The organism is Ruegeria sp. CDSA034 (genome assembly GCF_059612275.1).
Window position 1 is genome coordinate 1 of record NZ_JBXWQH010000002.1, and the last position, 57,671, is coordinate 57,671.

The 57,671-nt window shown below is 53.3% G+C and carries 46 protein-coding genes and 5 pseudogenes (1 of these 51 running past the window's edge); 17 read left to right on the plus strand and 34 right to left on the minus strand.

Annotated features, from left to right (window positions below; genetic code table 11):
• Positions 1 to 761: 761 nt before the first annotated feature.
• Both gntH (AC2FLJ_RS03905) and AC2FLJ_RS03910 read right to left on the minus strand, forming a co-directional pair.
• On the minus strand, positions 762 to 1,889 hold the full coding sequence (gntH, locus tag AC2FLJ_RS03905) for a guanitoxin biosynthesis MBL fold metallo-hydrolase GntH (RefSeq protein ID WP_496704499.1): 1,128 nt from the start codon (positions 1,887 to 1,889) through the stop codon (positions 762 to 764).
• 206 nt (positions 1,890 to 2,095) lie between these two features.
• A complete protein-coding gene (locus AC2FLJ_RS03910; RefSeq protein ID WP_496704500.1) occupies positions 2,096 to 2,665 on the minus strand; it encodes a TetR/AcrR family transcriptional regulator in 570 nt (189 codons plus the stop codon).
• A gap of 114 nt (positions 2,666 to 2,779) precedes the next feature.
• Here AC2FLJ_RS03910 and gntH (AC2FLJ_RS03915) point away from each other — a divergent pair, with 114 nt between their 5' ends.
• The 3 genes from gntH (AC2FLJ_RS03915) (at position 2,780) to AC2FLJ_RS03925 (ending at position 7,132) form a co-directional block, all read left to right on the plus strand.
• On the plus strand, positions 2,780 to 3,976 hold the full coding sequence (gntH, locus tag AC2FLJ_RS03915; RefSeq protein ID WP_496704501.1) for a guanitoxin biosynthesis MBL fold metallo-hydrolase GntH: 1,197 nt from the start codon (positions 2,780 to 2,782) through the stop codon (positions 3,974 to 3,976).
• Between the two features lie 104 nt (positions 3,977 to 4,080).
• A complete protein-coding gene (locus AC2FLJ_RS03920; RefSeq protein WP_496704502.1) occupies positions 4,081 to 5,856 on the plus strand; it encodes a hypothetical protein in 1,776 nt (591 codons plus the stop codon).
• Positions 5,849 to 7,132: a HupE/UreJ family protein gene (locus AC2FLJ_RS03925; protein ID WP_496704503.1), complete on the plus strand. Its 1,284-nt coding sequence runs from the start codon at positions 5,849 to 5,851 to the stop codon at positions 7,130 to 7,132. The genes AC2FLJ_RS03920 and AC2FLJ_RS03925 overlap by 8 nt, the downstream gene beginning before the upstream one ends.
• 122 nt (positions 7,133 to 7,254) lie before the next feature.
• Here AC2FLJ_RS03925 and AC2FLJ_RS03930 read toward each other — a convergent pair.
• Both AC2FLJ_RS03930 and AC2FLJ_RS03935 read right to left on the minus strand, forming a co-directional pair.
• Positions 7,255 to 7,359: pseudogene (locus tag AC2FLJ_RS03930) on the minus strand (integrase); the annotation flags it as partial.
• 302 nt (positions 7,360 to 7,661) lie between these two features.
• Positions 7,662 to 8,576, minus strand: coding sequence for a LysR family transcriptional regulator (locus AC2FLJ_RS03935; protein ID WP_496704504.1), 915 nt, complete (start codon positions 8,574 to 8,576; stop codon positions 7,662 to 7,664).
• A 107-nt stretch (positions 8,577 to 8,683) separates the two neighbouring features.
• On the opposite strand from AC2FLJ_RS03935, the gene AC2FLJ_RS03940 reads away from it, so the two are divergent.
• Positions 8,684 to 9,463 (plus strand): HalD/BesD family halogenase, encoded by a 780-nt coding sequence (locus AC2FLJ_RS03940; RefSeq protein ID WP_496700110.1) that lies wholly within the window; start codon positions 8,684 to 8,686, stop codon positions 9,461 to 9,463.
• Positions 9,464 to 9,470: 7 nt separating this feature from the next.
• Here AC2FLJ_RS03940 and AC2FLJ_RS03945 read toward each other — a convergent pair.
• From AC2FLJ_RS03945 to xylF, 5 genes and pseudogenes are all read right to left on the minus strand, one after another.
• Positions 9,471 to 10,141, minus strand: a pseudogene (locus AC2FLJ_RS03945) (IS6 family transposase).
• Between the two features lie 62 nt (positions 10,142 to 10,203).
• Positions 10,204 to 11,511 carry a xylose isomerase gene (gene xylA, locus AC2FLJ_RS03950; protein ID WP_496700108.1) on the minus strand — a complete coding sequence of 436 codons (1,308 nt, stop codon included), beginning with the start codon at positions 11,509 to 11,511 and terminating at the stop codon, positions 10,204 to 10,206.
• Positions 11,512 to 11,519: 8 nt separating this feature from the next.
• Positions 11,520 to 12,323: an ATP-binding cassette domain-containing protein gene (locus tag AC2FLJ_RS03955; protein ID WP_496700106.1), complete on the minus strand. Its 804-nt coding sequence runs from the start codon at positions 12,321 to 12,323 to the stop codon at positions 11,520 to 11,522.
• Positions 12,323 to 13,621, minus strand: a complete 1,299-nt coding sequence (locus AC2FLJ_RS03960; RefSeq protein WP_496700104.1) for a sugar ABC transporter permease — start codon at positions 13,619 to 13,621, stop codon at positions 12,323 to 12,325. Before AC2FLJ_RS03960 ends, AC2FLJ_RS03955 begins: the two co-directional genes overlap by 1 nt.
• Positions 13,622 to 13,681: 60 nt before the next feature.
• Complete coding sequence (gene xylF, locus AC2FLJ_RS03965; RefSeq protein WP_496700102.1) at positions 13,682 to 14,701, minus strand: D-xylose ABC transporter substrate-binding protein; 1,020 nt, start codon at positions 14,699 to 14,701, stop codon at positions 13,682 to 13,684.
• A 151-nt stretch (positions 14,702 to 14,852) separates the two neighbouring features.
• Here xylF and AC2FLJ_RS03970 point away from each other — a divergent pair, with 151 nt between their 5' ends.
• Both AC2FLJ_RS03970 and AC2FLJ_RS03975 read left to right on the plus strand, forming a co-directional pair.
• On the plus strand, positions 14,853 to 16,070 hold the full coding sequence (locus AC2FLJ_RS03970) for an ROK family protein (protein WP_496704505.1): 1,218 nt from the start codon (positions 14,853 to 14,855) through the stop codon (positions 16,068 to 16,070).
• Complete coding sequence (locus AC2FLJ_RS03975) at positions 16,060 to 17,568, plus strand: CRTAC1 family protein (protein ID WP_496704506.1); 1,509 nt, start codon at positions 16,060 to 16,062, stop codon at positions 17,566 to 17,568. Before AC2FLJ_RS03970 ends, AC2FLJ_RS03975 begins: the two co-directional genes overlap by 11 nt.
• On the opposite strand, the gene AC2FLJ_RS03980 is transcribed toward AC2FLJ_RS03975, so the two are convergent.
• The 13 genes from AC2FLJ_RS03980 to AC2FLJ_RS04040 form a co-directional block, all read right to left on the minus strand.
• A complete protein-coding gene (locus AC2FLJ_RS03980) occupies positions 17,569 to 18,867 on the minus strand; it encodes a cytochrome-c peroxidase (RefSeq protein ID WP_496704507.1) in 1,299 nt (432 codons plus the stop codon).
• Positions 18,857 to 19,813 carry an aldose epimerase family protein gene (locus AC2FLJ_RS03985; protein WP_496704508.1) on the minus strand — a complete coding sequence of 319 codons (957 nt, stop codon included), beginning with the start codon at positions 19,811 to 19,813 and terminating at the stop codon, positions 18,857 to 18,859. Before AC2FLJ_RS03985 ends, AC2FLJ_RS03980 begins: the two co-directional genes overlap by 11 nt.
• Positions 19,813 to 21,270, minus strand: a complete 1,458-nt coding sequence (xylB, locus tag AC2FLJ_RS03990) for a xylulokinase (protein ID WP_496700088.1) — start codon at positions 21,268 to 21,270, stop codon at positions 19,813 to 19,815. Before xylB ends, AC2FLJ_RS03985 begins: the two co-directional genes overlap by 1 nt.
• 77 nt (positions 21,271 to 21,347) lie before the next feature.
• Positions 21,348 to 22,502, minus strand: a complete 1,155-nt coding sequence (locus tag AC2FLJ_RS03995; protein ID WP_496700086.1) for a Gfo/Idh/MocA family protein — start codon at positions 22,500 to 22,502, stop codon at positions 21,348 to 21,350.
• The gene (locus AC2FLJ_RS04000; protein WP_496700085.1) at positions 22,502 to 23,557 is read right to left on the minus strand and encodes a sugar phosphate isomerase/epimerase family protein; all 1,056 of its coding nucleotides are present in this window, start codon (positions 23,555 to 23,557) and stop codon (positions 22,502 to 22,504) included. The genes AC2FLJ_RS03995 and AC2FLJ_RS04000 overlap by 1 nt, the downstream gene beginning before the upstream one ends.
• 28 nt (positions 23,558 to 23,585) lie before the next feature.
• Positions 23,586 to 24,644 (minus strand): LacI family DNA-binding transcriptional regulator, encoded by a 1,059-nt coding sequence (locus AC2FLJ_RS04005; RefSeq protein ID WP_496704509.1) that lies wholly within the window; start codon positions 24,642 to 24,644, stop codon positions 23,586 to 23,588.
• A gap of 7 nt (positions 24,645 to 24,651) precedes the next feature.
• On the minus strand, positions 24,652 to 26,274 hold the full coding sequence (locus AC2FLJ_RS04010; RefSeq protein ID WP_496700083.1) for a dihydroxyacetone kinase subunit DhaK: 1,623 nt from the start codon (positions 26,272 to 26,274) through the stop codon (positions 24,652 to 24,654).
• Between the two features lie 11 nt (positions 26,275 to 26,285).
• Positions 26,286 to 27,278, minus strand: coding sequence for an ABC transporter ATP-binding protein (locus AC2FLJ_RS04015; RefSeq protein WP_496700081.1), 993 nt, complete (start codon positions 27,276 to 27,278; stop codon positions 26,286 to 26,288).
• Positions 27,271 to 28,368 carry an ABC transporter ATP-binding protein gene (locus AC2FLJ_RS04020; protein WP_496700079.1) on the minus strand — a complete coding sequence of 366 codons (1,098 nt, stop codon included), beginning with the start codon at positions 28,366 to 28,368 and terminating at the stop codon, positions 27,271 to 27,273. The genes AC2FLJ_RS04015 and AC2FLJ_RS04020 overlap by 8 nt, the downstream gene beginning before the upstream one ends.
• A gap of 2 nt (positions 28,369 to 28,370) precedes the next feature.
• The gene (locus tag AC2FLJ_RS04025) at positions 28,371 to 28,559 is read right to left on the minus strand and encodes a hypothetical protein (RefSeq protein ID WP_058274732.1); all 189 of its coding nucleotides are present in this window, start codon (positions 28,557 to 28,559) and stop codon (positions 28,371 to 28,373) included.
• The gene (locus AC2FLJ_RS04030) at positions 28,556 to 29,494 is read right to left on the minus strand and encodes a carbohydrate ABC transporter permease (RefSeq protein WP_010442361.1); all 939 of its coding nucleotides are present in this window, start codon (positions 29,492 to 29,494) and stop codon (positions 28,556 to 28,558) included. Before AC2FLJ_RS04030 ends, AC2FLJ_RS04025 begins: the two co-directional genes overlap by 4 nt.
• Complete coding sequence (locus AC2FLJ_RS04035) at positions 29,491 to 30,438, minus strand: carbohydrate ABC transporter permease (protein ID WP_496700078.1); 948 nt, start codon at positions 30,436 to 30,438, stop codon at positions 29,491 to 29,493. The genes AC2FLJ_RS04030 and AC2FLJ_RS04035 overlap by 4 nt, the downstream gene beginning before the upstream one ends.
• Positions 30,439 to 30,517: 79 nt before the next feature.
• Positions 30,518 to 31,837 (minus strand): ABC transporter substrate-binding protein, encoded by a 1,320-nt coding sequence (locus AC2FLJ_RS04040; RefSeq protein ID WP_282168719.1) that lies wholly within the window; start codon positions 31,835 to 31,837, stop codon positions 30,518 to 30,520.
• Positions 31,838 to 32,237: 400 nt separating this feature from the next.
• On the opposite strand from AC2FLJ_RS04040, the gene AC2FLJ_RS04045 reads away from it, so the two are divergent.
• Positions 32,238 to 33,017: an MOSC domain-containing protein gene (locus AC2FLJ_RS04045; protein ID WP_282168720.1), complete on the plus strand. Its 780-nt coding sequence runs from the start codon at positions 32,238 to 32,240 to the stop codon at positions 33,015 to 33,017.
• Positions 33,018 to 33,095: 78 nt separating this feature from the next.
• Here AC2FLJ_RS04045 and AC2FLJ_RS04050 read toward each other — a convergent pair.
• Positions 33,096 to 33,803: pseudogene (locus AC2FLJ_RS04050) on the minus strand (IS6 family transposase).
• Between the two features lie 189 nt (positions 33,804 to 33,992).
• Complete coding sequence (locus AC2FLJ_RS04055) at positions 33,993 to 35,705, minus strand: adenylate/guanylate cyclase domain-containing protein (RefSeq protein WP_496704510.1); 1,713 nt, start codon at positions 35,703 to 35,705, stop codon at positions 33,993 to 33,995.
• Positions 35,706 to 36,583: 878 nt separating this feature from the next.
• On the opposite strand from AC2FLJ_RS04055, the gene AC2FLJ_RS04060 reads away from it, so the two are divergent.
• Entirely contained in the window at positions 36,584 to 38,317 is a 1,734-nt protein-coding gene (locus tag AC2FLJ_RS04060; protein ID WP_496700035.1) for an arylsulfatase, read from the plus strand.
• Positions 38,318 to 38,703: 386 nt separating this feature from the next.
• On the opposite strand, the pseudogene AC2FLJ_RS04065 reads toward AC2FLJ_RS04060, so the two are convergent.
• Positions 38,704 to 38,880: pseudogene (locus AC2FLJ_RS04065) on the minus strand (IS6 family transposase); the annotation flags it as partial.
• A gap of 461 nt (positions 38,881 to 39,341) precedes the next feature.
• On the opposite strand from AC2FLJ_RS04065, the gene AC2FLJ_RS04070 reads away from it, so the two are divergent.
• Together AC2FLJ_RS04070 and AC2FLJ_RS04075 are read left to right on the plus strand one after the other, a co-directional pair.
• The gene (locus AC2FLJ_RS04070; protein WP_282121556.1) at positions 39,342 to 39,719 is read left to right on the plus strand and encodes a nuclear transport factor 2 family protein; all 378 of its coding nucleotides are present in this window, start codon (positions 39,342 to 39,344) and stop codon (positions 39,717 to 39,719) included.
• Positions 39,720 to 39,807: 88 nt separating this feature from the next.
• Positions 39,808 to 40,653, plus strand: a complete 846-nt coding sequence (locus AC2FLJ_RS04075) for a universal stress protein (RefSeq protein ID WP_496704511.1) — start codon at positions 39,808 to 39,810, stop codon at positions 40,651 to 40,653.
• A gap of 76 nt (positions 40,654 to 40,729) precedes the next feature.
• On the opposite strand, the gene AC2FLJ_RS04080 is transcribed toward AC2FLJ_RS04075, so the two are convergent.
• Entirely contained in the window at positions 40,730 to 41,293 is a 564-nt protein-coding gene (locus AC2FLJ_RS04080) for a flavodoxin domain-containing protein (protein ID WP_282121558.1), read from the minus strand.
• Between the two features lie 336 nt (positions 41,294 to 41,629).
• Positions 41,630 to 42,967, minus strand: coding sequence for a ferredoxin reductase family protein (locus AC2FLJ_RS04085; RefSeq protein ID WP_496704512.1), 1,338 nt, complete (start codon positions 42,965 to 42,967; stop codon positions 41,630 to 41,632).
• Positions 42,968 to 43,297: 330 nt separating this feature from the next.
• On the opposite strand from AC2FLJ_RS04085, the gene AC2FLJ_RS04090 reads away from it, so the two are divergent.
• Together AC2FLJ_RS04090 and AC2FLJ_RS04095 are read left to right on the plus strand one after the other, a co-directional pair.
• Complete coding sequence (locus tag AC2FLJ_RS04090; RefSeq protein ID WP_496700030.1) at positions 43,298 to 43,717, plus strand: Hsp20/alpha crystallin family protein; 420 nt, start codon at positions 43,298 to 43,300, stop codon at positions 43,715 to 43,717.
• 220 nt (positions 43,718 to 43,937) lie between these two features.
• A complete protein-coding gene (locus AC2FLJ_RS04095) occupies positions 43,938 to 45,530 on the plus strand; it encodes a trypsin-like peptidase domain-containing protein (RefSeq protein ID WP_496700028.1) in 1,593 nt (530 codons plus the stop codon).
• Here the strand turns inward: AC2FLJ_RS04095 and AC2FLJ_RS04100 are convergent, their stop codons facing one another.
• Both AC2FLJ_RS04100 and AC2FLJ_RS04105 read right to left on the minus strand, forming a co-directional pair.
• The gene (locus tag AC2FLJ_RS04100) at positions 45,531 to 47,087 is read right to left on the minus strand and encodes an MFS transporter (protein WP_496704513.1); all 1,557 of its coding nucleotides are present in this window, start codon (positions 47,085 to 47,087) and stop codon (positions 45,531 to 45,533) included.
• Positions 47,088 to 47,190: 103 nt separating this feature from the next.
• Complete coding sequence (locus AC2FLJ_RS04105) at positions 47,191 to 48,411, minus strand: APC family permease (RefSeq protein ID WP_282121562.1); 1,221 nt, start codon at positions 48,409 to 48,411, stop codon at positions 47,191 to 47,193.
• 746 nt (positions 48,412 to 49,157) lie between these two features.
• Between AC2FLJ_RS04105 and AC2FLJ_RS04110 the strand changes: the two genes are divergently transcribed.
• On the plus strand, positions 49,158 to 49,565 hold the full coding sequence (locus AC2FLJ_RS04110) for a c-type cytochrome (protein ID WP_109311222.1): 408 nt from the start codon (positions 49,158 to 49,160) through the stop codon (positions 49,563 to 49,565).
• A gap of 15 nt (positions 49,566 to 49,580) precedes the next feature.
• Here AC2FLJ_RS04110 and AC2FLJ_RS04115 read toward each other — a convergent pair whose 3' ends face one another.
• Positions 49,581 to 50,738: a cation:proton antiporter gene (locus AC2FLJ_RS04115; RefSeq protein WP_496704514.1), complete on the minus strand. Its 1,158-nt coding sequence runs from the start codon at positions 50,736 to 50,738 to the stop codon at positions 49,581 to 49,583.
• A 200-nt stretch (positions 50,739 to 50,938) separates the two neighbouring features.
• Here AC2FLJ_RS04115 and AC2FLJ_RS04120 point away from each other — a divergent pair, with 200 nt between their 5' ends.
• The 3 genes and pseudogenes from AC2FLJ_RS04120 to AC2FLJ_RS04130 all read left to right on the plus strand — a co-directional run.
• Positions 50,939 to 51,388 (plus strand): phasin family protein, encoded by a 450-nt coding sequence (locus tag AC2FLJ_RS04120; protein WP_496704515.1) that lies wholly within the window; start codon positions 50,939 to 50,941, stop codon positions 51,386 to 51,388.
• 57 nt (positions 51,389 to 51,445) lie between these two features.
• On the plus strand, positions 51,446 to 51,853 hold the full coding sequence (locus tag AC2FLJ_RS04125) for a universal stress protein (protein WP_282121552.1): 408 nt from the start codon (positions 51,446 to 51,448) through the stop codon (positions 51,851 to 51,853).
• An 81-nt stretch (positions 51,854 to 51,934) separates the two neighbouring features.
• Positions 51,935 to 52,051, plus strand: a pseudogene (locus AC2FLJ_RS04130) (IS6 family transposase); the annotation flags it as partial.
• A 161-nt stretch (positions 52,052 to 52,212) separates the two neighbouring features.
• On the opposite strand, the gene AC2FLJ_RS04135 reads toward AC2FLJ_RS04130, so the two are convergent.
• A complete protein-coding gene (locus AC2FLJ_RS04135; RefSeq protein WP_496704516.1) occupies positions 52,213 to 53,649 on the minus strand; it encodes an arylsulfatase in 1,437 nt (478 codons plus the stop codon).
• 252 nt (positions 53,650 to 53,901) lie between these two features.
• Between AC2FLJ_RS04135 and AC2FLJ_RS04140 the strand changes: the two genes are divergently transcribed.
• Positions 53,902 to 55,848 (plus strand): DUF3604 domain-containing protein, encoded by a 1,947-nt coding sequence (locus AC2FLJ_RS04140; protein WP_496704517.1) that lies wholly within the window; start codon positions 53,902 to 53,904, stop codon positions 55,846 to 55,848.
• A 229-nt stretch (positions 55,849 to 56,077) separates the two neighbouring features.
• Here AC2FLJ_RS04140 and AC2FLJ_RS04145 read toward each other — a convergent pair whose 3' ends face one another.
• The 3 genes in view from AC2FLJ_RS04145 to AC2FLJ_RS04155 are tightly spaced (at most 60 nt apart) and all read right to left on the minus strand, a layout consistent with a single transcriptional unit that may run on beyond the window.
• Complete coding sequence (locus tag AC2FLJ_RS04145) at positions 56,078 to 56,686, minus strand: transmembrane anchor protein (RefSeq protein ID WP_496704518.1); 609 nt, start codon at positions 56,684 to 56,686, stop codon at positions 56,078 to 56,080.
• Between the two features lie 12 nt (positions 56,687 to 56,698).
• Entirely contained in the window at positions 56,699 to 57,415 is a 717-nt protein-coding gene (locus AC2FLJ_RS04150) for a HupE/UreJ family protein (protein ID WP_496704519.1), read from the minus strand.
• A 60-nt stretch (positions 57,416 to 57,475) separates the two neighbouring features.
• Positions 57,476 to 57,671, minus strand: the 3' portion of a protein-coding gene (locus AC2FLJ_RS04155) for a hypothetical protein (protein ID WP_496704520.1). 122 nt of this gene lie beyond the right edge of the window; 196 of the gene's 318 nt are visible here — the last part of the coding sequence; the start codon falls outside the window, past its right edge; the stop codon is at positions 57,476 to 57,478.

The window sequence follows — 57,671 nt, forward strand, 5'->3', positions numbered from 1 at the left end:
ATGTTGATCTGCTTTGCAGTATCGCGAAAACCAATTCGGGACAGTGACCATCGCCTGACTTTGCAATCAAAGCGACCTGCAACAGGCGCGAGATTTCGGCAGAGCAGCAGATTAGATCAAAAGCATATCCAGCTAGTTCCCAATAGCGGTTGCTCCAAAAGGTCTCGGCAAAGACTCGCAATGATCGTTCTTCGAATTTTGCAAAGTCCGCGCTCTGCGCATTTCTGTAATTCGGGCAACGCGCGGCATCGGCCAAAGTGGGCTCGATGCGGACCTTCGCTGCAGTACATCCGAACGACCACTCTGCGGACAAACCCGCCTTTTGCCCACGCAGCTATTGCTGACGCAGAAAGTCGTCGCTGCTGCGGGCCAAAAGTTCGGCAACGCAGCGGTTTTCACCGAACCAGTCCTTCACCCGCGTTGATCGCGCGGAATTTCGTACGGACCTATCGCAGCGTTCAGCTTCGACAATCGAGACGCGCAACAAATCCGCCTTTTACCCACGCAGCTTTCTCTCACACAGAAAACCTTTGCGCTTGCGCTTGTGATCATTCGGCGGGCGGCAGATTTCCCCGGGCCGGTCGTTTAATCAAGCGGACTTCGGCTAAATCCAAGCCAGTCTTTCGCCGCGATCTGGCCCCACAATCCAAGAGCAGATAACGCGGACCCTTGCCGAATGATCGGCAAAAGGTTCTTCACCACAAGTATGTGGGCTTTGCCGATTTCTCAAAACCAGTTTGGCAAGAATTGCTTCTCGCAGGTTACTCCTGGCCAAGGTCCAGTCGGCCTGCGTTGAGCCAATCTGACAATTCTGTTCGTTCACTTGGGTCAGGTGGCCCGGCGGGTGTCGGGGGGGCAACTGGCAACGGATTGTCTGACCCTATAACTTCTCGAACGGTTACTGACTCCGCCGAAATGTTCCAGACGAGCATATCTTGAGCCAAGGTAAGCGGCCCATCATAGGTCATTCGAATTGCCGCAATTGTATCGGGGGCGATGTCGAAATCGGCAAATGTATGATAGGCAATCGCGTGCCGAGGCTCGATAGCCGAAAATAGCTTGCCGCACGCATCCGGTGGTGTGTGAACTACCGTTGCAACCAAACGAGCACGTTCGGGATCGTAGTTCTTTATATCGATAAATTGTTGTACCGTGAGGTAACATTCATGGATGACGAGATCAGCCTCTTTGGCGTTTTCTACGAACCACTTGTTTGGGTTGGTGTCACCCGAATAGACAAACTTAAGCCCGTTCCATTCCACGCTGTATGACACGGAACCGTCAATGCCGTGTATCGCGGGCCAGGAGCGTATGACCACACCATCGTTCTCATAAACCACCTGCGTCTTCGAATAGTCGAACTCAGTTACCTTTAGATGGCCTCCCGCGGAGGGCATGTTTCCGCGACGTCCAGCCACGTCCCACGCTAGCATTTTTTGAAGCCCGTCCATTGCCGCCGCGGTTCCATACTCTGGTTCCAGTCCACTTGGCCCCCAGACCTGCAATGGCACAGTCCGGTTGGAAACCCATCCGCCGACAAAAAGCGCATCCAGGTCTCCGATATGATCTACGTGCAGGTGACTGATGAACACTTTGTCGAGATACGTGTACGGAATCTCCAAGGCTGCCAAATTGGCTAACGAACCAGTCCCGACATCGAATAGAAATTTATCGCCGTTCCCAAGTTCGACCAACCATGATGCAGACGCCTGGGAGTGTCGAAAATTAGGCGTTCCAGTACCCAACGAGACAACGCGCATCTCCGCTTCACCAAGTGGTTCAGTATTCGGATAATAGAATTTTCGCGCCTCCAGCGCGCGGTCAGAAGCCGCAGTTGAGCATATCGAAGCAAATGCCAAGCCTAGAGTTGATATCAGATTCAATCGCACACTTAGTCCCCCCCAAAATTTTTGATTTCGATAAGGATACTACGAAATACCATCAGCCCGAAATCGATAGCCATCGGACACGGAACGGACCCGCAGGAGCCCAGCGTGTGACACCAATGTGTACAAAATCAACGCTTCAATCAGATCGGAGACAAAAGCTGCAAAATTGATCGAAAATGGCGTTGTTCAACCCAATCAGTGGGAAACTATTTGTCCACCAAAACTCGCCAGTGCCGGTCAATTACACTCGGCCAGTTTTCTTGCAGTTTCAGATCGTTCGTTGTCTCGCCCATCAGAGTCATAACCATCATCCGGCCTCTGATCTCAGCGTCAGGGGGTGCAAAACCGAGCTCTTGGAATAGCCATGCAGAAAACTCAAATCGTCGTTTAATAGCACGCTTATAGAATTGTGCGGCATCGGCATCGGATTTTGCCCAGACCGCAATAGCTCCATCCGGCCTGGCAGCGTCTTCGCGGATAACCTGATGCATCAATATCCTTATCCGCTCTTCCGGTGGTCCCTGGAACTGAAGTGCGTCTTCGATGATATGACCAGTTAGAGCGTCTTCCCAAAATAGCAGAACCGAGTCGAGAAGATCCTTTAAGTTCCGAAAATGCCAGTAGAAACTTCCACTGGTCAGGCCAAGCCTGCGGGCAATTGCAACAACTTTTACACCTTCGATTCCCCGCTCCCTCAGAACGTCCAGTGTCGCAAGCAGCCAGTCTTCCCGTGACGCCTTTTCCCGTTTTTCAATTATCCTTGGCTCAGCTTCCATAGGCACCTCTATTGACATAGAGCAGTCTATGGATCTACCGTAGAGATGTCTACGGAGAATGGGGGGCTCACGAATTTGTGTGCTGAATGACTATTTCAGAATGGAGGGGGAACTATGAATAGCTTGCACAATTCCGCAACGGCTTTGGTTTTTGCAATGGTGATCGCGGTAGCTGGAACCGCCACAGCGCAGAATATGTTGCCCACGGGTCGAACAGCTGCCCCTATTGAAGATGGTGTTTATCCGGCATCCTATTTCCCCAATACTGAAATACTTGGCGAAGATGAGATGCGGATAACCGCGTTAGGGACAGGTATGCCAAACCAGACAAAGGCCGCCGTTTCAATTTCGTTTTATGTGGAATTGGGAAACGGTGATGTCTTTCTGTTCGACGTCGGTACCGGATCAACGGGTAACTTGTTCTCGCTGCGCCCGGATTTTTCGAAGATCGACAAAGTTTTCTTCAGCCACCTGCATGTTGATCATGTCGGGGACTTTATGGGGCTGCACGTTGGTGGATGGTTATCAGGTCGTTATACACCGCTTCACATCTATGGCCCCTCGGGATCAGAAGATGAACTTGGAACAAAAGCCTACGTCGAGGGTATGTCAAAAGCCTATGCGTGGGACCTTGCTACGCGAACGGGCGCGTTGCCGGATGAGGGCGCCAAGCTCGAAGTCACCGAGTTCGACTACATGCAGGAAAACGAGATCGTTTATCAAGACAACGGTGTCACCATTCGTTCCTGGCCTGCGATCCATAGTCTCGACGGTTCCGTCAGCTATTCCCTTGAGTGGAATGGGCTGAAATACGTTTTTGGCGGAGATACCTACCCGAACAAGTGGTATGTCGAATATGCCAAAGGAGCCGATCTTGCTTCCCACGAGGCTTTCCTGCCACCTGATGCGCTGGCACCGTATTTTGGGTGGGACATGACGCAAGCGACATATGTCGCCACGCGCGTCCATTCCGAGCCAGCGGCATTCGGAAAGGTCATGTCTGCCGTCGAACCGCGTATGGCTTTGGGATATCACTCCGTGCTTTCACCAGAAAACTACCAGGCGATTCTGGAGGGTGTGCGGTCGACCTACGATGGGCCACTCACGCTGGCACGTGATCTTCAGGTGATCAACGTAACCAAAGACCAGATCGTCGTACGCGAGGCGAGCGTGGATGACTATGCGTTGCCGCCCGCAGTAAGCGACGAATACATCAATGCACAGCGTTCAAAGGAAAAAGAACCGTCGGACAAGGTCCAAGCAGGTAAATGGGACGGTTACACGCCACCGCCTATGCCGGATAAAAACTGACGTAATGACATGTTTTGGAGCGGCTCGATAATGAGCTGCACCAAGACGGAAATGACACACTTTCTGTACTTAGTTTGACGCCGCGAAGGACGCTGGCCAAATTGTTGATCCAAATCCGATGCCTTCTGACGTTGTTCGCCGCTTTGGTGATAGGCAGCTCTGCAATAGGTGACGTCATTCCGTATAGCGGGGCGGAGGTCGCCAGAAATATCGCAGTCTTTCGGGTGGAAAACGACGGTGTTCGACTTGAGCTTGAAGTCTACTCCGAGGATTTTGAAGCTTTTGCGTCGTTTTTGCCCACCGAGGTATTGCAGGACCTCCACCCGACAGTGGCTACACATCAAGCTGCGTTTGTCCGCGAATCCGAAGGCATTTCGGTAAGCCGCGCCGACGGATCACCTTTGTGGTTCGAATTTGTGACTGCCGAGAACCGTGAGAGAATTGACCGCGCATCCCCCTTGGCCGGAAGAACCGATTCCGTTACCGGGCGCATAATTCCTGCTCCTCCTGAAGATTCGAAAGTTATCTACATCGAAGCTTTCTTCGGTTTTGACGGCGCGCGCCCCGAGACCCTGATCTTTCGCCCTCCGACAGCCAACGAGGATAAGCCCGCCACATCAATCGGTTTCATGGTTTTTGATCGCGCCGTCCCTGTCACCAAATTCAGTTACTTCGATAGTGACGCACGACTTGAGATTGACTGGTCCGACCCATGGTTCACCGCGTTTACCAATGTGAATCTCAATCGGTCAGCCCAAAGCGGCACAACGTCTTTTCTGTACGTGGCGCCACGCGAGGTTCGCCACGAGATCCTTATCCGGCTGCGGGAACTTGCGCCCTGGATAGACATGGACCTTGGCACGGGTTCCAAACTGAACCCATCTCAGCAGGAAACAATGCTCGACGCTGCGCTGAACGCATTCGAAACCCGTAATCCGGTCATTATCGCGGGGGAGCCGGTTCAGCCCACCTCTGTCAGGGGCGCATTTCTGACGCTGGGCGAAACAGGAGTTCAAGTCGTTGAGGGCTCTCCGACGCTTCTGACCGACACGGCATTTGCAGGTTTGATATTGTCCTACCCAATTTCGACTCTACCCGAAGTGGCGACTGTCACATGGGATATGTTCGATCAATCCATTCAGCATGTGCCTGTGACGTTGACAGATGTTGCCGGTCCTTTCCTGGATTGGGCTACCCCTGAAGATCCAGAGGTAAGTTGGATCAACCATTTGAAACGCTACGTCGACCCTGAAGTTACGCGGGTACAGGCGACAGGAGTTTTCTTTCTGCCGATTTGGACTGTACTGGCTGTCGCTGTTGCGCTTGGTGCAGGCGTGGGCGCGCTCTTGTCGCCCCTAAAAAGTCGGCGGATCGGGTTCGTCCTGCTGTCGGCTGGCAGTTTAGTTGCAGGGGTTGCCTTTCGGCACGAAATGCAAATTCCATTTCAAAATCCAATAGCCGGTCCATCCAGAGAACAGATGGCTTCTGAAACTTTTTCCCTACTTTTGGCGAACTCGTATGTGGCCGCGCTTGAGGTCTCACCAGAAGCACGTCGCAAAGCGCTAGAGCCAATTGTCAGGAACACGGCCCTCGCAGACGTCGCTGCTGAACTCGAAACAAACCTTGCCATTCGTGTGCCTGGCGGAAGTCGCGCGCAGATCGCCGAAGTGACCGATGTCGCAATCGTGGAAGGCGACATTAAGATAACCGGTGCTTTCGAAGGGGTTGCCAAGTGGATTGTAGACGCCCGAGCAGGTCACTGGGGCCATGATCATCGTCGTCGGGTGGAGTATCGGGCAAGGGTCGAGTTCCGTCCCGAAAGAGGCGTTTGGAAGCTTACGGGTATCACTGTAATGGAGGCGCGCGCACCGGATGTTTAACCGACTGAACAAGGTGTTGTTGATTTGGATAACGACCAGTTTGATCTTGGCTGCGGTCGCCAGCCAGGCGCATTTTCTGCTGAACCTCAATGTTCGTATTTTTCACGTAGAACACACAAGCGACGGTCTGCGCATCTATTTGCGAACGCCCATGCCTTATCTAGTGGCGGACAAAATCGGCAAAAAGGGTGCGGACGGCCTTCCTGAAGCGGCTCCTTTCACGACAAATGCGCTTGAGGATGGTCAGGTGGTTCATTTTGTCGACACCTCACAAATCGCTGAAAATCCTCTTGGTCTTGGGCACATCGCGAAAACCGGTACGATCATCGAAATCATGGGTACGCGCGTTCTTGGCGACGTTGAATCCGTGACCATCCACAAAGTAGGTGAAGAGCCGGGTTTTGCGACGCTGAGCGAAGCCCAGCAATCTGTGTCAGCGGGAACGACCACACTGGATGACCCGCCAGTTTATGTTGGTGACGTTATTGTGGATGTCACGCTCTGGTATGAATTGGGAAATGCACCGACCTCCTATGCCATCTCCAGTTCTTTGGACCCAGGCCTGCCTGATCAGGAGATGACCGCAAATCTCATTCTGGACTATGGATCCGGCGATCCGCTTGTTTTTCGAACTCGAGGCCTGATGGAAGAACCGGTGCAGGTTTCCAGGTCCCGGCTCTCAGGATTCGTAACTTTCGTATGGGAAGGTCTGCGGCACATCCTAGAAGGCCTTGACCACGTGCTATTTGTTATCTGCCTGGTAATTGGCGCCCCCGGATTAAGCGCCCTGTTGTGGCGAGTCACCGGCTTTACGGTCGGCCACAGCGTTACTCTGTCCCTCGGATTTTTCGGATATGTGCCGTCAGGAGCCTGGTTTGTGCCATTTGTCGAGACCGGGATTGCCTTGTCCATCGTCTACGCGGCCTTTCTGGCCGTTAGGCGGGATGAGCTAGAAAAGAACTCTAACAAAAAGGTTTTTGTCGTAACGGTACTTATGGGTCTTCTTCATGGCTTGGGCTTCAGTTTCGTTTTACATGAAATACTTCAGGTGACGTCGCCCAACATCTGGCAGAGCCTGCTGGCGTTTAATCTTGGCGTTGAAGTTGGTCAGCTTGCTATCGTTCTTGTGATCTGGCCATTGCTGCACCTCTTCGCGAGATTAGGTCCAACACCCGAAATGTCGTTGAGAGTTTCGATTGCAATCGGATGTGCAGCTATCGCAAGTTGGTGGACTTTCGAACGCGGAATAGATTTCCTATCTTTGATTGCGATTTAGAAGGGAATTCTGCTTCCAACCCTATGACAGCGTCCGGTTAGTCTCTTTGCCGATGCTGCCGCGATTTTGGGCACGGCTGGTTTCGGAAAGCGAACGGCACACAGCCGTTCGCCCAGTGCTTTTTATAAGTTTATTTTCTCGGCGATACTCAACACGTCTTCGAGTTCGACACCTAGGTAACGTACTGTACTATCGACCTTCGTATGACTGAGCAAAAGCTGAACCGCAGGTGAGTGAGCCAACCAAAAGGTCTGTTAAGTCCGTGATCTGTGAGCCGTGTTCTATCGTGTTGCTGTACTAAACCTGAACGGCCGCTTTTCCCGCAGCGGAGCGGTGCGAGAAATCAGGCGCCCTCTGAAAAATCCGTGCTGCGAGCGCACGCAGCGAAAAAATCGAATTCACTGGATGGGCTCAATGCGGTCGTTTGCTAAATTTTCCCGAGAGACCGCATTGCGGACAAAGCAGGCGTTTCCCTGCGTCCGATAAATGACCGCTCTCCACGTTATTTAGCTTCCAGCCTCGCAACGTCCTATGGAATTTTCCGGTCCTGGAACAGGCTCCGACAAATGCCGGTAAACCTGTCAGCCAGCAGGTTCTCCGGGGCTTCCATATGTGACGCGATGACAATTCGCATCGGGGGTATTGCATCCGAGAGTTTGATCGGGACAACCCGACCGCCGTCGTAGGTTTTGTTGTCGGCAGGTTTCATCGAGAGAAGCGAAACACCCAGCCCGTTTGCCACGTTACAGCGAACCGATTCAATCGACGACGATCGAAACGTGATCTTCGGTGCAATATCGAACTCGGCAAAAATGCTAAGAAAATAGTCCCGGCTTTGAGGCGCATCGAAAAGCACGAACTCCTCTCCGTCGATCTCACGAATAGACACGGACGCCCTTTTTGAAAGCCTGTGGTTTGGTGGGACGATCAGATAGAGGTCTGCCGTTGCAAGAGGACGTATGCGGAACAAGGTGTCATCAATGCCCAGATCATAAAGGATCGCTAGGTCGATTTCGTTTCGGCCCAGGGCTATGATCAGGTCTTCTTGCAGAAGTTCGTCGACATCCAAAACTACACCAGGCATATGTCTCGGGAAGACGCTGAGGATGTGCGACAGGTAGAACGGCGCAATCGACTGAAAGCAGCCTAGGCGTAATGTTCCCATTCTGTGAGCAGCAATATCTGCCACTGCGACGTCCATTTTGTCGGCGTAAACCAGCATTTGCTCAGCATATCGAAGGAACTCGACACCTTGTGCCGTCAGCTCCATTCCGCGCGCGTGCAAGCGTCGAAACAACACAAGTCCCGTTTGAGTTTCCAGTTTGGCGATAGCCTGGGCAACGGCGGGCTGCGAGATGCTAACGAGCTGCGCTGCCGAAGCGATCCCACCAGTCTGCGCCACTGCTTGGAAGTAACGGCATTGTTTGAGTGTTATTTCGGCCATGACGCTTGGATAACTTTTTCCACTTTAAAGGCAACAAAAAACAATTTTATTTGTTCTTTGTGCCTCTGTATCACGTCAACAACGCAACTTGACGGCAGGAGAGACCAATGGAGCTGAAAGACATTATCGACTTAAAAGCCTTTCCGATAGGCAATCCGGATTTCCGCGCAGCTTGTAAGAAAGAGTTTAACGAAACGGGTGTCTTCGTGATGCCGGGATTTGTTCAAAAGGGAGCGATTGATACAATCCGTGACGAGGGCATCGCCAGCAAAGACAAGGTCTTTAAGTCAACAAAGCAACACAACGTCTACCTGACCCCAAAAGACGAAAGGTTTGCTGACGACCATGCACGCAATCGCCTCGTTACCTCATCCAAAGGATGCATTACCGATGATTTGATGCCGCAGGGTTCACCGTTGCGCCAACTCTATGACGCCCCGGTTTTCCGGAGCTTCTTGTGCGATGTCCTTGGCGAAGACGCGATGCACCAATACGCAGATCCGCTATCTTCCATCAACCTGCATTTTGCTGAAAAGGGAGAGGAGCTTGGCTGGCATTTTGACAACTCGTCCTTTGCCATCACCTTGATGGTGCAAGCGCCTGAAAAGGGTGGGAAGTTCGAATACGTTAACGCCGTTCGCGATGCAGATTTAGGCGAAATGGGATTTGAGAAAGTTAATGAAATTTTGGACGGAAAGGCACCAGTGGAAATTGTCGAGGCCGATGCCGGTACACTGGTCTTCTTCCGGGGCCGCAACTCGATTCACCGGGTTGCACCTAATGAAGGTGATCTAACGCGCATTCTCGCAGTGCTTGCTTATAATGCCGAACCCGGTGTCGAACTTTCTGAAGCCGCCCGAATGACCTTTTATGGTCGATTGAGCTAAAAGTAGCTCACCGCGATCGCCTCGCCCCGCAATGTAGAAAATACGAGAGCGACCTGAAAGCTGACATTGCTGCCACGCGCAGCATCAAGTAGTTTGGACTTGAAACGGTCATTCGCCGCAGAACGCCCCTGGGTCTGCTTTGGGCTCGTCGAAACGGCAGGTGCGAATTCTCGACGCGGTTGTTGAGCCACCTTCCCGTCTGTTGTTTTTCGGGCCCGCCCATTTCTCTGAGCGCAGCTTTGTAGGAAGCGAAACGATCCGTCACGATCTCTCTACACAGCCATGGCGCTTCATCAATTTTTTGAGGAATTTCAATGCCGCTTGCTCGTTTCGGCGTTTGGTGACAACTGCTTCCAGCACCTCACCCTCATGATCGATTGCACGCCAGAGATAGTGGTGTTTGCCGTTCACCTTCACAAAAACCTCGTCCACATGCCACTTCCATTTTGAAAAGGCTCGAAGTTGTTGCACCCGCTTTCTTCGGATCTCAGCAGCAAACATCGGGCCGACCCTGTTCCATCAAAATCGAACAGTCTCGTGGCTCGCCTCAATTCCCCTTTCGTGCAGCAGGTCTTCCACGTTTCGAAGCGACAATGGGAACCGAACGTACAGCATGACTGCCAGAGGAATGACCTCTGGACTGGTCTTGAAGTATTTGAATGGCGATTGTTTGATCATGCGCGAAGGCTACGAAGGCACCCTGCCCGCCTCAACCCAAGTTCTTCTGACAACAACTATTTTCACACAAACCTGTTCACGTAGTTTTCCAGAATTTCCTGGCGACCGGACTTTGGTGCCGGGTTAATATCCTCATCTATGACCCGGTCGTATACTTGCTCCAGACTGCTTTCCAACATTGAGGCCGCCTTTGGAGTGTTCCAACCAGAATACCTATCCAAAAGAGCGGCATCCATGCCACCATCTTCAATCATTGCCGCGGCAGCTTTCAAACCGCGTGCACATATGTCCATTCCACCGATATGAGCTGCCACAAGATCGACGGCGTCAATCGATTGTCGGCGAATTTTGGCGTCGAAATTAGTGCCGCCGGTGGTAAAACCACCCGCCTTCAAGATGTAATAGTAAGCTAAGGCAACTTCCGGTGTATTGTTCGGGAACTGGTCTGTATCCCATCCAGACTGGTAGTCGTTGCGGTTCATATCAATCGAACCCAGCATCCCTTCGGCAGCCGCGACTGCAATTTCATGCTCAAAGCTATGCCCGGCAAGGATCGCATGGCCCTGCTCGAGATTCAGTTTCACTTCGTTCTCCAACCCGTACTTCCTGAGAAATCCGATGCAAGTAGCTGCGTCATAGTCGTATTGGTGCTTGGAAGGCTCCTGAGGTTTCGGTTCTACAAGAATGGTACCTTTGAACCCGATTTTGTGTTTGTACTCTACGACCATGTTTAAAAATCTGCCCATGTGGTCCAGTTCGGTTTTCAGATCCGTGTTCAGCAGGGTCTCATAGCCTTCACGTCCGCCCCAAAGAACATAGTTTTCGCCGCCAAGCTTGTGGGTCGCGTCGATACAGGATTTTACTGTCGCTGCGGCGTATGCAAAAACGTCAGGGTCTGGATTAGTACTGGCGCCAGACATCCAGCGACGATGGCTGAACATATTGGCCGTTCCCCAAAGAAGCTTGGTGCCTGAAACCTGCATCTTTTCACCAATGTAATCGGTGATCTCTTCCAAGGCATTGAGGTTTTTAGCAAAGTTGCCCTGCTCGGGACGGATGTCAGCGTCGTGCCAGCAAAAATAGGGTTGGCCCAAAAGTTCAAACATCTCGAAAGCGATATCGGCCTTCATGCGGGCCCGTCCCATGTCGTCCTGCGGATGCCATGGGCGCTCCAGGGTGGGTCCTCCAAAGGGATCCCCCCCTTCCCATGCAAAGGAATGCCACCAGGCCACTGCAAACCTCAGATGGTCTTCCATGCGTTTACCCAAAATCACTTCATCGGGGTTGTAATGCCGGAAGGCCATTGGGTTTTGACTATCCACGCCCTCATATTGGATCCGTTCGATCCCATTGAAAAATCCGCTTGCCATACCTGACCCTATTCTGCTTTTTGCGTTGGCTGTTTGCCGAGAATAATCATCGACAAAAGATCGTCATCAGTGACGTCTGCGATATCGACCGTGCCAACCAGTTTTCCGTTCTTCATGACCGAGGCGCGGTCGCACAGTTCCATGACGGCATGCACGTCGTGATCGATCAGGAATATCCCAATGCCTTGCGCCTTTAGCTGGTGGATCAAATCCGCCACCATCTGAGTTTCATGCGGCCCAAGCGCTGCTGTCGGCTCATCCATGATCAAAATACGTGCGTTGAAGTAGACAGCCCGAGCGATCGCCACTGATTGTCTTTGCCCCCCTGACAAGGCAGAAACCGGATCATTGAACTTCTGAAAGTTCGGGTTGAGCTGAGCCATTATCTTTCGGCATTCTGCCTCCATGGCTGCGTCGTTGACCAAACCAAAAGGCGTCGTCATCTCGCGCCCAAGGAACAGGTTCGATGTCGCGTCCAGATTGTCGGCCAAGGCGAGCGTCTGATATATCGTTTCGATGTTGTTCGCCCGGGCGTCACGGGGATTGCCAATCTCGACCGATTTGCCATCGATCAGTATCTCGCCGTGGTCCATCTGATAGGCACCGGACAATACCTTGATCAACGTGGACTTTCCGGCCCCGTTATGGCCAAGTAGACCAACGACTTCACCCGGATAGAGATCGACCGACACATGGTCGACGGCCTTGACCCCACCAAAGGAAATCGAGATGTCGCGCATCTCGACCAATGGCGGCGCGCCTGAACCGCCCCCTGTGCCGGAAGGTTTTTTCTGCACATCCTGTGCTTGCATCATTTTGCCCCCAGTCGTTTGCGATAGACGATGTCGATATAGACAGCCAACACGAGGACGCTGCCGACCACGATGTTCTGAAACGGCGCGTCAACGCCAACCATTGCCATGCCCGATTGCAGCGCCTGCATGATCAATGCACCAAGGATCGCGCCATAGATGGTACCGATGCCGCCCGACAATGCAGTTCCTCCGATCACTGCAGCGGCGATGACGCGCAGTTCGTCCAGCGTTCCAATGTCGTTTGAGTGGTTTGCAAGGCGCGCCGAGGCGACCACAGCAGAAACGGCGCACAGAAAGCCCATAAGCGCAAAAATCTTCACGGTCAGCAGCCGAGTATTGATGCCAGAAAGCTCTGCCGCATCAGGGTTTCCGCCGGTGGCAAAGATGTAGCGTCCAAACCGGGTTTTACGCGCCACGATTGTCAGCGAGACAGCCACGATAATCAGAATGAGGACAGAAATCGGTATGCCGTATCCTACAACCAGCCCCTCTGGCATTGTCTCGCCGCGCGCTTCGAACATACGTTGCAGACGGCGCGTAGGAATAGCGTAGCTGTTTACGATGTAAACGTACCCAAGGATAGCAAATGCGATTATCCCAGCCAGAGTGGCCTCGGCCCAAACAGGTTTCACAGGGAACCCATGTGACGCTTTTGCGCGGCGACCACTCCACAACGCCCAGATCGCGATCGCGGTAGCGAACAACCCAAACAGCCAGCTTGTCGACGTGCCCAGTGTTCCGTTGGTCCCGCCAAACATCAGGAATGTACTATCCAGAGGACCAATCGTCTGGCCGCTCGTCAAATACCACGCCACGTTTCTCCAAACCAGAAATCCACCAAGCGTGACGATGAACGCTGGTATCGTCAGATAACCAACCATCCAGCCATGAAACGCACCAATAAGCGTGCCGACAAATAGCCCGACGACAATGGTGATCGCCCATGTGGCCGGATTGTTCAAACCCATCCCAAGCACCTGCGGCAAAAGCTCGGTTTGCGTCATTGCCATCACTGCTGACGTTGTTGCAAGTAATGCTCCGACCGACAAATCGATGTACCGCGTGACGATTATGAACACCATCCCGCACGCCATAATGGCAACCGAAACCGTCTGGATAGACAGGTTGAACAGGTTTCGAGGCGTCAGGAACCGCCCATCTGTGAAGATGTTGAACCCGATGCACAGGATGACAAATGCGCCGATCATTCCCAAAAGCCGCATATCCAGTTCCAATTGATGGAACAGGCTGGGTTTCGCTTTTTCAGGTACCGGCTGAGACGAAGTTTCGGTCATTTCCGATCTTTCATATTCAGCAATGGTCCCCGGCCCAGACAGAGCCAGGGACTTTGAAGATTAGTTACAAGGAGCAGGTCCGTTTTCAACGCCTTGGCACAGATCTTCCAATGGGATCCATCCGGCGTCCACAACGACGGACAGGTTGTCCTTGGTGATCGGAACCGGCGCAAGGAAGACCGAATTCATCGCGGTGCCACCTGGTGATGTCCAGCTTGTTGCGCCTTCGACGTCAGCCGGGCTTGTTCCACCGCTCAGTGCGACAGCGATTTCGCCAGCGGCCTTTCCGAGTTCACGGGCATCCTTCCATACCGAAACTGTCTGAGTTCCCAGCGCAACACGGTTCAGCGCCGCGTGATCGCCGTCCTGACCAGACACTGGAATGCCTTCCATGCCCTGCGCAGTCAGGGCCGCAACTACGCCGCCTGCAGTACCGTCATTCGACGCAACGACTGCATCCACGTTGTTCTCATTCGCGGTCAGAATCTGCTCCATATTTCGCTGCGCGTTCGCGGGCAACCAGCCATCCGTATAGGCTTCACCAACAATTACAATGTCGCCGCTGTCGACGGCTGCTCCAATGATCTCTTGCTGACCACCGCGCAGGAAATCTGCGTTCGGATCAGTAGGAGAGCCTTTGATCATCACGTAGTTGCCTTTGGGCATGGCCTCAAAGACAGCTCGGGCCTGCATTCTGCCGACTTCCACATTGTCGAAGGTCAAATAGAACGCTCGGTCGTCCTCAATCAGGCGATCATAAGCAATGACTGGAATACCTTCGTCCGCCGCTGCCTGAACAGCCGGTCCAATGGCCTGCGCGTCCTGCGCGAGAATGATAAGCGCGTCCACACCTTGAGCGATCAGGCTTTCAATGTCCGATAACTGCTTTGCGGAAGACGATTGCGCGTCTGCCGAAATGTACTCGGCGCCGCCTGCTTCAAGCGCCGACTTAATTGCCGCCTCGTCCGTTTTCCAACGCTCTTCCTGAAAGTTCGACCAGCTTACGCCAACCACTGGCTCTGCGAATGCGGTCGAAGCCAACAAAGTGGCCACAGCCGTAAAGCTGAGAATTTTCTTCATGATTTCCTCCCATTTGCCGAGCCATCGCATTTCGATTCGCGGCTCTCACAAATTTGAATACCATATTTATTTCAGTCGGTAAAATATTTAGCCTACAAGACATCATTAAATTCACTTAAGTTGGGTCCAGAGTAAGATTCGCGAGGACAAGATGCTGAAAAGCAAAGCGTCTGTGGTTTCTTTGGACCAAAGAAACGCAACCCGCTTGCGGGTGTTGGAACAGATCAGAAGTAAGGGATCCGTTTCACGGATTGATATCGCGTCCGCCTTGGAAACCAGTCCTGCCACGATCACCTCAGCAACGGCTGATTTGATCTCGGCAGGGCTGATCAAAGAGATTGAAGGCGAAGCACAGTCAAAGTCGGGAAAAAGGGGGCGACCCAGAGTTTTGCTGCAATTGGACGGCCAGTCGTTCCTTGTCGCGGGCCTGAAGGTTGCACGCCAAATGATCTCGGTCATTCTCGTGGATTTTGAAGGGAACGAGGTGACGTCGCACAAGGCCCAGCTTGAAGACGCCCGAATGTCGCCGGCAAACCTTATATCGACTATCCGCTTGGCCCTTGAAGACACATGCCAACAGGTCGGTCTTTCAATCGAACACTTGGCTGGCATTTCAATCGGATTGGCTGGGCAGATTGATGCAGCTAGAAACTTTGTCCACTGGTCGTCTTCGGTGACCGAAAGAAACATTGATTTCAACCCTTTAATTGCGAAAGAGCTCCCCTGCCCTGCCTTCGTGGAAAACGACGCCAACCTCGTCGCAAAAGCCGAACAGCTTTTTGGGCTAGGCAAAGGGCTAAAGAACTTTCTTGTTGTCACGATCGAACATGGTGTTGGCCTCGGTATCGTTTTGGACGGTAGGCTCTACCGCGGGAAAAGAGGCTGTGGGGCTGAGTTTGGGCATATCAAAGTGCAACTCGACGGCGCTCTGTGCCAATGCGGTCAACGGGGGTGCTTGGAAGCCTATGTTGGGGACTACGCCTTGATCCGAGAAATGACTGTCACGGGTCACGCCGACGACATGCAAACGGTCTCGGACATCCACACTCGCGCCATTTCCGGTGATGACAGAGCCACCTCGGTGCTTGCGCGTGCGGGGCAGATGTTTGGTCTTGGAGTGTCCAATCTGATCAATCTGTTCGATCCCCAATGCATCATTGTGTCAGGTGCGCAAATGAGCTTTGAACACCTCTGCTCGGCCGAGGTTATGACGCGCATTCAAAATGGTGTTGTGAATGTCGACGCACCCTTGCCTGAAATCAAAGTGCATCACTGGGGCGATCTGATGTGGGCCAAAGGTGCGGCCGCGTATGGGATCGAACAGGTCTCGATCCTGAAGGTAAAGGGGCTTGCGGCGAATGCGTCCTGAATTTGCGGCATTACTCGTTCTTGCCACAGCTGCCGATGCCGATTCACAGCTTCAATTCAAAAGCATCGACGTGCCCGTTCATATTTACGATGGCGGCTGGGAGCACTTTGTTGGCGGCGGAGTAGCGGTTTTTGATTGTAACGCAGACACATTACCCGAATTGTTCGTCGCGGGCGGGTCCAATCGATCTCAGCTGTTCAAAAACACCTCTGAGGGCGAGGTTTCTTTTCTTATTGAGACACCGGATCAGCTGTCCTTAACCGGAGTAACCGGCGCCTACCCATTGGACGTTGACGGCGATGGTTTGATGGATCTGGCCATATTGCGTGTGGGCGATGATGTCCTGCTTCAAGGTCAGTCGGATTGTCAGTTCCGTCCCTTCGATAACATCAAGTTCCAAACCGTGGATCACTGGACCACTGGATTTTCGGCCACATGGGAAGACGACCAATCCTTGCCAACATTGGCATTTGGAACTTACGTGGATCGCTTCGACCCGGAAGGCCCGTTTGAATCTTGCGACCCAACCCTACTCTACCGCCCGAACGGGGGCAGCTATGGCAAACCCCAGCAACTAGAACCCAGCTTCTGCTCGCTTTCCATTCTGTTTTCCGACTGGGCACGATCCGGACGCGCAGACCTTCGTGTCAGCAATGACCGCCACTATTACGTGCGCAATGGGCAAGAACAGCTATGGGCGATGGAGCCTGAACCGCGATTATACTCGACCGAAGACGGATGGCTGCCCTATTCGATCTGGGGAATGGGTATTGCCTCTCGCGATCTGACCGGAGATGGCTTTCCCGAGGTCTATCTGACCTCGATGGGCGACCAGAAACTTCAGGTGTTTGACCCGGATACCAACGGCCCGACGTGGCGCGATGCAACTTACGAAAAAGGCACAACCGCACACAGACCGCATGTCGGTAACGACGGAAGGCCGTCGACCGGCTGGCACGCACAGTTTGGAGACGTCAACAATGACGGCCGAGACGACATCTTCGTGACCAAAGGCAATGTCGAGCAAATGCCGGATGCTGCACTGAACGATCCAAATAACCTGTTGGTTCAGCGCTCGGAAGGTCAGTTTATCGAAGCCTCGGCAGAGGCTGGTGTTGCTTCGATGGCGAAGTCTCGCGGTGCAGCGCTTGCAGATCTGAACAACGATGGGTGGCTCGATCTGGTGGTCGTAAACCGTGGATCAATACTTGAGGTCAGTCAAAATATCTCAACAGGCGGCAATTGGCTGTTGGTTGATGTTGCTCAGGACAAATCCAACCAGGCAGCGGTCGGTGGATTTGTCGAGGTTCAAACCGCGCAAGGTTTGCAAACCCGAGAAATAACCATTGGCGGCGGACATGCTGGTGGTGTGACTGGATATCAACATTTCGGTTTGGGGGACGAAACCCAAGTACAGCTTCGGGTAGTCTGGCCGGATGGAGAGGCCAGCACATGGCAGGACGTGGCACCGAACCAGATTGTTCAAATGCGTCGGTGACTATTGATCTACCGGCAGACCGCTTGGAACTTGGGCAGGCACACCCAGCCTCTGCGCCGGATCCTCAAGGCTTGCCAGAAAACTTAAAAGAGCGTCGACCTCGTGATCCGTAAGAGTAATTTTCGACAAGCTGTTGCTGTTGGCAATGGCATCCAGATGTTGCTGCTCCAGCAAGGGAGTTTCGTCTTCAGAGCCCGGGAAATCTGGCAACAAAGCCATCTCCACCTTGTAGTTTCGCAAGGATGTAACCGGGTCCAGATGGTGGCGCACGATATCTTCGAGTCGCGCAAATGCTCCGTTGTGCCCATACGGCGCGGTCAGCGTTACATTGCGTAGAGATGGCGTGCGAAATGTGAACGCATCTTCGGCACGACCTGTAACACGAAGTCGCCCATCATCGCGAACATGACTCTCAAACCGCGCGGCCTTTCCAGGCCCGATTTGCGGCAAACTGATCGAATGAAACTTGTGATCCGTCTGGAACCAGCCCGCGTGGCAACTGCTGCACCCCGCCTTGCCGAAAAACAGGTGCATGCCGAATTCGGCGTTTTTAGATAGTGCGTCTTCGCCTCGCATCGCGCGATCAAAGGGGCTGTTGTCGGCGCGCCATTCGAATGCGATGAAATCTGCGATCACGTTTGCAATGGCCGTGAATGAGATCTCACTACCCGGCGTAATGGCATCAAAGCGCTGCTTGTATTCTGGGATGGCGGCAACACGAGCCGCAATCAGGTCCCACGCTCCACCTTGTTGTGTCAATAGCCCCAATCGAACCGCTTCGCTGACGTCATTTTCGGAGTAATGACCGGCCATTTCGTCTGGTGAAAGCACCGGGAACATCGCCTGTGCCGCCAATGCCGATTGAAAACCGGACCGCATATGTGTCCCCAAAGGAGTTCTGATCCCGTTTGGTTGCGTTGGATCGGCTTCAAGACGCCCATCATGGAAAAACGTCGCGAACTCCGTCGCACCAAGATTCCAAAGCGCCGGTGAGTTTCGAGGGATACGTTGCTCCGGCGTATTCTGAGTATCCAGCGTGCGTTCAGTACCCAAGCCGATCCCGCCTTCCCCGATGCCGAGCGAAAGGCCGTCCGACGTGCCAAGCCTAGGGTGATGACAGGTCGCACAACTGATGTTCTTGTTGCCGGACAAAACCGGATCGTAGAAAAGCAACTGTCCCAATTCAACGCGGTGGAAATCAGGCTCAAGGAAAGTCGGAGGTGGTCCAAGTTCCTGAGCATTGGCGCTGGTGCCAGCAATCAAAAAGCTGATGATGGGAATGAATAGCCTAACTCCCATTGCCACCTTCCGTGATCTCGAGCGAGAGTTCATGCCGGTACGGTTTTTCGGGCGTGCAAATGACCGAGGGAAACGAAGGTATGTTGGGCGCGTTCGGGCATCCCGATGGCTCGATGCACGAACCAGATGAACCGCGTAGTGGCTTCGCCATATGGGCACCCGAATAAACCTGTGCTCCGGGTTGGTCAGCATAAGCGGCCAGAAAAAGAGCGGACGACGCGGTGAATTTCGTGACCGGATCTGTCGGGTCACGGGCTTGATCAAAGCAGAAATAGTGGTCGATCGGCATCGGAACATGCCCGATCGATCTAGGTGTAGAGAAATCCAATTCGCTGTCCTTGGTCGAACATAGCCCGCCGGACGGAACTCCTTGTTCGTCAATTTCTGAGTACCGCTCTGAGGCGAGTTCCAGCTCGTGTGCGTCAACACCCTTTGCGCTGCCCAAAGTATAGTAGTTGTGTTGTGTAAGATTGATCGGTTTAGGCCGGTCAGAATGATCTTGTAGTGTGTAGGTCAACCATGGGTTCCGTAGCGTGACACTGACCCCGAACCGGACGTTCCCTAGAAAGCTGCTTTCCCCGTCGCGTGAAAGGTAACGCAATACCACTTCGTTTGGTGCGGTCTGCTCAAGGTTCCAGAATTGTTTGGAAAGCCCCTCTGCTCCCCCATGTAGAGTGTTTTCACTTTCATTGGCGTTAAGTTCAAAACCAGCGCCTTGCAACTCGAACCGCGCGCCGCCGATCCGGTTCGCAACACGGCCAACGGTTGCGCCCATAAAGGTTTTATCGGCGAAGTATTTAATTAGGTCATTGAACCCCCAAAAAAGCCGCACGTCCTTGTACCACCAACCTTGAGTGAATGCCCCATTGTTCAGCACCGAGGCTCGCATGTCCCCATCAGTCAGCATAACCGTTTCGAACCGAGAAGGTTTTCCAACTTCAGCCATCATCCACCCGCCAAGGGCGCCAGCGCCTTATAGTACTGCCGATATTGTCCGAATTCCCTTTCATAGGGTTCGACCAGATCCTTGCGTGGGTCGATGCTTTCCTGAATTTTAGGCGGCTTCATAATGTCGCCGGGCTTTGCATTGTTAGCGGCACAGATCGCAAGTCGTGCAGCGCCCATGGCCGCGCCGAATTCGCTGCCTTTTGGAACATCCAAAGGCACTTGCAATACCGTAGCAAGTGTTTCCAACCAAAACCTGGATCTTGCACCTCCTCCAACAGCCATCAAGTTGGTCGGCGAGGTCCCTGTGCTTTTCAAGGCTTCGAGACAGTCACGCATTGCAAAGGCAACGCCCTCCATCACAGATTGGGTCAGATCGGCGGGGCCCGATGCGACGTCGACACCCAAGAATGCTGCTCGAATGCGACTGTCGTTATGCGGCGTTCGCTCGCCTGAAAGATACGGCAGGAACGTAATCGAAGAAGGTCTGGCAATGCTATCAGGTACCATCGACGCCAGTTTTTCCACAGGTTGGCCGAGATTGCTTGAAAGCCAATTCATACTGTTTGTTGCCGAGAGTATGACCCCCATTTGTATCCACATTTCGGGAACAGCATGGCAAAAGCAGTGCACTGCAGTTTCAGGCGCCGGGCCATATGCATCCCGAGCAACAAGAAGAACTCCGGACGTTCCCAACGACACGAAACCCGCACCGTCCTTTACGCTCCCGATACCGCAAGCCGCCGCTGCGTTGTCGCCTGCGCCACCCGCCACGACAACAGGACCAGAAAGGCCCCATGCATGCCGCAGCTCGGTTTTCAGTTCACCAGCCGGCTCATTCCCTTCGACAAGACGCGGCATCTGTGCGGCCTGCATGTGACCCAAACCCAGCGCCGTTTCAGACCACTGCCGTTTGTCAACATCCAACCAGGATGTTCCGGCACTGTCTGACATGTCCGAGATGTATTCACCTGTCAGCCAAAACCGAAGATAGTCTTTCGGCAATAAAACTTTGGCTGTTTTTGAGAAAACCTCGGGCTCGTGCGACCGCACCCATTCCAGTTTCGGCGCTGTGAAACCCGGGAAAACAATGTTCCCGGAAATGGTCCGCATCTGTGGAGACTGATCGAGTGTTTTTGCCTCGTTTGCAGATCGTGTGTCATTCCATAGAATGCAGGGCCTTAGAGTTTCACCTTCGGCATCCAACAAGGTGGCACCATGCATGTGCCCGCTCAGACCAATTCCGCGCAGTTTTGCGAATGCCGATGCGTTGTCTGACCGGAGCTTCGCAATAACCTTTGTGCACGCGTTAATCCAATCTGACGGATTCTGCTCGGACCAACCGGGTTTTGGCGTCGATGTGGAAATGCCAGCTTCTGCGTCGCTGACGACGAGACCGGCGTCATCAATCAGAATTCCTCTGAGACCCGACGTTCCCAAATCCAATCCAAGATACATTCGGCGTCACCCTTTGATGTTTTATTTTAATTGGTAAAATTAATTATGGATGACGCCCTGTCAAGGCGAGTATCGCGCTACTCCAACTTTACCCAAGCTGCATTTCTTGCAGAGCTTTGCACACAAGCTGCGACGAACCTGACACCATTCAACCCATCCTGAACGGTGGGATAGATCACCGACGGATCAGGCGAATTCCCACTTCGAAACGCTATAATGGCATCCGCAGCTTCACTATAGATGTTTGCAAACCCCTCCAGATACCCTTCCGGATGACCCGGAGGCACCCTGCTCAGCCGATTGGCGGCATCCCCGGCTCCGGCCCCATTTCGGGTGATCAGACGTTTTGGTTCGCCATAAGGCGTAAACCAAAGATAGTTCGGGTCTTCCTGCGCCCATTCAAGCCCACCCTTTTCACCATATACGCGCAATCGCAGGGCGTTTTCGTTTCCAGGGGCAACTTGGGACGACCACAGCATCCCGCGCGCGCCGCCTTCGAACCGCAACAGGACATGCGCATTGTCATCGACTTTGCGTCCTGGCACGAAGGCCTGCAAGTCAGCTGCAAGGCTCTCCGGTTTCAGACCTGTCACAAAGCAGGCGATGTTATAAGCATGGGTTCCGATGTCACCGGTCGACCCCCCTGTGCCGGAACGCTCAGGATCGGTTCGCCATTCGGCCTGTTTGAAGTCCTGCTGCTCGGTCAACCAATCCTGCGGATATTCAACCTGAACCACGCGGATTTTGCCGATCTCCCCATTGGCGACCATCTCACGCGCCTGACGGACCATGGGGTAGCCGGTATAATTGTGGGTCAGAATGAACAGCGCACCGGAACTTTCTGCCGCGTTGACCAGCTTCTTGGCATCCACAAGGGTCGAGGTGAGGGGTTTATCGCAAATCACATGAATGCCGCGCTTCAGGAACTCGCGCGCGGCGGCGTAGTGAACGTGATTGGGCGTGACGATCGAGACTGCCTCTATCCCCGATTTCAAACGCGCCTCTCTGATCGCCATCTGCTTGAAATCGTCGTAGACCCGGTCGAGTCCCAACACCGCACCGCTTTCCCTGGATTTCTCCGGCGTTGAAGACAAAGCACCTGCGACCAACTCGAACTTGTCGTCCAAGCGAGCGGCAATTCGATGCACACCGCCTATGAACGCATCATTGCCGCCGCCAACCATGCCAAGGCGAATGCGGCCAGATGTTTCTTCATTGCGTCCAGTTACCATCAGTCTATCCCCAGCATTTTCCGATTGGCCGCCTCGTCTGTGCCACCATCCGCAAAGTCGTCAAAGGCTTTCTCGGTCACGCGGATAACGTGATCGGACACGAACTGCGCGCCTTCACGCGCCCCGTCCTCAGGGTGTTTCAGACAACACTCCCATTCTACCACAGCCCAGCCGTCAAAGTCGTTCGCCGCCATTTTGGAGAACACAGCCCCGAAGTCGACCTGACCATCGCCAAGCGACCGGAACCTTCCTGCCCGATCAACCCAGCCTTGATAACCGGAATAGACGCCCTGCCGACCGGTCGGGTTGAACTCGGCGTCTTTGACATGAAACATCCGGATCCGGTCTTTGTAGATGTCGATATTGTCCAGATAATCGAGACATTGCAGTACATAATGTGACGGGTCGTACAACATACATGCCCGAGCATGGTTGCTTGTCCGTTCGAGGAACATCTCAAAGGTCACACCGTCATGCAGGTCTTCGCCCGGATGGATTTCATAGCACACATCGACGCCGCAGTCTTCCGCGTGATCCAGAATTGGCATCCAACGGCTGGCCAGTTCATCAAACGCCGTTTCGATCAGACCTGCAGGACGTTGCGGCCAAGGGTAGACATAGGGCCAGGCCAGTGCGCCAGAGAATGTCGCGTGCGCTGATATCCCCAAATTCTTGGAGGCTGACAGCGCCTTCTTGACCTGATCCACAGCCCATTCCTGCCGGGCTTTCGGGTTCCCTCTAACGCTTTCGGCGGCGAAGCCGTCGAAAGCTGTGTCGTAGGCGGGGTGCACGGCTACAAGTTGGCCCTGAAGATGCGTGGACAACTCGGTGACGTCTACGCCGTTTTCTTTAGCCTTACCCTTGAACTCGTCACAGTAGTCCGTGCTTGAGGCGGCGGTTTCAAGATCAAACAACCGGCTATCCCAACTGGGCACCTGAACGCCTTTATAGCCGCAATCCGCCGCCCATTTGGTGATGGCGTCCCACGAATTGAAGGGCGCTTCATCTCCGGCAAACTGTGCCAGAAACAACGCCGGGCCTTTTATCGTTTTCATAATGTCTCCTCCCCAAAAACCGATGCCTCTATGGCGGCAAATTTTCCTTCAGATAGATATCGATACGAATGCGCTCTTGCGCTTTGTTGAACGGAACCTTGTCAGATGTTGCGCGCAGTAGACGAACCGCAGATCGGACCAAGTGGCCTGAATCCTGTGAGATCAACGCATCAAAAGTCCCGCGAGTCAGCGCTTCGCGGCTCAGCGGCGTAAGCTCGTGAGCAATAATCACCAGATCTTTGCTGATATTGCCGTCGGACAGAAACTGGATCAGTCCGGCGTTGCCAGCAGCGGAAGAGTAGATCCCGACGAGATCCGGGTAGGTCTCAAAAATCTCGGGCATCATCTTGTAGATTAGCTCAGGGTCATCGCGACCTTCGACCGACGCCACTACTTCGAGATGCGGAAAATCCTCGGCGATAACCAGATCAAATCCCTGACGCCGTTCCAAATGATCTCGCGCCAGGCGCGAACCTGTCAGCACCAGCACTTTTCCCTTGCGATGCACAAAGCGCCCCATCAGTTGAGCTGCCGTACGACCTGCCGAAACATTGTCAATTCCAATGAAATGGTCCCTGTCCGAGCTAGGCAGGTCAGACACCAAAGCCACCACCGGAACGCCTTTGTCCCGGGCTCTTTTCACGGCATCCCGGACCGAAGGCGTTTCGGGTCCGAAAACGGCGACGCCATCAATATCGCGACTGTCCAGCGCATCCAGAATCTCGACAATTTCCTGAGGATCAAACGGAGCCACCCGTTGAATTTTCATACGCGTCCGCTCAATTAACTGGTCGCGTGACTGTTCAACGATCTGCTTGCTGAGCGCTTCGACAAACTCGTTGTCGGTATCGGGCAGCACGAACAAGAAGTTATAGATACGCTGTCGCGCAAGGTTAGCTGCAGCGGTGTCGCGGACATAGCCAAGCTCATTGATTGCCTGTTGAACCTTTTCTACGGTCACGGCCCGAACGCCTGGTCGCCTGTTCAGGACTCGATCAACGGTTGCTAAGCTAACACCCGCAACGCGCGCGATGTCATTCACAGTTGGCTTATTCACCAATATTAGTTTGTGTTTTTGGTCTTCCACAAGTCGTTCAGCCTTTAATCTCCTGCGCCAACCCCTCGAACAGCAAGGCGACGGCTTCAGCGCCAGGATCGTTATTTCCCATTAGGTTTTCCTCGGGAACATAGGCGGCCCGACCGGCCTTGGCACGGTGAATATTTGCCGTACTGTCTGCACCTTCGCGCGCCGCCTGTGCAGCTTGAGCCAAACCCAAAGGCAAAGCGTCCAGCGCGGGAGCCAACGCATCGATCATCGTTCTGTCCCCAACTTTGGCCCCGCCAACTTGGCTAACGCGGTTCAAACCTTCCACAAGGGATTTCGGGATCGACGCGCCACTGGCGCAGGCGTCTCCGGAAGCATTAAAAAAGATGGCAAGGATCACGCCCGAAGAACCGCCCATTGTCTGGCTGAGTTCGTTGCCCAAAGCGGGGAAGAGTTGTGTCAGATCCGCAAGGGGCATTCGGTCTAGGCTACCCTGCAATGCCCTCGCCGCAGTTGCCAATGTGCTACCGGTGTCTCCGTCACCGGATTTGGCATCCAATTCGTTCAGGTCTTTCTCGGCATTTATCAGCAATTCGGACAATCGCGTGATCGTTTCCTTTGTGGCTGGGTTGTTTGAAGGAATAGGATCAATCGGGGTCAAGCCATCAGGCAAAGGTGCAACTTGAACTGGACCAATAGAATTGACGCCGGGCCATGCCACCAGACCGACGTGAGCTTCAAGCGCCGACAATTCGCCTTCGCTGACGGGCAACACCGAAACAGAGAACCCATGCATGTCCAGCGATGTCATCATTGGCGCAGGACCAATAACGTGACTCGTCAAACCAGTCTCGGACAAAGCGTGCGTCAGCACGGACATTTCCAAAGGGGTTGTCGACCCGAGGTTGTTGACCAACGCAACACACTCCCCCGCGCCGACCCGTTGTTTTAACTTTTCCACGACGGTGGACATTGCTGTGACCGCATTGGCAAATTCCACCTGTTCGACACCCGGTTCGCCATGGATACCCAAGCCCAATTCAGCTTTGCCCGGCGCAATCCTGTTCTCTTTCGGAGACCCCGGTACAGTGCAGGTGTCCAGGCTCATCCCGATGCTGACCACTTTATCGATGACGCTTTTTGCAGCCTTGGTCACGGTGTCCAGATCAGCGCCATCTTCAGAAAGCGCGCCGGCAATTTTGTGTACGAACAAGGTCCCTGCCACACCGCGCGGTTGCGGTAGGTCCGGCAAGGCGATGTCGTCATCCACCACCACCATCTCAACTTTGCGCCCCAAGGCGCGGGCACGTTCTGCAGCGAGCCCGAAGTTCAACCGATCGCCCGTGTAATTCTTGACGATCAGCAAACACCCCGCCTCACCGGTCACGGCGAGAATACCAGCAAGAACCGCTTCGACCGATGGGGACGCAAACACCTCTCCGCAAACAGCGGCGGTCAGCATTCCAGCCCCGACAAAACCCGCATGAGCGGGCTCGTGACCGGATCCTCCACCAGAGACCAACGCAACCTTCGATTTGTCCCAGTCCGAGCGGTAAACCACCTTGATATGCGGATAACCGTCCAACCGAGTCAATGCGCCGCCAGAAGAGGCCAAAAGGCCGTCTATCGCCTCTGTTACAAGGGTTTCTTTTGTGTTGAGGAACTGGGCCATGCTTTTGCTCCTTAAGCCACGCGCGCGCCGGAGGCGTCGAAATACAACGGGTTATGAGGACGAATCTTTATCGTTTGCCCGGCAGGGTAGTCCTGGTGGACATCAATCAAGGTCACGACCGTGTGGCCATTCAAATCCAAGTGCAATCGCGTTTGGTCACCAAGGTGCTCGGCACGGATCACACGAGCATCACTACCCTCGCCTTCCAGGATGTTCTCAGGGCGCAGGCCAATCTGAGGGCCTTTGTGATCCCCACCAAACAAGTTGGATGGCAGAATGTTGATGCGCGGCAAACCCAACCGGCTCGCGACATACACGCTGCGGGGGTTTTCATAAATATCTCGAGGCGTGCCGTATTGCACCAACCTGCCCTCTTCCAGCACGCCGATATGCGTAGCCATCGTCATGGCCTCGACCTGATCATGGGTCACATACAAAAGCGTGGACCCCAGATCCGCTTGAATTCTTTTTAGCTCCACACGCAAATCCGCCCGCAGCTTGGCATCCAACGAACTGAGCGGTTCGTCCATGAGAAATATCTGTGGATCGCGCACCAGGGCCCGCCCAATTGACACCCGCTGCATTTCACCGCCAGACAGCTCTGTGGCTTTGTTGTCCAGTTTGTGTGGGATCTGGAGGATCTCCGAGACTTCGTTGACCTTCCTCGCGATTTCATCCTCTGGCGTCTTCAGGATCGGCGAACGCAGAGGGAAAGACAGGTTTTCACGCACTGTCATATGCGGGTACAGCGAGTATTGCTGGAAGACCATCGCCACATCGCGCTGGGCGGGTGTATCTATTCCAACGTCACGCCCGCCAATGCGCACTGTTCCTGAATCCAGTTTCTCAAGTCCGGATATCAATCTCAGTGTTGTTGTTTTTCCCGCGCCGGTCGGGCCCAACAACACCACAAAGGCACCGTTGGGGATCGTCATTGAGATATCATCCACCGCTTTAAGATTGCCGAATGACTTCGAGATACTCTCCAAAACGACTTCAGCCATTGCTCAGCACCTCGTCGTTCAGAGCGGACCTCAACGCGCGTCCGGTAGATTTTTCAAAAAGGGTTACTGCGGGTGAGCGGAACTCCAATCCCACGGTCTCGCCAGGGCTAACGACTTCGCGTGCATCAACCCGGGCTTTCAGCTCACCGTTCGGGCTTTGCAATGTCACGATCTGGGTAGTTCCCAAATATTCTGCGGCCAGGACCTTGGCCCGGTAGGCGCTTGCATCTGATAGAAAAACATGCTCGGGGCGGACACCAAAAACCAAGTCACCTTCAGCCCCTTCCATCAGTTTGGGAACAGGTTCGTCATGCCCGTTCAGGCGAACCATTTCAGTGCCAGGTTCGACCTTTCCCTGAAATGGCAGGAAGTTCATCGAAGGAGACCCGATAAAGTTAGCTACAAACATCGTAGCGGGTTTGTCGTAAATCTCCTGAGGCGTGCCGAATTGCTCGATCACAGCATTGTTCATCACTACGATTTTGTCGCCCATTTGCATGGCTTCCAACTGGTCATGTGTAACGTAAACAGTGGTCGCACCCATACGGTCATGAAGCGCGCGCAGTTCTTCGGCCATGTGTTCACGAAACTCTGCATCAAGTGCACCAAGAGGTTCGTCCATCATGAAGGCTTTGGGTTCGCGCACAATCGCGCGCCCGAGCGCAACCCGTTGTCTATCTCCTCCGGAAAGCCCTCCGACGGGGCTGTCAAGAATGTCTGTTATCCCCAGAATTCCGGCGACTTCTTCTATCTTGGCTTTGACCGCGGCACGTGGCATCCCCTGCGAAATCAACGGATAGCTGATATTCTTACGCACGTTCATATGCGGGTACAGCGCGAACATCTGGAATACGAAGGCAATGTCTCGCTCTGAAGGTGGCCGTTGACTGATTTCTTCACCGTCCAGGTAGATTTCACCCGACGTTGGAAGTTCCAAACCTGCGATCATCCGCAGTGTCGTCGTCTTTCCGCAACCGGATGGCCCCAGCAGCATGAAGAACTCACCATCCTCAATCGTGAACGAGCTTTCGCGTACAGCCGTGAAATCGCCGAACATCTTTTTTACGTTTTTGACTATGATCTGGGCCATTTCTACTCCGGGAAGTGGCTGACGATGATGAACATAACGGTTCCGATCAGCGTTACGATGAAAGAGTAGGTGAAAGCCCAAAGGACAAAGGGCTGCATCAGCATGAAGACACCCAGTGCGATAAGGATAGTTGCGACCATTTCCCATGGGCCGCGGCGAAGCCGCATCAATCCGGTAAGAAACTCGCTCATTTGCGCACGGCTCCGAATGTGATCCCACGCAGCAGGTGTTTGCGCATCAGGATGGTGAAAATCATAACCGGGATCAGGAAGATCGTTGCTCCAGCCGCCACAGCAGGCCAGTCCAGACCACCGATACCGATAATGGTTGGGATGAAGGGCGGCGCGGTCTGCGCATTTGCTGAGGTAAGCAGTACGGCAAATGCATATTCATTCCATGCAAAGATGAGGCAGAAGATAGCTGTCGAGGCTATGCCGGTCGCGGCTTGTGGCAGCACCACTTTGTAAAATGCCTGAAAGCGTGTGTAGCCATCTATGAGAGCGGCTTCTTCGTACTCTCTTGGGATTTCGTCGATGAATCCTTTCAGCAACCACACTGCCAGAGAGATGTTCACGCCTGTGTACAGCAGGATCATTCCCAAGTGCGTATCGCTGAGCCCAAGATTTCTGAACATCAGGAAGATTGGGATGGCGACAGCAACCGGGGGCATCATTCTTGTACTGAGGATGAAGAACAGAAGGTCGTCTTTAAGCGGGACCTTGAACCTACTGAAGGCATAGGCCGCCAAAGTGCCAAGAAAAATACTCAGGAACGTTGATCCAAACCCGATGATGACCGAGTTCATAAAGCGCTCACCGAACTTGGATGGTCCAACGATCACCATGTCGTATTGGCGCACGATCTCATCGGCCCAGTTCTGCGGTGGATTGGCTTCCAGAAACTCCTGCGTTTGCCGTGTGCGTGTGGTGAAAAGGTTGACATAGCCTTCTAGCGTCGGGTCAAAAACCACCTTGGGTGGATAGCTGATCGCATCGGCTGGCGATTTGAAGCCAGTCAGCAAGATCCACACCAACGGGATCATCGTGATCAGCGCATAAGTGATGACCAAGAAGCCTGCGATCCACTTGGACCGGTTCGAAGGTTCGGTGACGGAAAAGCTACTCATCTCTGTTTCACCTTGTTCAGGGCTTTGACGTAGATCGACGCAAGGCCGAACACGGTGACGAAAAGGATGATCGCATAGGCCGAGGCATAGCCGGTGCGCCACTTCTCAAACGCCTCCCGCTTGAGATTGATCGAAGTGAGTTCCGTTACAGAACCCGGCCCTCCGCCGGTTAGCTGAACCACTAAGTCGAACATCTTAAAGTTCTCGATCCCACGAAACAGCACCGCGAGCATCAGAAATGGCAGCACCATCGGGATAGTAATCGTGAGGAACTGCCGCAGCTTGCTGGCCCGGTCGATCTCGGCAGCCTCGTAGATATAGCCGGGAATGCTGCGCAGCCCGGCTAGGCAAATTAGCATAACAAACGGCGTCCACATCCATGTATCAACAATGACGATCGCCCATGGGGCCAAAGTTACTGAGCCTAACATCTCAAAGCTCGACGGCTCCTTGCCGGTGAACCAGGACACGATGTAATTGAACAGGCCGATCTGTGGCTGATACAGGAACTTCCAGAAGTTCCCGACAACGGCCGGGGACAGCATCATCGGTAACACAATGATCGTGGTCCAAAGGTCATTGCCCTTAAACTTCTTGTTGATCAGCCACGCCAAAGTGAACCCGATCAGAACCTGAAAGAAGATCGTCCAGAATAGAAAATGCGCCGTCGCCTGCATATTCAGCCAGGTGTCAGAGTCGGTTAGGATACGCTCGTAATTCTTGAAGCCAACGTCTTTGACCTCGCGCCCGATCCGATTGGCCTTGTAGTTGGTAAAGCTAAGTTTGATGGTCCAGATCAACGGAAAGATGTTGATTGCCAGCAGTAGAAATATCGTTGGGGAGATGAATATCCATGCGATCGCGCGGTCGGATAAACCCCTGATTTTTCGCGCAACTCTCTCGGGCGTTGCCTGCGCAACGCGATTTACGGACCTGTCAGACATCTCATTGCCAGTTCTTGTTGGATTACGACACACGGGAGAAGGTGGAGCGGGTTCGCACCCGCTCCTGCCTGCGTCCGGGTTACAGCTTACCTTCGTCTTCGAAGACTTCCGTCCAATCTTCGATCAAAAGATCAAGCGCTTCTTGAGCTGTGCCTTGGTCGGCAACAACGTAGTCGTGGATGCGTTTCTGCATTGCCAGCAGGAGTTCCGCATAGGCAGGCTCCTGCCAGAAATCCTGTACTCCACCCATTGCTTCTAGGAAATCACCGGCAAACGGTTGGCTGTCCACGAAACCAGGATCTTCAAGCACCGAGTTATGTGCCGAGTAACCGCCAAGTTCCCACCATTTGGCCTGAACTTCCGGCTGCGCGAACCACTTTATGTACTCAAGTGCGGCGTCCTGGTTATCCGAGTAGCTGACAACAGAAATTCCTTGTCCGCCCAGTGTCGAGCCTGCCTGATTTTGCGGTGGGTTCACAAAGAAGTCGATCTTGTCACCGCCGGTATTGGGATCGGCGTAAAGACCCGGGAAGAACGCAAACCAGTTCATAGCCATGGCGACTTGACCGGATTTAAATGCATCCAAGCTCTCACCCATGTAAGAGTTGGTGTATCCCGGAGGCGTCGCCGTTTTGTAGAATTCTTTGTAGAATTCCAGAGCCTCAACCGCTTCCGGTGAGTTTACGGCGCCTTCCATATCATATGAGCCAGGAGTGTTTTCGTATTTGAAACCCCACGGATACAGGGCCCCGGTGACACCCATGGTGATGCCTTCCGAGCCGCGCTCGGTAAAGATTGCAGCCCCATACACAGTCTTGCCGTCGATTTCACGACCTTGGAAGAACTGCGCGATCTGCAACAACTCTTTCTGAGACTGAGGCTCGCGTAGGTCCTGACCAGTCGCTTCTTTGTACGCGGCTTGGATTTCAGGGTTTTCGAACCAATCCTTGCGGTAGAACCAACCATTCGCATCGCCCATCGCGGGCAGCGCGTAGTAATTTGGTGTACCCTTGGGCCAGGTCGAATAAGCGTAAACTGTTGCAGGTGCGAAATCGTCCATGCTGATGCTTTCAGCATCGAAGAAGTCGTTCAGCTGGACATAGTGGCCATTCTCAGCGCCACCGCCGATCCATTGGCTATCACCAATCAGCAGGTCGCAGAGCTTACCGCCGGAGTTCAGTTCGTTCAGCATCCTGTCCGCAAAATTTGGCCAAGGAACAAATTCGAAATTCATTGTGTGGCCGGATTCTGCTTCGAATTCCTTTGATAGTTCGACAAGCGCGTTGGCCGGGTCCCATGCCGCCCAACATAGTGTCAGATCTTCAGCATTTGCCTTGGTAGAAAGAGTAGTAGCGGCAAGGACTATTGCGCTGACCGAAGCCAGTTTTGTGTAAGTCATCCATTCCTCCCTTTTTTCGCCGTCAATCGAGGATGTGCGAATCGCGGCATACCTCCAAGGCTATTTGAGGTACGCACCTCAAGTCCAGAAATTTTTGAGGTTCGTACCTCAGAGTTGTTAAATTCACCTTGACAATGGTCAATAGTACGTTGCTTTTATTGCATATTTCACCGCCCTACCTCCTCAGAATCATTATGCGAAAAGGGAGAGGGAATTCGAGATTGAACGCGTCTATGCTTTAAATCACGACGCCGAAGGCTTTAGATTGCCAACCCGAACCAACCAAAAATAGTGCCGAAACCATATTCTAGACGTTCATCCAAGGAGTTAAATTGGGATAGTTTGAAGAGCGCTTGCTAGCCCTACTGCCGGAATATCTCGACAAATCAGGATCCCACGAATGAACGAACTCAACATTGTGCGGATGAACCGCTACCCTATCAAAGGTTTGAGTCCGGAACCACTAAGCACCGTTAACCTGCTGGCGGGAGAAGGCATTCCTGGTGACCGCCTTTTTGGCTTTGCTCGCTACAACTCCGGATTCGACACCCTTAATCCGAAACCGCTGGAAAAAGACCGCTTTGTTGTGCTTTTGAATGAAGCAGGTCTGGCCGGTCTCCAAACTAAATTCGACGCTCAAAATCAGCTGCTGGAAATAAAAGTAGGAGTGAAAACTCACCACTTCGAAATGCGTGAGCCAAAGGGGCAAAGGGACGCGGCGACTTTCCTCTACAACACACTCGGTCTAAGGGACCCCGAGCCGCCAGTGTTTGTCTCTTCTTACCCACATCGATTTACGGACGTTTCGGTCGTGTCGCCAAAAATGATGAACGCTATTTCTGTTCTCAACCTGGCCTCTGTCGACGCGCTTAGTAGGCAGCTAAACGTGGAATTGCACCCGGCAAGGTTTCGCGCGAATATTGAATTGGAGGGGCTACCACCGTTTTCCGAATTGGACTCTGTCGGCTTTACCTTGGTGTTTGGCGACGTGAAACTAAAAATTATCTCGCGAACAAAAAGATGCGCCGCCACTGAAGTTAACCCAGAAACAGCCGAACGAGACATGAGAATCCCGTTCCTTATTCGAAAACACTTGGGCCACATGGATATGGGCGTTTATGCAGAGGTGAAAGACAGCGGAACTCTTAACGTAGGACAACTTGGAATGTGGTCGCCGTAGAACAAATTCGAAATAATCTCAGCGGGGTGCTGTCAGACTAATTCGAACTAGTCTCAGTTTGCCGCGGAAATCGCGAACTTATCCGGAACAAAGTTGACGCCACTCGCTAAGAGCGGCGGCGCGGGTCAGCTTGAAGGTGTCTCGACTGGCTAACGATCTTTCCTAGTTGAAGTGGTTGTAAACGGAGGAATGGACGGAGGCGAATTTCTGCAAACTTCGCATACGCCTGAAACGCAGCATGGCCCGTTCTCTTCGTCGAAACGGCAGGTGCGAGTTCTCGTCGCGGTTGTTGAGCCACCTGCCCGTCCTTTGTTTTTCGGTAGCGCCAAGCTCTCTGAGCGCGGCTCTGTATGAGGCGAAGCGATCCGTGACGACGTTTTCCGCTTCTCCGTGCCGCTTCATCAATTTCCTGAGGAATTTCAGTGCAGCCTGCTTGTTTCGGCGTTTGGTGACAATGGCTTCCAGCACCTCGCCTTCATAATCAACGGCTCGCCAAAGATAATGCCGCTTGCCACTCACCTTCACGAAAACCTCGTCAACGTGCCACTTCGATTTTGAAAAGGCTCGGAGTGGCTGAACCCGTTTTCTTCGGACCTCTGATGCAAACATCGGGCCAAACCTGTTCCACCAATATCGGACAGTTTCGTGGCTCACGTCGATGCCTCTCTCGTACAGCAGATCTTCGACATTCCGAAGCGAGAGCGGGAAACGGATGTACAGCATCACCGCAAGGCGGATGATCTCGGGACTGGTTTTAAAGTATTTGAATGAGGCAGGTCTGGTCATGGGCAAAAGCTACGCAACTGCCCTACCCCGCTCAAGCAAAGTTCTTCTGACAAGACCATTTTGGTGTTCCGTGTCCATGAGGAGGGCCAGCCAGGCAGAGTTTTGGTCAGCGACTGATTTTCAAGACAAAGGCGAAATATCCTTTACCGAATGCATGGTTGTCGGAACCGGGGGGGGTGCCGTTTGCCTTCACACTTGCAACCCTGCTTTTTTCCACCCGCTGCGCCAGCGATCAGCGCAGGTTGGAATAGAGAATAATGGTAAACGTGTTGTCTCGGTTATCGAAGCCGCATTCGGAGCGATTTCGTTCAATTTGACAGCCGCTGTTTTTGCCGCATCTATGTCATCGAGCTCAGCGAGCGAGGCAATCAGCATCAGGTGGCTCATCAGGAAGGTTGCACGCACAGCCAAGGCTTCGCGACAGGCCTGCGCGGCTTCCTCATAACGTCCCAAGTGAAACAAGGCGGCACCCTGTCCCATGAAAGCGGCGTGCCGCAATGGATCACCCGGGCTGAGTTCGACAGACCGGACTGCATGTTCCAGCGCCTTGTCAGGGCGATTCAGCAAATAAAGATTTGCAGCGGCGAGCATGTGGACCGTCGCCGCGTTGGGATTTTCCGACAATGCTTCCTTAAAGGCTGTCCGCGCGCGGGACAGGTCTTGTGCCAGCATAGAGATCGAATGCGCGGCATAAGCCTTTGCAATGCCGTCCGCGCGATCGCTCCGCAGCACCTGCTCTGCGGCCGCGACAGCTGACTTGGGTCCCTGATCTACAGGTTCCAAACCTTGCACAAGACGTTGGATATGAAGCCATGCTAGCAAGCCCGCTGCGGAGGCGTATTCCGGATCTCGATCCAAAGCCAGTTTTGTCAGTCGTATTGCCTCTATGTTGTCTTGGTCAGTCAGCAAGTGGAAATGTGATAAAGCTCGGAGGTAGAGCTCGTATGCCTGTAAGTCCTTGGTGGGTTTTGCACGCGCACGATTTGTTTCAGCGTGCCGCACCGATGGTTCAATAGCTGTAACTACGTCTTCGGTGACTTGATCTTGAAGATCAAAGATGTCGTCGAGCACACCGTCAAAGCGGTCCGCCCACAAATGGCTCCCATTTTCGGTATCTATGAGCTGTCCCGTGATGCGGACGCGCTGCCCGGAACGCCGAACGGAGCCTTCCAGTACATACCGAACCCCTAAGTCGCGGCCCACGTCGCGGATGTCCGTGCTTTTCCCCTTATAAGAAAAAGAAGAGTTTCGTGCGACGACCATCAACCAACGAAACCGAGATAGCTCAGTTATGATGTCTTCCGTTATGCCATCGGCAAAGAACTCCTGCTCCGGATCACCCGACATATTGTCGAATGGGAGCACTGCGATTCCCGGCCTCACATCCGCCTTGATCGCGAGATTGGCTTTCGTACCCTTTGGCCAACACCAGATTCCAACATGCCGCGTGATGTTTTTCAGTTCGGTTTGCTCTCCGCCGTCGAATAATCCCGCATCGTTACGGTCAAGGCTGTTATGTGACATATCTGAAAAGAGCACTTGTCCCGGCTTCGCGAGAGCCTCCAGACGCGCCGCAACATTGATGCCGTCGCCGAAAATGTCATCGCCATCGGTTACAACTTCCCCTGTGTGAACCCCGATGCGCAGTTTGATGTGGTCAGGTTTGTGGGCGGACTGAACTGCAATCGCGCAAGCTGCTGCTTCAGATGGTGATTGAAACTCGACGATCCAGCCGTCGCCCATGCTTTTGATCAGTGAACCATTGGTATCTTCCACGATCGGGAGAAACGTGTCCTCGCGGAAGGTCTTTAATGCAGCGACTGTGCCAGTACGGTCCTGATCCATCAGCGCGGAATAGCCCACAATGTCGGCGGCCAATACCGTCGTGAGACGTCTTCCCATTCACCCCTCCTCTTTGCAATGAAGTTAGCTCGGTGGGTTGCTTCTGTCAGCCCATTCGTCAGATTTTGAAAAGCCTTAATGAATAGAAAGCACAGGTACAGGCATACACGCACAACTAAAAAGGTAATGCTCAAATACCTGTCGTGCATTCAGCAAACGGTCACCTTCATATCCGCGGAGTTAGTTACTTGCGTTTCTTTAGCTGCCAACGTTCGTGGCAAAGCAATTCCGCTTTGGGCTCGTAGCGGTCATTCGCGGCAGTTGGTACGAACGACCACTCTGCGGACTTTGCGGCCATTGGCCCGCTTTCACCGGAGGACCGCAAACAGTGCAAACCGGACATTAAATAGGAAGGTCTCAAAATTTTGGCTACGCAAAGTTGCCCACGGTCTAAAGCGATGGCCTGCTCTGGGTGCGCCCAACCCAATTCGCGATTACGGCCGCTTCTAGCGCGTTGGTCGAACTGAGCCGCCCAATTTTAGTGGTCCAAATTGAAAGTTAGTGCATGATTGGCCTTTGATCTATCAGGACGAAGACTTCCGGGGCGGATTTGCACACGACGAAACTTTGACAAATAGATGAATCGCAATAATTTCATGTGAGTTGTTGGTTCTCTGCCGTTTTCCACTGACAACCGTCGTTGAACATGAGGCGGTCAAACTTTTATGCGAGTAAAGCAAGCGCTATTCGTGGGTTAAATCACTCAAAAAAGTGAAACGTTGATTTAGACCTAAAAACGACGACAGAGATTACTGAGGATGATCGCAAGGATCATCCAAAGTTTAGTGTCCTATCGACTAGTTGTTCGGTGTGATTAAACGGCGCCCCGAGAGGCCGATGTATCCAAAAGTATAAGAGGCCATTCGGAATAGGTCGTAGTGTGTTCAGTTCTGCACTGTATCAAAACCTTTAGAAACGCGCAGTTTCAAAACTTTAATACTTTTTACCCGGAGAAGGAGATAAACATGATTAAACCTCACCAAGTTGCCACGCCATTGGCTGCTTTCTTTTGTACTTTCGCGATCTCCGCGACGGCTCAGGATTTCGATCCGACGTCTTTGTCGACCTATGGCAGCAAGCCCAACATCATTATGATCGTTTCTGACGATACTGGGTATTGGGACCTTGGTGCCTATCATGGGGGCGCCGCGCGCGGCATGGACACGCCCAATCTTGATCAAATGGCCAAGCAAGGGATGATGTTCACAGATTTCTACGCTCAATCCTCTTGCACGCCGGGGCGTGCCGCGATGCAGACCGGGCGTTTCCCGAACCGCTCGGGCATGACGACGGTTGCTTTTCAGGGTCAGGGTGGTGGACTACCGGCGGCAGAATGGACGATTGCGTCTGTTTTGAAGCAGGCTGATTACAACACTTACTTCATGGGAAAATGGCACCTCGGGGAAGCAGATTATGCCATGCCGACAGCCCATGGCTACGACAAGATGGAAAACACATTTCTCTATCACCTGAATGCGTACACCTATGCGCTGGACGACTGGAATGTGCAGATGTCCGATGATCAGAGAGCATTTTACAAAGAGAACACCACCGGCGTTTTTGAAGGCGTGGCCGGAGATCCTGCCAAGGAAGTGCTGACTATCGAAGACATGACGACTGCTGATTTGGCCGCGCTGGACAAGGTTGGTGCGGAAAAAGCGGTGGCAGAACTGGAGCGTCTTGCTGGCCTGGACCAGCCATTCTTCATGTCTATCAACTGGGCTGCGAACCACCAGCCTAACCTGCCGTCGCCTGATTTTGTGGGCAAGTCGGCGGTAAAGAACAAGTATGGCGACAAGGTGGTAGAGCTTGATTTCCACACCGGTCAGATCCTCGACAAGGTGGAAGATCTCGGAATTGGGGAAAATACCCTGATCATTTACACTGTTGATAATGGCGCATGGCAGGATGTGCATCCTGATGCCGGCATGACACCGTTTCGTGGCACCAAAGGGACTGACCGTGAAGGGGCATACCGCGTACCTTTCTTCGCAAAGTGGACCGGTAAGATCGAGCCGAACACGAAGTCGAGCGACATCACCGGCGGCACCGATCTGATGGCCACCTTTGCCAACCTCGCCGGCGTTCCGTTGCCGACCGAAGACCGGGAAGGGCAGCCGACGATTTTTGACAGCATTGATATGGCTCCGGTCCTGTTTGGAGAGGCCGACCCACAGCGCAACACCTGGGCGTATTTTACCGAGAATGAACTCACTCCAGGCGCGGTGCGCGTCAATGAATGGAAGGCCGTCTTCAACATGCGCGGCGACAACGGTGCGCGTGCCGGATCCGAAGCTCCTGCTGCCGAATTGGGATGGCGTGGGGCCGAAATGTACGTTGCTACCGTTCCGCAGGTGTTCAACCTTTGGGAAGACCCTATGGAGCGCTACGACATCTTCATGACCACCGGGCGTGAGAACACTTGGACGATGCCGACACTGATGGGCGAGGTTGAGCGGGTTGTGAGAACCTACATCGACTATCCCCCACGTCCGGTGCAGAGCGAATCCTACTCCGGCCCAATTACGCTCAGCGAGTACCACCGCTTCACGACGGTGCGTGACCAGTTGAAAAAGGACGGCTTCAATTTGAGCCTGCCAACCGGCAACTGACGCAAATGGTCGGGGCGTCGTTATGCGGCGCCTCGACACATCGAAAATGTGAAACGGAGTAAGTGCTTCTTCACAGTTTCTCTAGGCTGGAGTGAGTTTTTTTGGATGCTATTGGCGAATGCCACGGACTTTCGCTCAGCGCCCGCAATCCCCTTAACTTGTGATTCTAAAAGGTGATCTACATGTCAAAGCACTGGTTGATCAAAGCAGCCTTTGGATCCGCTTGTCTGGTAATCGCCAGCACACAAGCCTTCTCTGACCCCCTGAAGTCTTGGAACGGCGGTGCGACGAAATCTGAGATAATCAACTTCGTGAAGACTGTATCGGATGAGAGGTGCTGTCAGACTAATTCGAACTAGTCTCAGTTTGCCGCGGAAATCGCGAACTTATCCGGAACAAAGTTGACGCCACTCGCTAAGAGCGGCGGCGCGGGTCAGCTTGAAGGTGTCTCGACTGGCTAACGATCTTTCCTAGTTGAAGTGATTGGAGACGGAGGAGTGAACGGCGACGAGCTTCTGCAAACTTCGCATCCGCCTTAACCGCTGCATCGTATGTCGCGAACGGCTGTTTTGTCCGCAAAGCAGACATTCACTGAATTCTACCGAATGGCCGCATCGAGCCTCACTTTGACCGGTGCTGCGCGATGCCCGAATGACGGCGATGCGCAGTTTACTGACTTTACAAAGTCGACCCAGTGCTCTGAATCTGATATTCACAAATCGTCGGAAATTGGCGATGTGAGCCCTTATGCGAAGTTTGCAGAAATTCGCCTCCGTCCATTCCTCCGTTTACAACCACTTCAACTAGGGGCGATCCCTTCCCAGCCGAGACACCTTCAAGTTGTCACGGCACCGCCGCTCTTGCCGAGTGGCGCGAACTTGGCGCGTTACAAGCGACATCTCTGTTGGCCTAGCTGAGACTTGTTCGAACCGGCCTCACAGTATCCATCGATATGCTTATTGATCCTTGTCAAGATTGGCGCGGGCAAGAAGTGGTACTGTCAATGGTAATTCAGGGGGGGCTCATGGAAGAGTTGATTGAAATCGGAAGATCATTCGTCCAGGCCATGCGTGAGCGCAGGGGCCTTGCAAGTGTTGATGAAATGTATGCCGAAAACGCACAGTCGATAGAGGCAGTCGTGCCTCCGGTTCGACAATTCCGCGTTTCAAAGGGGCGAGAAGCCATCAAGGGAAAAAGAGAGGATTGGTTGGCATCGCATGAAATCCAAGAACTAGAAGTGGATGGCCCCTACGTCCACCCACCCAACCGCTTTGGAGTCCGCTTCAGAGCCGAAGTCGTTCAGAAGGCCACGGGTGAGCGTATGACCCTGCGCGAGATCGCGGTGTATTCGGTCGCGGAAGGCAAGATTGTGCTGGAAGAGTTTTTCATGTTGCCGAAGTAAGAAGAGCGAATAACAACATCGGCTATTTGCTGGTTCAATCAATGCGCACGGCTTTCGGGCGAAGTGAAATTCCGGGCGGAGGTCGGGAATGCAACACAGAACAGTGGCATATTATGTAGGAGTTGATGCTGACGACGCGTCGATTTTGGAATGCGCTGAAACTGCCCATGTCCAGAACGACCACTTGAATTGCGTATTGTTCGCGGCCTTACCTAACCTGCCTTACCTGAAGTATGGATCAAACAGGTTCGTTGAGGCGGGTCTGCCCTCAAACTGGTTGGACGTTCTTCACGCGAAAAATGCCGCCCTGAAGTCTCGCGCCATTGAAGTTGAAACGCTTCTTGCTGGGCAGGGCGTATCTGCAAATGTAACTGGCTTCATGGGACTTGGAGCAGAGTTACAGAAACTTGTAGCAGAACAAGCCAAATGCTCTGATATCGCTTTTCTAGACGCTGATTTGCGAAAAGACCCCGATTTATTTCACAAGATCACGTGCGGAGTATTGTTTCATTCGCCGGTTGCTCTGATGATAAATGGAGATCCGTTTGCCCAACGCGACTGCGTTTTTTTGGCATGGAATGACAGCTTGCCTGCGTCCAGGGCGACGCATTTAGCTTTACCCATTCTTCTGGCGGCCAAGGAAGTTGTAATTGGATGTTTTGATTTGCCGTCGCCTGAGGACGTAGAAGGTAGTGTGCATGGAACTGACCTAGCTGAATGGCTCGGCCATCACGGTTGCAACGTGACCGTGTCGCAGTTCCAGTGCGGGGGAAATTCAGTTGCACATTGCATTCAAGAACGAGCAAGAGAAGCGGGGGCCGATCTCATTGTTATGGGCGCTTATGGGCATTCCCATTTGCGAGAGTCAGTTTTTGGGGGCACGACGCAAGCAATGTTGGAGCAGACAAGTTTACCAGTGCTTTTCGGACACTGATGAAGTGAGCCGATAACTGTGACTTTCTGGGAGTCATAGCAATCAAAGTTCATCGGTAAATAATTGAGAGACTTTTTTAAGAGTTTGCTTGAGGTTGAAGCGTGTTTGCCTGCCCGTTTTCGCCAAGGAACTCTATCACAATTAACGTGAGTTCATCCCAGTCAGTAAACTCCCTTGCCCCTTCTCGTGGATCGATTTTTCGACCGAGCAAGACGACGTGCTGAAGAATCTCCCTCTCAAAATACCCGTAGTTTTCGGGCCTCACCGCGCCTGCGATCAAAGCCGTCGCATTTGGTTCAAAACCTGTTCGAAGAAGCATTTCGTCAAGATAGTCGCGTGCTTCTTCTCGACCTGACGCGAAAGCAGCTTTTAGACCGACGGAAAGCACGAGGGACTTTCGCTTCATTAAGGCATCTCTATTTGAAGCGACAAATGCTTCGAATGACTTGGGGTGCTTACGCTCGTGGACAGGGGCCAGGAGAATAACCTTGACCACATCGTCAAGTGAAACGTGGCTGTGCATTTCATCGGTATTGATCAGCTTTGCGTCGAAACCGGCATTCTTCGCGAGATCGGTGATGAAGCGCGCAATCTTTGCTGTTTGGCCTTCGACCGTGGTGAAGGCGATGAGTAAGGTCATTCCGATTCTCCCAAAAATCGGTCTGAATAGATTGCTTATTATGAATAAGTGACGTGCGTTGCCCTTGATCTCTATCAAAGGCGTTTCATAGGGGCATATCTGGATCGTTGCGGTATGCTCATGCTGTCCACGCGGAGCATGTTTTTAAGGAAGTTCGTGACGGCATCCATCTCCAAGAAAACCTGCCTTTTCGGCCGGCAGCCTTGAAGCTAGCCAACCCCTGGCGGTCTAGCTTTCTACCTTAAGCAAAAGGCCAAGACAGCGACGAAGATTGAAATACTGATCAACCACACTGCGAGTTTCACTTGTTGGCGTGCGGGCAGGTTTCTGAGCAGTCTAATCATAGTCAAACCTTTCAGACAAAATCCGGTGTGACGCGGTGCCCCGCTCAATCAGATGATCTTCGACGGTGTCCATCATGGCAGGGGGGCCGCAGAGAACAAAAAGCCAGCTTTCAAATTGATCAGAAGACAAATTGCGGTCCAACAGATGACCGTCGATCAAGCCTGTCTCTCCGGACCAATCCTCTGGCGGCTCGGATAAAACAAATACTGTTTCTTCTTTGGACAACTCCTGGCGAAAAGCAATCTGCTCCTCCACCCGGTTGCCATAGATAAGCTTGAGATCGTACTGTGTTCCACTCAACCGTACCTGACGCACAATGCTCAACATGGGCGCGATCCCGACACCACCTGCGATCAGAACAATGCCTTTCTCAGTTCGGTGGCTGATCGACAGATTTCCGTGCGGGGCATCCAGATAGGCCGTGGTTTGCGGAGCGATCTGTCCGAGGCCGCATGTGAAATCCCCAAGTTCCTTTATCACGAATGAAACTTCGGGGCCTTCGGCTGGTGCCGAACTAATCGAGAATGGGTTCTCATGCAGCGAAAAAACACTGTTGCCGACGTTTAGCCAAGCAAATTGCCCTGCTTCGAAGTTTAGTCCGTTGTGACCATCTGGCACGACGCGCAACTCCCATTGCTTCGGTGTTAGTCGAGACACAGACGTGACGCGCCACGGTCTTTTCCTCTGACGTAAAGGGCGAACGAGATAGACATACAGCAAAGTTCCAACTGCAATACTGGTTAGGGCAAGCCAGAGATAGGTTAGTAGCGGATGCCCACCGTAGCGCCCAGCATAGACCGTGTGATGCAAAAGCAGGCATGCGATCACCAAGGCTCCCAGCCCGTGTAAGAGGCGCCATGTTTCGTATTTGTAATCAAGGGATTTGCGGGCAATTGCCGAGACGACCAGAATGAACAGTAAAAAATATGCGCCGATACCCGATAACAGCGCAGAAATGTCAGTTGAAATCGTAAGTTGGTTTGTTTCATCCCACGGGCGGCGTCCGCCAGAAGGCGTACCCTGATACAGAAGCGGGTGTATCAGCGTTAAGCCGAGTGCTGTACGCGCCATCAACTGATGCACCCGCATGGTCACATCCATACCTAAGCCGGAAGAGATGAACCTGAACCGCCCGGACAGCAGGAACTCGACTAAGATTATTGAAAACGCAAGCATCCCAAGCCCAGACGCGAGCTCTTGATGAAATGATCGCGGTGGCCATCCCAAAGACCAAGAAAAACCCAAGGGAGCCAAGATCAGCAAAACGTAAATCAACGCCAGATAAGGCCATTTCATACGGTTTTGCTCCGCTGTGTTAAAGGTGGGCAATTCGGGCTCATTTAGAATAAACGCTAAGCTGACCTGGGGTTCCGATCAAGACTACTAAGGTTGGTGGTAACTCCAGCACGACGTGGCAAGTTTGTTGGACAACGGTTCCCGTTTCTGTTCGTTCAGCCGCTGCGTTCGGTCTGGCTGATGCTGAGGTTGCATGCTTGCGCAAGATCAAGGTCCTTGACCGCTTTTCCTGTCATAATGTTGCGCGCGTGAAATCAGACCAAAGGAGGAGGCTCAAAAATGCTAGAAGACAAAAAGTCCCCGCAACTTTTCACTGGAACGCATCCGCTCTCCGACAACTTTCGGCGTGAAATGGAAACTCTGATGTCGCGTTTTTTCGGGGGAGGACCACCTTTCCTACCAATGGAAACGGCTGCGCAACGCACGGGTTTTCCGTCTCTTGACATGACAGGTGCGATTTCACCGGCAATCGATGTCCAAGAAACGGATTCTGCGATTGCCTTGACGGCTGAATTGCCAGGGCTCGGAGAGGATGATGTGGAAATTGAAATCAAGGATCGCAGGCTAATCCTACGCGGTCAGAAGAAGATTGCGCATGATGAAACGGGCGATCTGCGTGTCAGCGAAAGAAGCTATGGCAGTTTTTCCAGAGGCATGTCGCTGCCAGACACTGTGGAAATCGACAAGATTTCCGCAACATTCGACAAAGGCGTTCTACATATCGAAATGCCGAAGACTGAGCCTCAGTATCCAAGCCGTAAGATCAAGGTATCGTCGAAATAGACGGTCTGTTGGCTCGATACGGGGCTTGAAAATGCCAAAGCAGAGGGCCGATCATGGATCGGCCTTCTTTGAGCTGCGGCCTGATAGATGTTTTTTGATTGAATCCGGGCGGACATCGCAAGTGTTTGTATAAATGCGTTTTATGTACATTCGCACCAAGCCATGGGTTTGGTGTTGCAGCGTGGTAGAATGCCCTCACGCGTTTGGAAAGGGGGTCATAATGCGAAATCCAGAAGCGAGTAGCATTACATCCTCCGGGAATGGTGGTGAAGGTAAGGTGCGGGCATTTCTGGAGAGCCTGACAGGTCCATCGCGCGGAAACGTGAACTGGCTTGTCGATAAAACCCTAACTGTTTCAGTTGACGATGAAAGGGTGCTAAGCCTTCGTCCTAGGGATGACCTGCCTCCCCATGATAACGATATTGCCACCCTACAATGGGCTGACGAAGGTTACACAGTAACCGCGTCAGCAGGGCGCAATGTATGGGTAAACGGGCAAAATGCTTCATCAGTGTCTTTGAGGCACGGCGACATGATCGAGTTCGGCGAAAAGGGCCCTATGTCTCGATACAGGTTGTGCGATCACTCATTTCCCGCACACCACACAGTCGAAGATATTCTCAGTGACGCATATGCTTACACCCGAACGAGCCGTCGACCCTTCGCCAAAAAGATGTCTGGTGCCCTGCGCGATAGTGGGCGGCGGCTTGCGTCTCAGACCACGATACTTTTCAGGATCACAGTACTTGCAACGCTTCTTGTGATCGCGGGGTTTGGTTACCTACTTTACCAAAACGACCGGCGCTTGGCGGATAGTATCGGACAGGAGTCCCGCAAGATCGAAGCGGTCGCGGTTATGCTCGCTCAGACGCGAGAAGATGCACTTACGCCTGATGACTTGGCTTCGTTGCGTGACGCTTTTGAGAACCAGGTTTTGTCGACTGAGCAGCGTCTTGGAACCTTGGAGCAACGGGCGGGGGCACCCACGCGGGTGATAGCTGCCTCCACTCGATCTGTAGCTTTCCTTCAGGGAGCTTATGGATTGCGCCACGTGGAAAGCGGGAAGATATTACGGCACGTTTTGGGACCGAACGGAGAAAACCTGAAAACCCCGTTTGGCCAGCCTTGGATCGAACCGGACGGGACCGGCGAACCTGCAGAATTTCAGTTCACCGGAACCGCGTTTTTGATTGCTGGGGTGCCGTTGATGGCCACCAACCGCCATGTCGCTTTGCCCTGGACCTCGGGGAGTCGAGAAAAAGCGCTGAACGACGCTGGTCTCAAGCCTGAAATGTTGAGGCTGCTGGCTTATTTGCCTGATCAGACGGAACCAATAGAGGCGCGTTTGGTCCGGTTCAGCGAAGCGGCAGACTTGGCGATTTTGGCAGTAGAGCCTAGCCGCGTTCACGACCTCGGCATTCCGTTGGCGGATGCCACGTCGCGCGTAGGTGAAGAGCTTTATCTGTTGGGGTATCCAACGGGTTTGAGGGCATTGATCGCGCAGGCTGGTCCGGGCTTTTTAGAGGAACTGGAAGCAGAAGGGACGTTGAATTTTTGGTCGATAGCGTCCCGGCTTTCAGCACAAAGCAAGATACACCCGCTAGCAAGCCGGGGGATAGTTGCGCGGACAAGCGGGAGCGCTATAGTTTATGACGCCGAGACCACGGCCGGTGGGAGTGGAGGGCCAGCATTGAATCGGCGGGGCGAGGTCGTTGCCGTAAATGCTGCGATCCTGCCCGAGTTTGGCGGTTCAAACATCGGCGTCCCGGTCTCACATCTCAGAGCTCTGCTAGGAGAGGTCGAAAGCCAGTGATCATTCGCTCGTTCGGAAGCGCGAGTTTTGAACAAAGAACACTGTGGCCAGTGGAACAATCATCGAGATCACGGCCACGGAGATCAGCAAGTACCCAAGTTGGCTGTAGTCTGCGGTAGACGTGACTTCACCGGTCTCTGGATTTGTGACGGCGCGAGTGACGACGTATGTTTGGTTGAGGTATTTGGTGCTAAGGCTGCTGGCCGACAAAGCCATGTTTGTGAACGATGCCATCACCGCGAAGAAGGTCGCTTTCAACTGAACAGGGGCATTGCGTGCGATCCAAGCCAACATCGGGACCATGGCGATCTGTCCAAGCGGCGACTCAACAGCTGTATCAAGAATGGCAATGAACCTTGCGTCGACAACTCCGCCGGTATGCGCCGCCGTCCATTCGTGCACACCGTAGTAGAGGGCAAGGTTAGGCAGGGCGAGAACGCCCGCCGCAATCGTTAGCAACACCACCACATGCGCAATCGAGCGGGTGGCCATAAATGGTCGAAGGACGATTAACCCGAGCAGGGCCAACATCGAAGTTAACAAAGCCAGAATTGCCAGGAATTGCTCATCGAACCCCAGTTCATCGATTTCAAACCAAGTCAGGCCTGGTCCCGGCAGAGGAACGGCACGAAATACAAAAATGACTGTCGCTGTCCCGATCAAGGCTTTGGCTTGGGCTGGTTCCAACTCCTTCAGCAGACGCGACATGAGGTAAAGGATCACCGTCAGGGAAACCGCAAAAACGGTCTCTTGCGCGAATTCGAAATCTGCGGTTCCCAGCACGATGCTGAGCACAACAAATGCAAGGCCGCCGAGCAATATGGACCATTTGACTTCGGTGGCTTCATCCGGCGTATGTGGCGGGTGGCCGCACTTAATAAGCTGACGCTGGATAAAGCTGTGAAGAACGACTCCACTAACGGACAACACCGGGATGGTCAGAGCTATCAGATATACTTGGCCATAAAGCGCAAGGCGTTCGGATTCTTGCAGTTCTTCGGTTCCAGAGAATATCCAGATGTTTACAGCCGCAACCGCCGCAAACCCGGAAATGATCGAAACTCTGCCCAAGGTCTGCATCGTTGTGTGCTGTGCACGAGTTTCTTCCGGCAAAAATGGTGCGCCGCTCTGGTCAACCTTTGGCACCGCCTCAACCGTCATGGCGTCGGCAACAACGTCCTGAATTGCATAGCCCGAAGGCGCCAAGAGCAAGGCAACAACATACCAGTCTTCCAGCGGCATGAAACTGGACATCAGCGCAGGTGCGGTCACGAGCCCGTACATGGCGAGCAAAGACAACGTGATCAAGGACGCGCCGAACAATATCAGCAGGGACTTCCAGCGCCAAAACAGGTCCACGACATGACCAAGCGGCATTTTGAGTATCCACGGGATACCAGCCCAAAATGCTAGCCCTGCAACGAAAGAGGCGGATAAATCGAGGTAGTCTTTTAGGAAAAAAGCACCGACGACCGAGGTCAGGCCGGACACGCCGGCCGCAAAATAGACCATCAATGGCGGCAGATAGGACCATTGCAGCTGCTGAACCAGATCCACAAACGTTCTATGCCACCAGGCTGAAAGTTTTGATCCTATGGAAGTTTGGTCAGTCGTCATATGCCGTGGCAGTTCGTTGAGGCCTTTGGGTCGTTTTGTCTAGTTAGAGAAATCCAGATCCGAAAAGCAATGCACTGGTGATCACCCCAAGGATCGGTACCACAATAGGAACTCGGAAATGCTTGGCGGCCTCGTCCGGCTGCATCTTCAGCTGGATCAGCGAAATGTTGACGAGCACAAAGACGCCCAGAACGATCTGAGACGTGCGCTCTGCCAGGGTACCAATCGGTATAGTTTGGGTCAGCAGAACGATGATTGCGACGACCAGCAAAGTAGCAACTACTGGTGTCTGCGTTGATTTAGGGACTATCGCCAGAACCTTCGGCAAATGGTCACGGTCAGCTAGTCCGTAGATCACCCGCGAGGCCATAATCATCTGAATCAGTACTCCATTGACTGTCGCCACAATCGCGACTGCGGAAAAGCCCTGTTTGATGACCTCGGGCGCGTTTGAAAACACGAGCGCGAGGGGTGCTGCGGAAGTCGAAAGAACATCGATCGGCACAACAAGTAGAACCGTCATTGAGGTTCCTAGATACAACACGGTCGCCAGAACGAGCGTTAGCAAAATCGCTTTTGGGATGGTGCGCACGGGGTCTTTAACCTCTTCCGCGACATTAGCCATGTCCTCGAAGCCAACAAATGCAAAGAAAGCGAGAAGTGATGCTGCGAAAATGCCTCTCCACGCGTCGAGTTCCAGCGGCGGAAGCATCGAACTGATCCCGTATCCCTGCGGATCCTGGATCGACATGCCCCAGCCAATCACAAAGAGAAGACCTGCGATCTCAATGATCGTGATGACAGCCGCAATAAAGACAGACTCAGTGATCCCCCAAAGCGCGATTAGACCCATGATCAAAACAACACTGATAGTCAAAATAGGGATCGCAAAACCGGTCAAAGCGTGAAGGTATGATGCTGCGCCAATTGCAACGGCAGAAGCGGAGATAACGCCCGAGGCTGCCACCGCAAGCCCAACGAAAACCGCCATCCAGTTTTTCCGAAATCCCGCCTCAACATAGGCTGCTTCACCTGCGCTGACAGGAAATCGAGTTGTGAGTTCTGCATACGAAAGCGCGGTGAGTGATACGACGAGCGCGGCTACAACGAACGACAACGCCGCAAACGGTCCGGCAATGTCTGCTGTTGCGCCGACTAAAACGTAAATGCCCGCTCCGACCGTTACTCCAAGGCCATAAAGCGTGAGCAACGGGGTCGTAAGGGCCCGTCTGAGTTTCTGTTCGTTTGGATCAACAGAGTTCATAAGCGATTTCCACAAACTGCCCATTCAGAACGTCGTCAGAGGCGTCCGTCTCGTTTTTGTCCGCGATTGGCGCAGCGGCTTAATCCGATGGTCAAAGCTGCATCGAATGCCTTGTGTCTCAACGCCTGGGCGCATTGGGCGCCAATCAAGTAACACGGGGGCTCGCCACCACTCCTGCCGAGCCCCCTTGGGTGGAACTTCCACTCCTTAAGAATTCCGTTCACCTTTGTGTTTGCTTGGGGACAGACCGGTGAACGTAGAACACGCTAAAACATTCGTATTTCACTATGTGATTCTTGTTGGTGCTTTGATCTATGTCAATCAACTCGCGGTCGGCGGTCTGCGAGGCTGAATCCCAACCAACTGTCGTTTGCCTTCGGACTTAAAGGCAAAGCAAACATGTGAGGCGGTTTGAGATTTAGGGTAGAAAGCTATTCTTGATGCTCTGGAACCTGTTACCAACCTTGGGCTCGACTGGTTGCATCGCGTGTCGCATCACCTCTGGCGAATTCGTTGGCATTTGAACGCTTTGGAAGGAGTGCCGCCAGGGCGCAAGGGGGAGTGAGGTCAATGACGAAGTGGCGTAGTTGGAGGCCGCCGGGATTGGACTTGGCGCGTGCTCAAGCGCCATTCGACCGAAAAACCAATCTTTGTGCTGAAGCGTTCAACATGAGCGAGGTCAAAGAAGTTTCTTAAGGATGCGGTTTAAATAGATCTGCATCCGGGGCAGTAAATTGGAGGAGCATATGCAGATTGTTCGCGGAATTTTACTGGCACTGTTCGTCACGGGACCCGTTCTGGCGCAGGACGTCAGCGTCGATGAGGGGCGTGATTTGTACCGGACGTATTGCTGGCAATGTCACGGTTTCGAAGCGACCGGAGACGGGCCAATGGCGGAAATGCTGGCTATTCGAACGCCTGACCTCACCAAGTTGGTGGGCCAAAACGACGGTGTGTATCCAATAGATCGCATAGCTGAACAGATTGATGGTCGTTCACAATTGCTCGCCCATGGTGGCGAAATGCCAATCTTTGGCGCAGTGTTTGAGACAGACCAACAAATCGCGGTGGCTTTGCCCAATGGGCAACGAATAATGGTAGGTTTGCCGTTGGCGAATTTGCTCGCCTTTTTGGAATCGATCCAGACGGACTAGTCACTGGCTGATTTACTAATCCGTATCAGCCGTACGTCTGATTGACATGAGAGTCAACGGCGGCCCCAACACTTCGAAGGCCACAGTGCTGGCTAGAGTAAAGGCCATGATGGACGCGGCCCAATTCGGAAATTGCTCTCCGGCAACGAGTGCCATTCCTACCGCGACACCAGCTTGTGGCAACAAAGCGGGACCATACCAGTGGGTCTGACGGCGAGGCAGGCCGCCCAGTCTCGCTCCGCAATAACCCCCGACAAGGCGGGCAACGGCGCGCAAGAATAGGAAAAGAGCACCAGCCCAGCCCATCAAGCCGAAGGCTTCAATATCCAACGTGGCGCCAGCCAGCAGGAAGAACAAAATCATGAACGGCCACTGAATGTGCTCGATCTCCTGAAAAGCACGCTCGTGATGGCGGGCAAGATTCCCGATCATTGCGCCCGCAACCATGCCTGCTACCAAGAATGAAACCTCCAGCCAAAGCGCAAGGCCCGCTGTAAGAAAAACTATGCCCACTGCTTCTGCCTGCATTGGCTCTCCCGGTTTCAAGCGGCCGGTCAGGTAAGCGGATGGCACACCTAGGGCGGTACCCAACAGTATCGCCCCTCCGAAATCCCACATCGCTGTGGTCGTGACGCTTGCCCAACCATCCGAATGACCGGCCAGAACCAGGGCGATACTGAATACGATCAGACCCCAAGCGTCATCAATTACGACGACGCCCTTTAATGTCTCGGTAAAGCTGTTGGACACTCCAGATTGCTTGATAACGTCTGTCATGGCGGCCGGAACTGTAGCCGTAGCAATTGCCGCCAGCGCCAATGCCAACCCGAAGGGTACGCCGACTGCGGTCAATCCAGCAGACATGATAACAAGGGTTGCAACCACGATTGCAATCGAAATAGTCAGAATGGCTCGGCCATGCCGAACCAGGTTCTCGCGGGTCAAAGATCCTCCAAGAAGGAAAGCGACCATCGTCAAGGCCACAATGGATATCTCGTCGAACCACGTTGCGACGTCGAGTGGGATCAACCCCATTCCGGCGTTCCCGGCGATCAGACCGAGGAAAAGTAAGGTAGTAACACGAGGAAGATGCGTGGCCCGGCCTAATTGAGCGGCTGCCAATCCGGCAAGGAAGAGGACACCAAGGCTAATGAGAAAGCCGGCAATGTGCATAGAAATCCAAGCGTTAGGTTCTTGTCTAAACTACTCTAATTCCAACCCTGCCACCTAGGAACCGTTGTCGGAGAGAATGCGAGTGTCCCGTCGCAGCTTAGGCCGAAAATCCGCAAAATATGGGATATTGATCTGTATTAAGGCGAAAGCGCGCCGCAGGTGGCACAGTAACTCATACAGGAAATGAGGAGGAACTTTCGATGTCGAGAAAGAAAACTAGCACAAACAGCCCGACCTCACTGTTGGATGTTTTTAAGCAAATGCAGCCACCCATGTCTGGCAATCCGGCCTTCGGAGCCCAGATCGAACAATTTTGGGACGCGCAGGAAAAATTTCTCGAAGAAACGGAGGCCTTTGCACAGCATTGGTTCGAACGGCGTCATGAGGCGGTCCGGACGGCTCTACAAGCTGCACGCAATGTGTCGTCCGCGAACCCGTCCGATCCATCGAAAGCCTTTCAGAGCATGGCGGAATGGCAGCGCCATTCAGCTGAGCGGTTGGTTGCTGACGCGCAGGAATGGTTCGAAACTGTGTCCCGTTGTGCATCTTATGTCGCAGAAACAGAAGCTGAAGCTGTTGAGAAAACAGTTGGTGATGTTGCAGCCGCTACAAAGAGCGCGGGGAAATCTTCAAAGTCTGAGCCTGTGTAGGTTTCCTGCTGCCGAAATACCAAACTGAAATCATCTGCGCAGTAGATAGGAGGTCAAATGTACAAGAATATCCTGATCCCGGTTGCTCTGGACAAAGAACATGACACTCAAGCGTCGTTTAAGGCTGCGCGCCAATTGGCTGATGCCGACGCTGTTTTCACCGTTGTGCACGTCCAAGAACCTATTCCGGCATATGTGGGTTCTCAGATTCCAAGTGAAGTGCTTGCACATACGCGGCATGAGATATTGGAGAACCTACAAAAGACTGCCTCTGAAATTTCAGACGCGAAGGTACAGCTCATCTCCGGGCATGCGGGTAGGGCAATTGTCGACTTCGCAAACCAGAGCGACGCCGATTGCATCGTCTTAGCTTCGCATAAGCCCGGATTCGAGGACATATTTCTAGGTTCCACTGCGAACAGAGTCGTGCATCATGCCAAGTGTTCGGTTCACGTAATTCGGTGATCCAAAGCTAGCGATGCGAGATCTCTATGGGGTCTTGTCAGAAGAACTTGGGTAGAGCGCTGCAGGGCGGTTGCGTATCTTTTGCCCATTAGCAGACCTGCCTCTTTCAAGTACTTTAAAACCAGTCTCGAAATCATCCGCCTTGCGGTGATGTTGTACATCCGTTTCACGCTCATTCTGACGTCAGCAAAGCACATCAAACTGCAATTGGTGCAAGTACCGCGAATCCACACTTCGTCCGCAACGTAGACGTTTCAGCAAGTTGCAGCCAACGTCCGAGTTGCGGGCTAAGCCGCCGTTCGCTGCTGCGCGGCACGTTTCGTTTGAACGAACGACGAATTTACGGACAAAGCCACCGTTCAGTTTTTAGGTGGTTCGTAGGGATCAGGCGTTCCCGGTGGGATTGGAGGGTATTCCTCGAACGTTGCAATGTGTTCCTGCAATTGAGGCAACGCCTTTTCGACCGCCCAAGTGTGTGGAAAGAGTACGCTTTCACGCTCGTGTGGATCATTAAGAAGGTTGTAGACCCTTGGTGTGTCGAAAGACTCCGTTGCACCAAAAGCCGTCGTATTCTCTTTGAAAAGAACTTTCCAATCCTTCCATTTTACGCCGAATATCTGCTCGCCCATGTAGACGATCACGCCTTCTCGGTTTGAGTTTGGTTGGTCACCAAGAAAGAACTTTGACTGGTCGACACCATCAAAGGCCCTGTCATCAGGCACCTTGCCCCCTGCGAAAGCCGCAAGTGTCGGATAGAGATCCATTGAGTGGACAACATCGTTGCTTTCAGAACCGGTAGGGATCTTTCCCGGCCACTTGATTGCAAAGGGTACACGCATACTTCCTTCGAGGCTGGTGAACAGAGTACCGCGCCAAGGCCCGGCCGTACCATGTACCGCAGGAACTGGCGAGACGTTGGCGTTCCCAACCGGAAGAGCTTCGGGGCCGTTGTCAGCAGTAAATATCACCACGGTGTCGTCGGAAACGCCTGCCGCCTCAATCGCATCAACAATACGTCCGATATAGCTATCTGTTTGAAGCAGAATGTCGGCCCAGACGCCGTTTCCAGTGGCGCCTTCGAACTCCTCGGACGCGATGTTTGGATAGTGGGTCTGAGTATAAGCAAGATAGATGAAAAACGGCGCGTCTTCGGCACTCTTCGCTTCGATAAACTCGATGGCCTTCTTTGTCAGGTCGCCATCTATTTTGCCGCGATAGTCCAGATCGTAGTCTTGAGCGATGGTTGCTGGCTCGCCTGCAACACCCTGCATCACAACTGGCTCTTCCATGTTGGCATCGGCAAAACCCGGAAGCGTGCGCCAGACTGTAACGTCAGTGGTCTCAACGCCGTAAAACTCATCGAAGCCTTGATTCGTTGGATAGCGCCCTTCGGTCCATCCAAGGTGCCACTTACCGTACATGGCCGTGTTGTATCCTACCTCCTTCAGCATCTCGGCCATCGTGATTTCCCATTGGGTCAGACCGTAAACGCCACCTCCCAGTGGGACCGTGTGGTTGCCGCTTCGGATACCGTATCGTCCTGTCATGGTCGCTGCTCGGGACGGCGTGCACTGGCTTTCCACGTTGAAGTTCGTGAGTCGTAGTCCCTCCGCAGCGAGGGCGTCCATCTCGGGAGTCACTGTACCACGGATTATGCCGCCTCCATTAAACCCAGGTTCGCCCCAACCAAAATTATCAAGAAACATGAATACGATGTTGGGTTTGTCTTGAGCTGAAGCGCCCGTGGCAAATAGAAGATACAAGGACAGCAGGAATGTTCGCGATAACCACTTCATAACAACGTCTCCAATCAAGATCACGGACTCAAGACTGACGAACCAAGTCACCAGTCGTCAATAACGTCGTCTCGTTGCGGTGTTTTCGCACAGCGGATGAGCGTCAAATTTACGGACGAAGCTGCGGTCCGGGATTAGTCAAACCTCCCCCGGGATCACTTATGCTCAACTAAGAAAACCTTTGTTTTCCTTGACGAACCACCGGCTCAGATGTTGCCATGGTTTGGCATTCAGTTCGGCTGGGAGGTTCAAATGAAGTTTTTTCTGAAGACATCGACAGCAATAGTTTCCGCAGCATTCATAGCAAGCTCTTCAGATGCTCAAGACGCCGCACAAGGCGGGCAAGTTGGCGAGATGACCATATCAGTTGATGATATGCGTGAACCAGCGCCTGCTGATTTTTCGCCTTATGCAGGTCGAGATTTTCCTACACGCCCGCTGTGGGGTGACACTCACCTGCACACGTCAAACTCGCTCGATGCCCGCGGATTTGGTGTCATTCTGAGCCCAGACGATGCCTATAGGTTTGCACGTGGTGAGGAAGTCACGACATCGCATGGCCTCCGCGTGCAGTTATCACGTCCCCTCGACTGGCTTGTCGTATCTGATCACTCGGATGCCATGGGGGCTATGAATGAGATCGTTGCGGGGAACTCCACACTGATGCGTGACCCAACCCTTCGAGACTGGAACGAACGCCTCAACGCCGGCGGGGACGTCGCTCTGGGCGCAACCATGGAAGTTATTGAAACATTTGCAGGTATCACCGGGGATGCTCTTCCCGAGGCTGTTTCAGATCGCAGGTTTGTACAATCCGTGTGGGACGAGTTCACGCAAACTGCGGATCATCACAACGCGCCCGGCACATTCACTGCGTTCATCGGATACGAGTGGACGTCCACCGAAGCTGGAAACAACCTCCATCGTAACGTGATCTACCGGGATGATGCCATTCGCGCTCGGCAAATGCTGCCCTTCACAACCGCGGAAACCTTCAATCCAGAACGGCTATGGGACTGGATGGAAACATATGAGCAAGAGACTGGCGGTCGTGTACTGGCCCTTGCCCACAACGGCAACGTTTCCAACGGCCTGATGTTTCCGGTTGAGACAAACCCTGAAACGGGTGAACCGTTGACGGCGGATTACGCAGAGCGGCGTGCCAAGTGGGAGCCGATGTATGAGATCACCCAAATCAAAGGTGACGGAGAAACGCACCCGTTTTTAAGCCCAAACGATGAATTCGCAGACTATGAAACTTGGGATAAATCCAACCTCGGCCCAACGCCCAAGGAAGACTGGATGCTCCAATACGAGTATGCCCGTGAGGCCTTGAAGAACGGTCTTAAACTAGAGGATCAGCTGGGTACTAATCCATATAAATTTGGCGTGGTGGGCTCTACCGACAGCCATACGGCTTTGGCAACAGCGGAAGAAGACAATTTCTTTGGCAAACACTCTGGCGTCGAACCAGAACCCGGCCGTTGGCAACATGTCGTTGGCGAGTTCGATGCCTTGAGGATTCTCGGGTGGGAAATGGCAGCCTCTGGCTACGCAGCAGTTTGGGCTGAAGACAACACACGCGAAGCCATATTCGACGCCATGGAACGGAAAGAAGTTTACGGGACAACCGGAAGTCGCATTGCGCTCCGTTTCTTTGGCGCCTGGGACTTTACGGAAGAAGATGCAAGATCCCGTTTGCCCGCCGAAATAGGATATGAAAAAGGCGTTCCGATGGGTGGAGACCTCTCACAAGCACCTGAGAGCGCAGACGCCCCAACTTTCCTCATCGCTGCCCTGAAAGACCCATTTTCCGGCAATCTCGATCGTATCCAGATTGTGAAAGGTTGGTTAAATGCCAGCGGTGAAACTGAAGAGCGGGTTTATGACGTGGCTTGGTCAGGAGACCGAGAACCTGATGCGGATGGAATTCTACCACCGGTGGGGAATACCGTGGATGTCGCTACAGGCACATTTACCAACTCCATAGGGTCTCCAGAGCTGATCACCGTTTGGACGGACCCTGAGTTCGATCCTTCAGCGCGGGCTTTCTACTATGCCCGTGTCTTGGAAATTCCCACGCCGAGGTGGACTATCTACGACTCCGTTCGGTTCGGAGACGAACTTCCCGCGGAGGTTCCGACTTCAACGCAGGAACGCGCGTACACTTCGCCAATTTGGTATACGCCCGAGAACTGAAATATACCTAATCCAATGTCGTAGCGGAAAAGCCCGGCAGTTCCTGTCGCAGCAACACTGGGTTAATGCGTTCATGCGAATGTCCGCTTAGGGCTCGAAGCAGCCATTCACTACAGCTTGCATGAGTGTCCGCTCTGCGGACAAAGCACCAATTCGCTGCGCTTGCGCCAAGGTCGGCTTTCAACGGCGCGCCTAGAGTTTTAGGCGCGCCCAGTTCTCTGACCTAATCCTACCGGACTATAGCACTGTAGTCGCCGCGCAATTGAAGCGTCACCGTTACCGCCTCATCGTCCCTGTTGCGCCAGAACCAGCCGTGATCTCCGGCGAAAGGAGTTTCAAGACTACCTTCGCCTTCGGTTTGACCGCGCCCTTTCTCATAGGTCACGTTTTGGTCGCCCGCGTGTGCATGGAGGTCGAAGTTGACCCGACCACCTTCGGCCACCCACGCGTAGAATAGGGTCGCTCCCTCTTCCATGGTTGCCTTGATCTCGGTGAACTCACCCGGTTCGAGCGTGAACGTGATTGTATCCTGCCACGCCTCCTGAGCGTGTGCTGTGCCAACGAACAGACCGAAGATGTCATCGAGTAAGTTCGATGACTGATCCGCCCCGTGAACTTGCTGATCCTGCTCGGCTTCATCTGCCAGTTCCTGCTTGATTTCGCCCATCTCAGTCAGGCCAAGCACGCGGCCTGCGCCCGTTGGGTCAATCCCGTATTCAGCAGGCAAAACGACCACAACGAGTATCGCCGCGGCGCTGATAGCAGCGATTATCGTGGATCGAAGAAGCTGGGCTGAGCTCGGTAATTCTTCGAGGCTCGGTTTCTTTGCGTTAAACATTTGAGGTTTTCCTTATGCGGCCACGAAATAGCCGGTCAGTTGGTATCCCATCAGCACAAAACCGATGGTCATCATGACGACATTGACGGTGTAGGCTTGTTCGAAAAATTTGGCGCTCTTTCGCCAGTGCCCCATGACGATGAGGATCGCTGCGAGTGCCAGAAGTTGGCCGATCTCGACGCCAACATTGAATGCCAGGAGGTTGGGTAGCAGCCCGTCTGGTGCGATCTGGTAGTCCAGTATTTTCGTGGCTAAGCCGGTGCCGTGAAACAGGCCGAAGATGAAAGTCGCTGCCTTGGTGTTAGGCTGGAAGCCGAACCACCGTTGATAGGCCCCTAGGTTGTCGAGCGCCTTGTAGACAACGGACAGCCCGATGATGGCATCCACAATGTAGGAGCTGATGCCCCAGCCGAACCATACTCCCGCGAGCATCGTTATAGAGTGGCCAATAGCAAAGAGGCTCACGTAGACTGCAACGTCTTTCGACCGATAGAGGAAGAAGACGACACCAAGGAGGAACAAGATGTGGTCGTAGCCCGTGACCATATGTTTAGCCCCGAGATACATGAAGGGGACGATGTGCACGCCCCAGATTTCTTGGATGTATCCAGCATCGCCGGGCGTAACATCATGCGCCAATGCTGCGCTGGGCGATAGCAGCAACATGGGCAGGACGAAGAACGCGAGACGTTTAGAATTGCGTCTGACGCCTTTATGGAAGGTTCTCATGGAGTAACTCCGCTAAATATTTGGATTGATCGGTGATGCGCGTGAGCCGCGCGGTGCCGATCAAGTTCGCGGAGGTCGATCTATTCGGAACTGACGATTAGGGCCGCGGGCTGAGGTAAGCCTTCGCCATGCCTCGCCCCTGTGCCATTCAGGTGCGGTGCCTGAAACACTGGCGAGAAACGGCTGCTTGTGATCATGATCCGCCACGTCGTGGCTATGGCCGTGCATCGCCCAAAAGAGGTCTTTTTCGAACCCG

What these genes read in the sequence shown, in the direction of transcription:
- AC2FLJ_RS04035 (WP_496700078.1), bottom strand. Translation starts at nt 30,438, where the DNA reads ATGTCTGACAGGTCCGTAAATCGCGTTGCGCAGGCAACGCCCGAGAGA.
- AC2FLJ_RS03995 (WP_496700086.1), bottom strand. Translation starts at nt 22,502, where the DNA reads ATGGTAACTGGACGCAATGAAGAAACATCTGGCCGCATTCGCCTTGGC.
- AC2FLJ_RS03970 (WP_496704505.1), top strand. Translation starts at nt 14,853, where the DNA reads ATGCTGAAAAGCAAAGCGTCTGTGGTTTCTTTGGACCAAAGAAACGCA.
- AC2FLJ_RS04000 (WP_496700085.1), bottom strand. Translation starts at nt 23,557, where the DNA reads ATGAAAACGATAAAAGGCCCGGCGTTGTTTCTGGCACAGTTTGCCGGA.
- AC2FLJ_RS04115 (WP_496704514.1), bottom strand. Translation starts at nt 50,738, where the DNA reads ATGCACATTGCCGGCTTTCTCATTAGCCTTGGTGTCCTCTTCCTTGCC.
- AC2FLJ_RS03960 (WP_496700104.1), bottom strand. Translation starts at nt 13,621, where the DNA reads ATGACCGAAACTTCGTCTCAGCCGGTACCTGAAAAAGCGAAACCCAGC.
- AC2FLJ_RS04070 (WP_282121556.1), top strand. Translation starts at nt 39,342, where the DNA reads ATGGAAGAGTTGATTGAAATCGGAAGATCATTCGTCCAGGCCATGCGT.
- AC2FLJ_RS04040 (WP_282168719.1), bottom strand. Translation starts at nt 31,837, where the DNA reads ATGACTTACACAAAACTGGCTTCGGTCAGCGCAATAGTCCTTGCCGCT.
- AC2FLJ_RS04080 (WP_282121558.1), bottom strand. Translation starts at nt 41,293, where the DNA reads ATGACCTTACTCATCGCCTTCACCACGGTCGAAGGCCAAACAGCAAAG.
- AC2FLJ_RS04025 (WP_058274732.1), bottom strand. Translation starts at nt 28,559, where the DNA reads ATGAGCGAGTTTCTTACCGGATTGATGCGGCTTCGCCGCGGCCCATGG.
- AC2FLJ_RS04135 (WP_496704516.1), bottom strand. Translation starts at nt 53,649, where the DNA reads ATGAAGTGGTTATCGCGAACATTCCTGCTGTCCTTGTATCTTCTATTT.
- AC2FLJ_RS04010 (WP_496700083.1), bottom strand. Translation starts at nt 26,274, where the DNA reads ATGGCCCAGTTCCTCAACACAAAAGAAACCCTTGTAACAGAGGCGATA.
- xylA (WP_496700108.1), bottom strand. Translation starts at nt 11,511, where the DNA reads ATGGCAAGCGGATTTTTCAATGGGATCGAACGGATCCAATATGAGGGC.
- AC2FLJ_RS03975 (WP_496704506.1), top strand. Translation starts at nt 16,060, where the DNA reads ATGCGTCCTGAATTTGCGGCATTACTCGTTCTTGCCACAGCTGCCGAT.
- xylF (WP_496700102.1), bottom strand. Translation starts at nt 14,701, where the DNA reads ATGAAGAAAATTCTCAGCTTTACGGCTGTGGCCACTTTGTTGGCTTCG.
- AC2FLJ_RS03980 (WP_496704507.1), bottom strand. Translation starts at nt 18,867, where the DNA reads ATGGGAGTTAGGCTATTCATTCCCATCATCAGCTTTTTGATTGCTGGC.
- AC2FLJ_RS03935 (WP_496704504.1), bottom strand. Translation starts at nt 8,576, where the DNA reads ATGGCCGAAATAACACTCAAACAATGCCGTTACTTCCAAGCAGTGGCG.
- AC2FLJ_RS04140 (WP_496704517.1), top strand. Translation starts at nt 53,902, where the DNA reads ATGAAGTTTTTTCTGAAGACATCGACAGCAATAGTTTCCGCAGCATTC.
- AC2FLJ_RS04150 (WP_496704519.1), bottom strand. Translation starts at nt 57,415, where the DNA reads ATGAGAACCTTCCATAAAGGCGTCAGACGCAATTCTAAACGTCTCGCG.
- AC2FLJ_RS03910 (WP_496704500.1), bottom strand. Translation starts at nt 2,665, where the DNA reads ATGGAAGCTGAGCCAAGGATAATTGAAAAACGGGAAAAGGCGTCACGG.
- AC2FLJ_RS04015 (WP_496700081.1), bottom strand. Translation starts at nt 27,278, where the DNA reads ATGGCTGAAGTCGTTTTGGAGAGTATCTCGAAGTCATTCGGCAATCTT.
- AC2FLJ_RS03940 (WP_496700110.1), top strand. Translation starts at nt 8,684, where the DNA reads ATGGAGCTGAAAGACATTATCGACTTAAAAGCCTTTCCGATAGGCAAT.
- gntH (WP_496704501.1), top strand. Translation starts at nt 2,780, where the DNA reads ATGAATAGCTTGCACAATTCCGCAACGGCTTTGGTTTTTGCAATGGTG.
- AC2FLJ_RS03925 (WP_496704503.1), top strand. Translation starts at nt 5,849, where the DNA reads ATGTTTAACCGACTGAACAAGGTGTTGTTGATTTGGATAACGACCAGT.
- AC2FLJ_RS04075 (WP_496704511.1), top strand. Translation starts at nt 39,808, where the DNA reads ATGCAACACAGAACAGTGGCATATTATGTAGGAGTTGATGCTGACGAC.
- AC2FLJ_RS04090 (WP_496700030.1), top strand. Translation starts at nt 43,298, where the DNA reads ATGTCGCGTTTTTTCGGGGGAGGACCACCTTTCCTACCAATGGAAACG.
- AC2FLJ_RS04055 (WP_496704510.1), bottom strand. Translation starts at nt 35,705, where the DNA reads ATGGGAAGACGTCTCACGACGGTATTGGCCGCCGACATTGTGGGCTAT.
- AC2FLJ_RS04120 (WP_496704515.1), top strand. Translation starts at nt 50,939, where the DNA reads ATGTCGAGAAAGAAAACTAGCACAAACAGCCCGACCTCACTGTTGGAT.
- AC2FLJ_RS04110 (WP_109311222.1), top strand. Translation starts at nt 49,158, where the DNA reads ATGCAGATTGTTCGCGGAATTTTACTGGCACTGTTCGTCACGGGACCC.
- xylB (WP_496700088.1), bottom strand. Translation starts at nt 21,270, where the DNA reads ATGTATCTTGGATTGGATTTGGGAACGTCGGGTCTCAGAGGAATTCTG.
- AC2FLJ_RS04030 (WP_010442361.1), bottom strand. Translation starts at nt 29,494, where the DNA reads ATGAGTAGCTTTTCCGTCACCGAACCTTCGAACCGGTCCAAGTGGATC.
- AC2FLJ_RS03955 (WP_496700106.1), bottom strand. Translation starts at nt 12,323, where the DNA reads ATGCAAGCACAGGATGTGCAGAAAAAACCTTCCGGCACAGGGGGCGGT.
- AC2FLJ_RS04020 (WP_496700079.1), bottom strand. Translation starts at nt 28,368, where the DNA reads ATGGCCCAGATCATAGTCAAAAACGTAAAAAAGATGTTCGGCGATTTC.
- AC2FLJ_RS04105 (WP_282121562.1), bottom strand. Translation starts at nt 48,411, where the DNA reads ATGAACTCTGTTGATCCAAACGAACAGAAACTCAGACGGGCCCTTACG.
- AC2FLJ_RS04145 (WP_496704518.1), bottom strand. Translation starts at nt 56,686, where the DNA reads ATGTTTAACGCAAAGAAACCGAGCCTCGAAGAATTACCGAGCTCAGCC.
- AC2FLJ_RS03985 (WP_496704508.1), bottom strand. Translation starts at nt 19,813, where the DNA reads ATGGCTGAAGTTGGAAAACCTTCTCGGTTCGAAACGGTTATGCTGACT.
- AC2FLJ_RS04125 (WP_282121552.1), top strand. Translation starts at nt 51,446, where the DNA reads ATGTACAAGAATATCCTGATCCCGGTTGCTCTGGACAAAGAACATGAC.
- AC2FLJ_RS04095 (WP_496700028.1), top strand. Translation starts at nt 43,938, where the DNA reads ATGCGAAATCCAGAAGCGAGTAGCATTACATCCTCCGGGAATGGTGGT.
- AC2FLJ_RS04045 (WP_282168720.1), top strand. Translation starts at nt 32,238, where the DNA reads ATGAACGAACTCAACATTGTGCGGATGAACCGCTACCCTATCAAAGGT.